Source organism: Streptomyces sp. AK010 (assembly GCF_014207295.1).
In the GTDB taxonomy this organism is placed as follows: Bacteria; Actinomycetota; Actinomycetes; order Streptomycetales; family Streptomycetaceae; genus Streptomyces; species Streptomyces massasporeus.
Genome location: NZ_JACHCX010000002.1, coordinates 54769 through 109455, shown reverse-complemented (window position 1 = coordinate 109455; position 54687 = coordinate 54769). Strand labels below are relative to the sequence as shown.

At 71.3% G+C, this 54687-nt stretch carries 54 protein-coding genes, 1 tRNA gene and 6 pseudogenes; 21 read left to right on the top strand and 40 right to left on the bottom strand.

All coding sequences use genetic code 11. From position 1 onward, the window contains the following. Nucleotides 1-22 precede the first annotated feature (22 nt). Nucleotides 23-96 (bottom strand) — tRNA-Thr (locus HDC93_RS03745). Nucleotides 97-405: 309 nt separating this feature from the next. Here HDC93_RS03745 and HDC93_RS03740 point away from each other — a divergent pair. The 3 genes from HDC93_RS03740 to HDC93_RS03730 all read left to right on the top strand — a co-directional run bounded on the left by HDC93_RS03740 (nucleotide 406) and on the right by HDC93_RS03730 (nucleotide 2993). Next, the gene (locus tag HDC93_RS03740) at nucleotides 406-1494 is read left to right on the top strand and encodes an ABC transporter ATP-binding protein (protein WP_031105478.1); all 1089 of its coding nucleotides are present in this window, start codon (nucleotides 406-408) and stop codon (nucleotides 1492-1494) included. Between the two features lie 218 nt (nucleotides 1495-1712). Next, the gene (locus tag HDC93_RS03735; protein ID WP_175433275.1) at nucleotides 1713-2162 is read left to right on the top strand and encodes a hypothetical protein; all 450 of its coding nucleotides are present in this window, start codon (nucleotides 1713-1715) and stop codon (nucleotides 2160-2162) included. Nucleotides 2163-2261: 99 nt separating this feature from the next. Further along, entirely contained in the window at nucleotides 2262-2993 is a 732-nt protein-coding gene (locus HDC93_RS03730) for a nucleotidyltransferase family protein (protein ID WP_185007151.1), read from the top strand. 375 nt (nucleotides 2994-3368) lie between these two features. Here HDC93_RS03730 and HDC93_RS03725 read toward each other — a convergent pair whose 3' ends face one another. From HDC93_RS03725 to HDC93_RS03700, 6 genes are all read right to left on the bottom strand, one after another. Then, nucleotides 3369-5057, bottom strand: a complete 1689-nt coding sequence (locus HDC93_RS03725; protein WP_185007149.1) for a DoxX family protein — start codon at nucleotides 5055-5057, stop codon at nucleotides 3369-3371. Between the two features lie 128 nt (nucleotides 5058-5185). Further along, nucleotides 5186-6127 (bottom strand): 23S rRNA (guanosine(2251)-2'-O)-methyltransferase RlmB, encoded by a 942-nt coding sequence (rlmB, locus tag HDC93_RS03720; RefSeq protein WP_185007148.1) that lies wholly within the window; start codon nucleotides 6125-6127, stop codon nucleotides 5186-5188. 128 nt (nucleotides 6128-6255) lie between these two features. After that, nucleotides 6256-7668, bottom strand: coding sequence for a cysteine--tRNA ligase (cysS, locus tag HDC93_RS03715; RefSeq protein WP_185007146.1), 1413 nt, complete (start codon nucleotides 7666-7668; stop codon nucleotides 6256-6258). A 100-nt stretch (nucleotides 7669-7768) separates the two neighbouring features. After that, complete coding sequence (gene ispF / locus HDC93_RS03710) at nucleotides 7769-8263, bottom strand: 2-C-methyl-D-erythritol 2,4-cyclodiphosphate synthase (protein ID WP_185007144.1); 495 nt, start codon at nucleotides 8261-8263, stop codon at nucleotides 7769-7771. Beyond that, complete coding sequence (gene ispD, locus HDC93_RS03705) at nucleotides 8253-9017, bottom strand: 2-C-methyl-D-erythritol 4-phosphate cytidylyltransferase (protein WP_185007142.1); 765 nt, start codon at nucleotides 9015-9017, stop codon at nucleotides 8253-8255. Before ispD ends, ispF begins: the two co-directional genes overlap by 11 nt. A 330-nt stretch (nucleotides 9018-9347) precedes the next feature. Further along, nucleotides 9348-9830 (bottom strand): CarD family transcriptional regulator, encoded by a 483-nt coding sequence (locus HDC93_RS03700; protein ID WP_003953493.1) that lies wholly within the window; start codon nucleotides 9828-9830, stop codon nucleotides 9348-9350. Between the two features lie 582 nt (nucleotides 9831-10412). Here HDC93_RS03700 and HDC93_RS03695 point away from each other — a divergent pair. Then, on the top strand, nucleotides 10413-11096 hold the full coding sequence (locus HDC93_RS03695) for a DUF461 domain-containing protein (protein WP_185007140.1): 684 nt from the start codon (nucleotides 10413-10415) through the stop codon (nucleotides 11094-11096). 90 nt (nucleotides 11097-11186) lie between these two features. Here the strand turns inward: HDC93_RS03695 and HDC93_RS03690 are convergent, their stop codons facing one another. After that, entirely contained in the window at nucleotides 11187-11867 is a 681-nt protein-coding gene (locus HDC93_RS03690) for a response regulator transcription factor (RefSeq protein ID WP_030243122.1), read from the bottom strand. Next, the gene (locus tag HDC93_RS03685) at nucleotides 11864-13156 is read right to left on the bottom strand and encodes a cell wall metabolism sensor histidine kinase WalK (protein ID WP_185007138.1); all 1293 of its coding nucleotides are present in this window, start codon (nucleotides 13154-13156) and stop codon (nucleotides 11864-11866) included. The genes HDC93_RS03690 and HDC93_RS03685 overlap by 4 nt, the downstream gene beginning before the upstream one ends. A gap of 266 nt (nucleotides 13157-13422) precedes the next feature. Between HDC93_RS03685 and phoU the strand changes: the two genes are divergently transcribed. From phoU to HDC93_RS03670, 3 genes are all read left to right on the top strand, one after another. Continuing rightward, a complete protein-coding gene (phoU, locus tag HDC93_RS03680; protein WP_185007136.1) occupies nucleotides 13423-14124 on the top strand; it encodes a phosphate signaling complex protein PhoU in 702 nt (233 codons plus the stop codon). Between the two features lie 264 nt (nucleotides 14125-14388). Next, nucleotides 14389-14544: a hypothetical protein gene (locus tag HDC93_RS03675; RefSeq protein WP_167345925.1), complete on the top strand. Its 156-nt coding sequence runs from the start codon at nucleotides 14389-14391 to the stop codon at nucleotides 14542-14544. 152 nt (nucleotides 14545-14696) lie between these two features. Beyond that, nucleotides 14697-14948 (top strand): SCO4226 family nickel-binding protein, encoded by a 252-nt coding sequence (locus HDC93_RS03670; RefSeq protein ID WP_185007134.1) that lies wholly within the window; start codon nucleotides 14697-14699, stop codon nucleotides 14946-14948. Nucleotides 14949-14984: 36 nt separating this feature from the next. Here HDC93_RS03670 and HDC93_RS03665 read toward each other — a convergent pair whose 3' ends face one another. From HDC93_RS03665 to HDC93_RS03650, 4 genes are all read right to left on the bottom strand, one after another. Continuing rightward, nucleotides 14985-16130: an RNA polymerase sigma factor gene (locus HDC93_RS03665; RefSeq protein ID WP_185007132.1), complete on the bottom strand. Its 1146-nt coding sequence runs from the start codon at nucleotides 16128-16130 to the stop codon at nucleotides 14985-14987. Beyond that, complete coding sequence (locus tag HDC93_RS03660) at nucleotides 16123-16545, bottom strand: YciI family protein (protein ID WP_185007901.1); 423 nt, start codon at nucleotides 16543-16545, stop codon at nucleotides 16123-16125. The genes HDC93_RS03665 and HDC93_RS03660 overlap by 8 nt, the downstream gene beginning before the upstream one ends. Before the next feature lie 41 nt (nucleotides 16546-16586). Next, entirely contained in the window at nucleotides 16587-16883 is a 297-nt protein-coding gene (locus HDC93_RS38105; protein WP_260419395.1) for a hypothetical protein, read from the bottom strand. A 272-nt stretch (nucleotides 16884-17155) separates the two neighbouring features. Next, complete coding sequence (locus HDC93_RS03650; RefSeq protein ID WP_142162480.1) at nucleotides 17156-17917, bottom strand: phosphoglyceromutase; 762 nt, start codon at nucleotides 17915-17917, stop codon at nucleotides 17156-17158. Between the two features lie 194 nt (nucleotides 17918-18111). Between HDC93_RS03650 and HDC93_RS03645 the strand changes: the two genes are divergently transcribed. Next, nucleotides 18112-19428, top strand: a complete 1317-nt coding sequence (locus HDC93_RS03645) for an MFS transporter (protein ID WP_260419394.1) — start codon at nucleotides 18112-18114, stop codon at nucleotides 19426-19428. Nucleotides 19429-19486: 58 nt separating this feature from the next. Here the strand turns inward: HDC93_RS03645 and HDC93_RS03640 are convergent, their stop codons facing one another. Then, nucleotides 19487-20023: a GNAT family N-acetyltransferase gene (locus tag HDC93_RS03640; protein ID WP_185007130.1), complete on the bottom strand. Its 537-nt coding sequence runs from the start codon at nucleotides 20021-20023 to the stop codon at nucleotides 19487-19489. A gap of 264 nt (nucleotides 20024-20287) precedes the next feature. After that, the gene (locus HDC93_RS03635) at nucleotides 20288-20623 is read right to left on the bottom strand and encodes a DUF6233 domain-containing protein (protein ID WP_185007128.1); all 336 of its coding nucleotides are present in this window, start codon (nucleotides 20621-20623) and stop codon (nucleotides 20288-20290) included. 206 nt (nucleotides 20624-20829) lie between these two features. Here HDC93_RS03635 and HDC93_RS03630 point away from each other — a divergent pair, with 206 nt between their 5' ends. Together HDC93_RS03630 and HDC93_RS03625 are read left to right on the top strand one after the other, a co-directional pair. Beyond that, a complete protein-coding gene (locus HDC93_RS03630) occupies nucleotides 20830-21249 on the top strand; it encodes a nuclear transport factor 2 family protein (RefSeq protein ID WP_185007126.1) in 420 nt (139 codons plus the stop codon). A gap of 90 nt (nucleotides 21250-21339) precedes the next feature. Then, nucleotides 21340-21943 (top strand): annotated as a pseudogene (locus HDC93_RS03625) (AraC family transcriptional regulator); the annotation flags it as partial. Here the strand turns inward: HDC93_RS03625 and HDC93_RS03620 are convergent. Then, nucleotides 21940-22449: a YbjN domain-containing protein gene (locus HDC93_RS03620; protein ID WP_185007124.1), complete on the bottom strand. Its 510-nt coding sequence runs from the start codon at nucleotides 22447-22449 to the stop codon at nucleotides 21940-21942. The pseudogene HDC93_RS03625 and the gene HDC93_RS03620 sit on opposite strands and share 4 nt — an antisense overlap. After that, entirely contained in the window at nucleotides 22442-23779 is a 1338-nt protein-coding gene (gene mshA, locus HDC93_RS03615) for a D-inositol-3-phosphate glycosyltransferase (RefSeq protein ID WP_185007122.1), read from the bottom strand. Before mshA ends, HDC93_RS03620 begins: the two co-directional genes overlap by 8 nt. 597 nt (nucleotides 23780-24376) lie before the next feature. Here mshA and HDC93_RS38100 point away from each other — a divergent pair. The 5 genes and pseudogenes from HDC93_RS38100 to HDC93_RS03595 form a co-directional block, all read left to right on the top strand. Continuing rightward, nucleotides 24377-24472 (top strand): annotated as a pseudogene (locus HDC93_RS38100) (dihydrofolate reductase); the annotation flags it as partial. Between the two features lie 147 nt (nucleotides 24473-24619). Beyond that, nucleotides 24620-24991, top strand: a pseudogene (locus HDC93_RS03610) (CPCC family cysteine-rich protein); the annotation flags it as partial. A 30-nt stretch (nucleotides 24992-25021) separates the two neighbouring features. Next, nucleotides 25022-25840, top strand: a complete 819-nt coding sequence (locus HDC93_RS03605) for a class I SAM-dependent methyltransferase (RefSeq protein ID WP_185007120.1) — start codon at nucleotides 25022-25024, stop codon at nucleotides 25838-25840. Nucleotides 25841-26126: 286 nt separating this feature from the next. Continuing rightward, nucleotides 26127-27215 carry a C40 family peptidase gene (locus HDC93_RS03600; protein WP_185007118.1) on the top strand — a complete coding sequence of 363 codons (1089 nt, stop codon included), beginning with the start codon at nucleotides 26127-26129 and terminating at the stop codon, nucleotides 27213-27215. A gap of 359 nt (nucleotides 27216-27574) precedes the next feature. Beyond that, nucleotides 27575-28921 carry a PP2C family protein-serine/threonine phosphatase gene (locus HDC93_RS03595; RefSeq protein ID WP_185007116.1) on the top strand — a complete coding sequence of 449 codons (1347 nt, stop codon included), beginning with the start codon at nucleotides 27575-27577 and terminating at the stop codon, nucleotides 28919-28921. 260 nt (nucleotides 28922-29181) lie between these two features. Here HDC93_RS03595 and HDC93_RS03590 read toward each other — a convergent pair whose 3' ends face one another. From HDC93_RS03590 to HDC93_RS03550, 9 genes and pseudogenes are all read right to left on the bottom strand, one after another. Beyond that, the gene (locus HDC93_RS03590) at nucleotides 29182-29514 is read right to left on the bottom strand and encodes a DUF2516 family protein (protein WP_179879122.1); all 333 of its coding nucleotides are present in this window, start codon (nucleotides 29512-29514) and stop codon (nucleotides 29182-29184) included. A gap of 106 nt (nucleotides 29515-29620) precedes the next feature. Beyond that, nucleotides 29621-30280: a hypothetical protein gene (locus HDC93_RS03585; RefSeq protein ID WP_185007114.1), complete on the bottom strand. Its 660-nt coding sequence runs from the start codon at nucleotides 30278-30280 to the stop codon at nucleotides 29621-29623. Between the two features lie 88 nt (nucleotides 30281-30368). Further along, nucleotides 30369-31025, bottom strand: a complete 657-nt coding sequence (locus tag HDC93_RS03580; RefSeq protein WP_185007112.1) for a helix-turn-helix domain-containing protein — start codon at nucleotides 31023-31025, stop codon at nucleotides 30369-30371. A 344-nt stretch (nucleotides 31026-31369) separates the two neighbouring features. After that, nucleotides 31370-31789, bottom strand: a complete 420-nt coding sequence (locus tag HDC93_RS03575) for a PIN domain-containing protein (protein WP_185007110.1) — start codon at nucleotides 31787-31789, stop codon at nucleotides 31370-31372. Continuing rightward, nucleotides 31786-32007 (bottom strand): type II toxin-antitoxin system VapB family antitoxin, encoded by a 222-nt coding sequence (locus HDC93_RS03570; RefSeq protein WP_181801051.1) that lies wholly within the window; start codon nucleotides 32005-32007, stop codon nucleotides 31786-31788. The genes HDC93_RS03575 and HDC93_RS03570 overlap by 4 nt, the downstream gene beginning before the upstream one ends. Nucleotides 32008-32255: 248 nt before the next feature. Further along, complete coding sequence (locus tag HDC93_RS03565; RefSeq protein ID WP_185007108.1) at nucleotides 32256-33104, bottom strand: putative RNA methyltransferase; 849 nt, start codon at nucleotides 33102-33104, stop codon at nucleotides 32256-32258. Between the two features lie 324 nt (nucleotides 33105-33428). Next, a pseudogene (locus HDC93_RS03560) lies at nucleotides 33429-34619 on the bottom strand (IS256 family transposase). Between the two features lie 49 nt (nucleotides 34620-34668). After that, on the bottom strand, nucleotides 34669-35202 hold the full coding sequence (locus HDC93_RS03555) for a GNAT family N-acetyltransferase (protein ID WP_185007106.1): 534 nt from the start codon (nucleotides 35200-35202) through the stop codon (nucleotides 34669-34671). An 88-nt stretch (nucleotides 35203-35290) separates the two neighbouring features. Then, nucleotides 35291-35674, bottom strand: coding sequence for a VOC family protein (locus HDC93_RS03550; RefSeq protein ID WP_185007104.1), 384 nt, complete (start codon nucleotides 35672-35674; stop codon nucleotides 35291-35293). Between the two features lie 326 nt (nucleotides 35675-36000). Here HDC93_RS03550 and HDC93_RS03545 point away from each other — a divergent pair. The 3 genes and pseudogenes from HDC93_RS03545 to HDC93_RS03535 form a co-directional block, all read left to right on the top strand. Continuing rightward, nucleotides 36001-36414: pseudogene (locus HDC93_RS03545) on the top strand (DUF2269 domain-containing protein); the annotation flags it as partial. Nucleotides 36415-36510: 96 nt separating this feature from the next. Then, nucleotides 36511-37098, top strand: a complete 588-nt coding sequence (locus HDC93_RS03540; protein ID WP_185007101.1) for a TetR/AcrR family transcriptional regulator — start codon at nucleotides 36511-36513, stop codon at nucleotides 37096-37098. A 5-nt stretch (nucleotides 37099-37103) separates the two neighbouring features. Next, complete coding sequence (locus HDC93_RS03535; protein ID WP_185007099.1) at nucleotides 37104-38282, top strand: GDSL-type esterase/lipase family protein; 1179 nt, start codon at nucleotides 37104-37106, stop codon at nucleotides 38280-38282. A gap of 117 nt (nucleotides 38283-38399) precedes the next feature. Here the strand turns inward: HDC93_RS03535 and HDC93_RS03530 are convergent, their stop codons facing one another. The 7 genes from HDC93_RS03530 to HDC93_RS03500 all read right to left on the bottom strand — a co-directional run bounded on the left by HDC93_RS03530 (nucleotide 38400) and on the right by HDC93_RS03500 (nucleotide 47039). Next, nucleotides 38400-39026, bottom strand: coding sequence for an RraA family protein (locus tag HDC93_RS03530; RefSeq protein ID WP_185007097.1), 627 nt, complete (start codon nucleotides 39024-39026; stop codon nucleotides 38400-38402). Nucleotides 39027-39174: 148 nt separating this feature from the next. Continuing rightward, nucleotides 39175-41193 (bottom strand): AAA family ATPase, encoded by a 2019-nt coding sequence (locus HDC93_RS03525; RefSeq protein WP_185007095.1) that lies wholly within the window; start codon nucleotides 41191-41193, stop codon nucleotides 39175-39177. Between the two features lie 40 nt (nucleotides 41194-41233). Continuing rightward, nucleotides 41234-41857, bottom strand: coding sequence for a TetR family transcriptional regulator (locus tag HDC93_RS03520; RefSeq protein WP_185007093.1), 624 nt, complete (start codon nucleotides 41855-41857; stop codon nucleotides 41234-41236). 26 nt (nucleotides 41858-41883) lie between these two features. Next, complete coding sequence (locus tag HDC93_RS03515; protein ID WP_185007091.1) at nucleotides 41884-44073, bottom strand: phosphotransferase family protein; 2190 nt, start codon at nucleotides 44071-44073, stop codon at nucleotides 41884-41886. Nucleotides 44074-44327: 254 nt separating this feature from the next. Further along, nucleotides 44328-45203 (bottom strand): GntR family transcriptional regulator, encoded by an 876-nt coding sequence (locus HDC93_RS03510; protein ID WP_185007089.1) that lies wholly within the window; start codon nucleotides 45201-45203, stop codon nucleotides 44328-44330. A 202-nt stretch (nucleotides 45204-45405) separates the two neighbouring features. Continuing rightward, a complete protein-coding gene (locus HDC93_RS03505) occupies nucleotides 45406-46119 on the bottom strand; it encodes an HAD family hydrolase (RefSeq protein ID WP_311774481.1) in 714 nt (237 codons plus the stop codon). A gap of 29 nt (nucleotides 46120-46148) precedes the next feature. After that, a complete protein-coding gene (locus tag HDC93_RS03500; protein WP_185007085.1) occupies nucleotides 46149-47039 on the bottom strand; it encodes a FadR/GntR family transcriptional regulator in 891 nt (296 codons plus the stop codon). A 147-nt stretch (nucleotides 47040-47186) separates the two neighbouring features. On the opposite strand from HDC93_RS03500, the gene HDC93_RS03495 reads away from it, so the two are divergent. Then, on the top strand, nucleotides 47187-47375 hold the full coding sequence (locus tag HDC93_RS03495; protein ID WP_030849031.1) for a hypothetical protein: 189 nt from the start codon (nucleotides 47187-47189) through the stop codon (nucleotides 47373-47375). Between the two features lie 36 nt (nucleotides 47376-47411). Here the strand turns inward: HDC93_RS03495 and HDC93_RS03490 are convergent, their stop codons facing one another. The 3 genes from HDC93_RS03490 to HDC93_RS03480 form a co-directional block, all read right to left on the bottom strand. Beyond that, nucleotides 47412-48314, bottom strand: a complete 903-nt coding sequence (locus HDC93_RS03490; protein WP_185007083.1) for a FadR/GntR family transcriptional regulator — start codon at nucleotides 48312-48314, stop codon at nucleotides 47412-47414. 262 nt (nucleotides 48315-48576) lie between these two features. After that, nucleotides 48577-49839, bottom strand: coding sequence for a GNAT family N-acetyltransferase (locus HDC93_RS03485; protein WP_185007081.1), 1263 nt, complete (start codon nucleotides 49837-49839; stop codon nucleotides 48577-48579). 86 nt (nucleotides 49840-49925) lie between these two features. After that, on the bottom strand, nucleotides 49926-50558 hold the full coding sequence (locus tag HDC93_RS03480) for an aerial mycelium formation protein (protein ID WP_185007079.1): 633 nt from the start codon (nucleotides 50556-50558) through the stop codon (nucleotides 49926-49928). Nucleotides 50559-50769: 211 nt separating this feature from the next. Between HDC93_RS03480 and dtd the strand changes: the two genes are divergently transcribed. Continuing rightward, nucleotides 50770-51195, top strand: a complete 426-nt coding sequence (dtd, locus tag HDC93_RS03475; protein WP_185007077.1) for a D-aminoacyl-tRNA deacylase — start codon at nucleotides 50770-50772, stop codon at nucleotides 51193-51195. Nucleotides 51196-51241: 46 nt separating this feature from the next. On the opposite strand, the gene HDC93_RS03470 is transcribed toward dtd, so the two are convergent. From HDC93_RS03470 to HDC93_RS03460, 3 genes are read right to left on the bottom strand one after another with little or no spacing between them, the layout of a single operon-like run. Then, nucleotides 51242-52207: a folate-binding protein YgfZ gene (locus HDC93_RS03470; protein ID WP_185007075.1), complete on the bottom strand. Its 966-nt coding sequence runs from the start codon at nucleotides 52205-52207 to the stop codon at nucleotides 51242-51244. A 10-nt stretch (nucleotides 52208-52217) separates the two neighbouring features. Continuing rightward, on the bottom strand, nucleotides 52218-52655 hold the full coding sequence (locus HDC93_RS03465; protein ID WP_185007073.1) for a Fur family transcriptional regulator: 438 nt from the start codon (nucleotides 52653-52655) through the stop codon (nucleotides 52218-52220). A 51-nt stretch (nucleotides 52656-52706) separates the two neighbouring features. Next, on the bottom strand, nucleotides 52707-53282 hold the full coding sequence (locus HDC93_RS03460; RefSeq protein ID WP_097217442.1) for an FABP family protein: 576 nt from the start codon (nucleotides 53280-53282) through the stop codon (nucleotides 52707-52709). 204 nt (nucleotides 53283-53486) lie between these two features. Between HDC93_RS03460 and HDC93_RS03455 the strand changes: the two genes are divergently transcribed. Beyond that, nucleotides 53487-53849, top strand: a complete 363-nt coding sequence (locus tag HDC93_RS03455; RefSeq protein ID WP_185007071.1) for a DsrE family protein — start codon at nucleotides 53487-53489, stop codon at nucleotides 53847-53849. Here the strand turns inward: HDC93_RS03455 and HDC93_RS03450 are convergent. After that, a pseudogene (locus tag HDC93_RS03450) lies at nucleotides 53843-53953 on the bottom strand (VOC family protein); the annotation flags it as partial. The gene HDC93_RS03455 and the pseudogene HDC93_RS03450 sit on opposite strands and share 7 nt — an antisense overlap. Between the last annotated feature and the right edge of the window lie 734 nt (nucleotides 53954-54687).

Below are 54687 nucleotides of genomic sequence, written 5' to 3'. Positions count from 1 at the left end.
TATGTGACCCGGGGTTCCAGTGAGCCCCCTGTCGGATTCGAACCGACGACCTACGCATTACAAGTGCGTTGCTCTGGCCAGCTGAGCTAAGGAGGCGGGTGCCGTGTGGCGCGTTTCCGCGCGGGAAGGCGGCTCCACTGTACACAGAGCCCGTTACGCCGAGCCACGAAGTTCCGTTGCCGTAGGCCACGGCCGTCGCCCCGTGCCATGCGGCCGTGACGCGCCGCTTCGAAAATTTCCGCGAAGTTCACAGGCCCGGAACTACTGACAGACGTGTGAACGCCAGGTACCGTCCTGAGCCAGTTCACACGCGTGGACTACACCACAACGGAACACCCGTCGTGGCACCGCCTTCCTACTCGGATCGTCCGGCACGTTCCTGCCGGTAGAAGGGGTTCATTCACCATGGCCACTGTCTCGTTCGACAAGGCGACCCGGATCTACCCGGGTTCCACCAAGCCCGCCGTCGACGCGCTGGAGATCGACATCGAGGACGGTGAGTTCCTCGTCCTCGTCGGCCCCTCCGGCTGCGGAAAGTCCACCTCGCTCCGCATGCTCGCGGGGCTCGAGGACGTCAACGGCGGCGCCATCCGCATCGGTGACCGCGACGTCACGCATCTGCCGCCCAAGGACCGGGACATCGCCATGGTGTTCCAGAACTACGCGCTCTACCCGCACATGACCGTCGCCGACAACATGGGCTTCGCGCTCAAGATCGCCGGCGTCAACAAGGCGGAGATCCGGCAGAAGGTCGAGGAGGCCGCGAAGATCCTCGACCTCACCGACTACCTGGACCGCAAGCCGAAGGCGCTCTCCGGCGGTCAGCGCCAGCGTGTGGCCATGGGCCGCGCCATCGTGCGTGAGCCCCAGGTGTTCCTCATGGACGAGCCGCTGTCCAACCTGGACGCCAAGCTCCGTGTGTCCACGCGTACGCAGATCGCCTCGCTCCAGCGCCGCCTGGGCATCACCACCGTCTACGTCACCCACGACCAGGTCGAGGCCATGACGATGGGCGACCGCGTGGCGGTCCTCAAGGACGGTCTGCTCCAGCAGATCGACACCCCGCGCAACATGTACGACAAGCCCGCCAACCTCTTCGTGGCCGGCTTCATCGGCTCCCCGGCGATGAACCTCGTCGAGGTGCCGATCACCGACGGCGGCGTGAAGTTCGGCAAGTCGGTCGTCCCGGTGCAGCGCGACGCGATCGCCGCCGCCACCGACAAGACCGTCACCGTGGGCGTGCGCCCCGAGCACTTCGAGGTGGCCGGCGCTGACGCCGAGCTGGGCCTCGCGGTCACGGTGAACGTCGTCGAGGAGCTCGGCGCCGACGCGTACGTCTACGGCACCGCCAAGGTCGGCGACGACTCCAAGGACCTCGTCGTCCGCGTCAGCGGCCGTGACGTCCCGGAGAAGGGCAGCCAGCTGCACGTCGTGCCCCGCTCCGGCGAGACCCACGTCTTCTCGACGTCGACCGGTGCGCGCCTGTCCGACTGATCAACCAGCGAACGCACAACCCCGGGTGAATCACCCAGGTTGACGACGAGGGCCCCGCAGCGTGCTGCGGGGCCCTCGTCGTTGTCGACAAATACCCCGGCAGACCGGACGTTTCGAGCTGTGTGCGTCAACCCCTTACCCGGAAAGTGGCACTCTCTCATCCCCCGAACCGGTGACTAAATGTCTACAAACCATTACCGGGCGCTACCCTCACACGCGTGAAGCACTCCATGAACCAACAGACGCGACGCGGCCGGGGCCCCGCCCGCCGGATCGGCCGCACCCTCGCATTCGTCCTGCCCGTCGTCCTGGTGCTCTCCGGGACCCTCGCGGTCACCCGAGTCAACTGGTCGGGGAACTCCACCGACCCGGTGCTCACCGCCGCGGACACCTCCGTGGGTTCCCCACGGGCCGCCAAGCGCGCCCCCCAGGACGTCCTGCGCGACAAGCTGCTGACCGAACTGCAGGAGGAGGACCCGGGCGTCGCCCTCACCCACCTCCAGCAGGCCGTCAACGGCCGCCCGTCGCTGGCGAAGCACTGCGCGTCCATCGCGCGCGCCCTCGGCCAGGCCGCCGTCCGCGTCTACGGCCCCACCCGCGCCCAGTCCTACGCGCGCCCGGTCTGCGACACCGCCTTCGCCACCGGCGTCGCCGCCGCGCACAGCTGAGCGCACCGCCCTGCCGACGGGTGGGAAGTCCATTACGGCCGACGTGAGATCCATCGTCGGCCGCCGTCCCGGGCGGGACGCCACGTACAGTTCGTGTCCATGAGCGATCCGAGCGCCGCGTCCCGCCCCGTTCAAGCCGTCGTTCTGGCCGGTGGCCAGGGCTCCCGGCTGCGTCCGTACACCGACGACCGGCCCAAGCCGATGGTCGAGATCCCCGGGACGGGGACGCCGATCATCGGCCATCAGCTGTCCTGGCTCGCCGACGAGGGCGTGACGGACGTCGTGGTCTCCTGCGGCCATCTCGCCGAGGTGCTGCAGAAGTGGCTGGATACGGCCGAGTTGCCCGTGTCCGTCACGACGGTCGTCGAGCCCGAGCCGCTCGGACGCGGCGGCGGCCTCAAGTACGCCGCGGCGCACCTCCCGCACCCCGACCAGCCCTGGTACGCGACCAACGGGGACATCTGGACGCGGTTCTCGCTGCGGGACATGGCCGATTTCCACGCCGAGCGCGATGCCGTCGCGACGCTGGCGCTGGCGCGGCCCAGGCTGCCGTGGGGGGCCGTGCAGACCGACGGGTTCGGGCGTATCACCGACTTCATCGAGGCGCCGCCGTCGACGTTCGAGATCAACGCCGGCGTGTACGTCTTCTCCCCCGAGTTCGCCGGGCTGTTGCCGCACCGGGGTGACCATGAGCGGACGACGTTCCCCCATCTGGCCCGTGAGCGGCGGCTGGCCGGGTTCACGATTCCCCAGGGGTCGTACTGGCGGGCCATCGACACGGCGAAGGACCTGACGGAGGCGGCGAAGGAACTGGCGGCGTTGGGACGCTGAGGGCTCCGCCGGTTGGGCCGGGTGGCGAGCGGCCGCCTGCCCCGTCAAGGAGCCGGGGCGTTCAGGCGCCGAGACTCGGCCGGTTGCTTCCCGTCAGCGGCTGACCGTTCGTCGTGGCGTGTCACGCAGTTCCCCGCGCCCCTTGAGGCCCTTGCCCCCGAGCCCGTTGGCCCAAGAGTCTTGTCTCGTACGCGTGAGAAGGCCCCCTCGATGATCGAGTACAGCGAGGAGGCGCTGCGCGAGGCCGAGTCGGCGTTCGCGCGGCATCTGCGTCTTGGATTCAAGGGGTCCTCGCAACTCCCACAGATCGCGGGTGTTGCGAGGACCGTTAGAACCCAAGCGTGATGCGGGGCCTTCTGTCGCTCGGGTCGGGGGCTAGCCCAGGAGGCCGCCCACCAAGCCCGGGCGGCCCGTGGAGGACGAGCCTCCGGTTTCCGTGCCGCCTGTCGAGTCCGAGCCGCCCGTGGCCGTGCCGCCGGAGGTGGGGCCGGTCGTGGTGCTCGGGGCCTGGTTCTCCGGGGTGGACTGCTGGGGCGGGGCCTGACCCGCGGTGCCCTGGGTCTGGCTCGGGGAGCCACCGGTGACCGTGCCGATGTCGCGCGTGGCGCCAGGCCTGGTCGTGGTGCCCGCGCTGGGGCTCGCCGAGCCGGCCGTGGCGCCCTGGGTGGGCGAGGAGGAGGCCGGCGGGGTCCGCTTGTCCTGTCGCTTGCCGGGCTCGCCCGGGAGCGGGGAGCCGGGGAGCTCGTTGCGCGGGGCCTCCCCGGGGCCCGGGACGACGACCCGGTCGGCGTCGCGGACGGCCCCGCCGAGCAGCGAGCCGACGAGCAGGGTGATGCCGGTGGCGATGGCGGTGACGAGGGCGCCTCGGCGCAGCACGTAGCGGCGCAGGTCCCAGATGTCGGCGCGGGGGCCGAGCCGGCGCCATGCGCTGGCGGCGAGGCGGCCGTCGATGGAGTAGACGGGGGCGCCGGCGATGATCAGCGGCGACCATGCGGCGAGGTAGATGATGTCGGGGGTCTCGTAGGCGGGGACGCTCTTCCAGCTGACCGTGACCAGCAGCGCGGCCGACAGCAGGGCGCCCAGACAGGCGGCGACGCGCTGCCAGCAGCCCAGCACCGTCAGGACGCCGACGATGACCTGTGCGAAAGCGATGACCAGACCGGCGCCGACCGGGTGCTCTAGGGCGAACTGGCGCAGCGGCTCGGCGACTTCCCACGGATGCAGCGTGTTGAGCCACTTGACCATGGAGCCGCGCTTGCCGCCTTCGAAGTAGACGGGGTCGCACAGCTTGCCCATGCCGGCATAGATCGAGATGAAGCCGAGGAAGACGCGCAGCGGGAGCAGGACGACGCCGAGGTTCATCCGGCGGCCCGGGTAGTAGGCGTGCCGGACCGGGTCGTCGCCGTGCCGCTTGGCCCGGCGGCCGGTGTCGTCCGCGTCGGTGGCGGACTCCTCGAACTCGTCCGCGTAGGCCGGTTCGTCGTAGGCACTGCCGACGGTACGCGTGGGCGGCAGCAGCCGGGTGCCGTCGGCGGGCTCATGGGTGCGCTGGGGGCCGACGACCGGGGTCTCGGCGGTCCGGGCGAGGTCGTCCCCGTAGCCGTCGTCCCCGTAGCCGCCGTAGCCCGCGCCCTGGTAGCCCGGGCTGTCGTAGCCCGGTCCCACGCGGGAGATGACCTGGGTGGCTCCGGTGTCGGAGGCGGACTCTTCGGCGTGGCGGACGCTCTCGTGCCGCACGGCCTGCAGGAGCCGGTGCGCGCCGGTGTCGTCGGGGGCGGATCTGCCGCTCCAGACGACGGGCCGGCGGCGGGCGGTGGCCCCGTCCGCCTCGCCCCCCACCTGGGGGATGCGGGCGGTGTCCTCGGTGGCGGTCAGATGCCGTGCGATCCGGGGGGACTGGACGCGACGCGTCGATACGCCCAACTGCACGCGGAAGCTCGCGTGATTGACGATGACCTGCGCCGGGTCGCTCGGCACCTTCACCATGCTCAGCGCGGGAGCGTCGTCGAGTCCCGACGAGCGGTCCCCCGTGGGTGTGCGGGGTGTTCTGGTGTCCACACTCATCTAACCGAGTGACGTCGCGTTAGGACACTGCTTTGACCCGCCGGATCTGTCCGGACCCCGTCAAGCTCGTCCTCGTCGCCCCGGCGACACCGGAATTACCCCGCACGGGCGAAGTTCCGGACGCCTGTTCAGCTGCGTCGGCGGGCCGCCTCGTACAGCACGATCCCCGCCGCCACACCGGCGTTGAGTGACTCGGCGCCACCCGGCATCGGGATCCGCACCCGGTGGTCGCAGGTCTCCCCGACCAGCCGGGACAGCCCCTTGCCCTCGCTGCCGACGACGATGACGACGGGGCCGTCCAGCGCCGGAAGCTCGCCGACCTCGGACTCGCCGTCGGCGGCCAGGCCGACGACCGTGATGCCGGCCTTCTTGTAGGCCTCCAGGGCCCGGGTGAGGTTCGTGGCACGGGCGACCGGGGTGCGGGCCGCCGTACCGGCGGACGTCTTCCAGGCACCGGCCGTCATGCCGGCCGCGCGCCGCTCGGGGACGACCACGCCGTGCCCTCCGAAGGCGGAGACGGAGCGGACGACCGCGCCGAGGTTGCGCGGGTCGGTGACGCCGTCGAGGGCGACGATCAGCGGGTCCACCCCGTCGTCGTAGGCGGCGGACGCCAGGTCCTCGGGGTGGGCGTACTCGTACGGCGGGACCTGGAGGACCAGGCCCTGGTGGTTGAGACCGTTGGTCATCCGGTCCAGCTCGGGACGCGGGGCCTCCATGAGGTTGATGCCGCCGCGCTCGGCGGCGACCTGGAGGGCCTCGCGCACCCGCTCGTCGTTGTCGATGAACTGCTGGACGTACAGGGTGGAGGCCGGGACGCCCTCGCGCAGCGCCTCCAGGACCGGGTTGCGCCCGACGACCAGCTCGGACGTGCCCTTGCCGCCGCGGCCGCGCACGGTGGGCCGGCGGACGGCCTGCTTCGCCTTGGCGTTGGCGACACGGTTCTTCTTGTGTCCCTTGCGCATCTCGGCGGGCGGGGTGGGGCCCTTGCCTTCCAGGCCCCGGCGCCGCTGGCCGCCACTGCCGACCTGCGCGCCCTTCTTGCCGGACATGCGGCGGTTGTTCGCGGCCATTGTGCTCGTCTCCGTGAGGTGATGCGTACGTACGACTGCGTCCGTACGGCTGTGTATGTCTGTTCCGTCTATGCAGTGTGCCGCCCGGAGGCCCGGGCGGCACAGTCGATCAGCCCGTGGGGCTCGTCTCAGCGCGGGCCGAGGCTCCAGCGCGGTCCCTGCGGGCCGTCCTCGATGACCAGGCCGGACTGGCCGAGCTGGTCGCGGATGGCGTCCGCGGTGGGCCAGTCCTTGCGGGCCCGGGCGGCCTCGCGCTGGTCAAGGACCATGCGGACGAGCGTGTCGACCACGCCGTGCACGCTCTTGTTGAGCGCGGTCTCGCCGCGGTCGCCCTCACCGGCCCACTGGGGGTCCAGCGGGTCGAGGCCGAGCACGCCGAGCATCGCGCGGACCTCGGCGAGCCGGGCCACGGCGGCTTCCTTGTCGTCGGCGGCCAGCGCGCTGTTGCCCTGCCGGACGGTGGTGTGCACCACGGCGAGCGCCTGCGGCACGCCCAGGTCGTCGTCCATGGCCTCGGCGAAGGCGAGCGGCACCTCGGCGGCGGGCTCGACGACGCCGGCCTTCTCCACCACGCGCTGCGCGAAGCCCTCGATCCGCGCGAACGCCGACTCGGCCTCGCGCAGCGCCTCCTCGCTGTACTCGATCATCGACCGGTAGTGCGGGGTGCCCAGGTAGTAGCGCAGCACGATGGGACGCCAGCGCTTGACCATCTCGCTGACCAGGACGGAGTTGCCGAGCGACTTGGACATCTTCTCGCCGCTCATGGTGACCCAGGCGTTGTGCACCCAGTACCGGGCGAACTCGTCGCCGTAGGCCTTGGCCTGCGCGATCTCGTTCTCGTGGTGCGGGAAGACCAGGTCGAGGCCGCCGCCGTGGATGTCGAAGGCGGTCCCGAGGTACTTGTGGGCCATCGCCGAGCACTCCAGGTGCCAGCCCGGGCGACCGCGCCCGAACGGCGTCTCCCAGCTCGGCTCCCCCGGCTTCGCCGCCTTCCACATGGCGAAGTCACGCGGGTCGCGCTTGCCGGTGATGCCCTCCTCGGCGGGCTGCCGCATCTCGTCGAGGTCCTGCCGGGACAGCTCCAGATAGGAGGGCCAGGAGCGGACGTCGAAGTAGACGCTGCCGTCGGCCTCGTAGGCGTGCCCTCGCTCGATCAGGCCGCGCATCATCTCGACCATCTCGGTTATGTGGCCGGTGGCACGCGGCTCGTAGGTGGGCGGCAGGCAACCGAGCACGGTGTAGCCGTCGTTGAAGGCGCGCTCGTTCTCGTAGCCGATGGCCCACCAGGGGCGGCCCTGCTCGCCGGCCTTCCAGATGATCTTGTCGTCGATGTCCGTCACGTTCCGCACGAACGTGACGTCGTAGCCGCGGTACTCGAACCAGCGGCGCATGATGTCGAAGTTCAGCCCGGAACGGATGTGCCCGATGTGCGGGGCGGCCTGCACGGTGGCACCACACAGGTAGATCGAGACGCAACCCGGCTGGAGCGGGGAGAAGTCACGGATCTGCCGGGCGCTGGTGTCGTACAGGCGAATAGTCACCACTCCAGGGTAGTGGGCCCCGGGGTGTGCATCAGGACCTTCACCCCGGGGGCGCACATATTCGTGACATCGGCAATGGGAACGCCCCGGGCCCTTGTCTTCAGCCGGTGCGCACGACCAGCGCGGTGGCCACCGCCATCAGCCCTTCCTCCCGGCCGGGGAAGCCCAGGCCGTCCGTCGTCGCGCCCGACACCGACACCGGGGCCCCGGCCGCCTCCGACAGGAGCTTCTGGGCCTCGTCCCGCCGCCTGCCGATCTTCGGGCGGGGGCCCACCACCTGTACGGCGATGTTGCCGATCCGGAAGCCCGCCTCGCGCACGATGCGCGCGGCCTCGGTGAGGAGGGTGACTCCGGAGGCGCCCGACCACTCGGGGCGGCCCGTGCCGAAGTGCTGCCCGAGGTCGCCGAGACCCGCGGCGGAGAAGAGGGCGTTGCAGGCGGCGTGGGCGACGACGTCCGCGTCGGAGTGGCCGGCCAGGCCCGGGCCCGCATCCTCCCACTTCAGGCCGGCGCACCACAGCTCGCGGCCCTCCTCGAAGGCGTGAATGTCGGTGCCGATGCCGACCTGGGGCAGAACAGGCTGGTCAGAAGCCATCGTTGAGCCTCCTGCGGGCCAGGACCGCCTCCGCGAGGACCAGGTCCAGGGGGCGGGTGACCTTGAAGGCCTCCTCGTGACCGGGGACGGCCACGACGGTGAGGCCGAGCTGCTCGACCATGCCGGCGTCGTCGGTGACCTCGCCGGTCACCGTCTCGTGCGCCCGCACCAGCGTGGCCCGGTCGAAGCCCTGCGGGGTCTGCACCGCCCGCAGCAGCGAGCGCTCCGGCGTGGCGACGACCGGCTCGGGCTCACCGGGGGTGCCGGCGGGCTCGACCTGCTTGACGGTGTCGGCCAGCGGCAGCGCCGGGACCACGGCCGGTGCGCCGTCCCGTACGGCCTCGATCACGGCGTCGACCGTGTCCACCGGCACCAGCGGCCGGGCCGCGTCGTGGACCAGCACGATGTCGTGGCCGGGCGGCAGCGCGTCGAGGCCGAGCTTCACGGACTCCTGGCGGCTCTGCCCGCCGGGGACGACGAGGAAGTCCGTCCGCTCGGGCAGCGCGTGCGCGTCGAGCAGCGACTTGACCTCGGCGGCACCGCCGGGCGGGGCCACGACGACGACCAGGGAGACGGCGCGGGAGGCGGCCATCGCCCGGACCGCGTGGATCAGCATGGGCGTACCGCCCAGCGCGCGGAGTGCCTTGGGGGCGCCCGGGCCGAGCCGGACACCCCGGCCGGCGGCCGGGATCACGGCCGCCGTACGGGCCGTGGAGGGGCCTGCGGGCGGCGAGGGACGCGAATCGTCAGACATCGGTTCCTGTCAGGTTTGTGTGCTGGCCTGGCGTGGGTATGGCCTGGAGGAGTGCCGGGCGCGACGCGCTCGACCGGACCCTTCCGTGACGCCGGTCGAGCCGGCTGCCCGGGCCCGGCACGCCGGACAAACAACCGGGGCGTGAGTGATAACACAACCCGGGGTGGCGGTGCATCGACATCTGGGTGCGAACATGCCGCTCTGGGTGCGAACATGCCGCAGCGCCCGGCGACAAAGGAATTCGTCATCGGGCACCGCGGCATTTCGATGTGCAGGCGCGCGCTTGATCAGCAGCCTTGATAAGCACAGCGCTGAGCGACCGGCTTCGCCTCAGGAGGCGAGAACCTCGTCGAGCAGAGCTTCGGCCTTGTCCTCGTTGGTGTTCTCCGCGAGGGCCAGCTCGCTCACCAGGATCTGGCGGGCCTTGGCGAGCATGCGCTTCTCACCGGCGGAGAGTCCACGCTCACGCTCACGACGCCACAGGTCACGCACGACTTCCGCGACCTTGATGACATCGCCCGAGGCGAGCTTCTCCAGGTTTGCCTTGTAACGACGGGACCAGTTCGTGGGCTCCTCGGCGTACGGCGCGCGCAGCACCTCGAAGACCCGGTCCAGCCCGTCCTGACCGACCACATCACGCACGCCGACGAACTCCGCATTGTCCGCTGGCACACGTACCGTCAGGTCGCCCTGGGCGACCTTCAGCACCAAGTAGGTCTTGTCCACGCCTTTGATCTGGCGAGTTTCGATGGCCTCGATCAGCGCGGCCCCGTGATGGGGATAGACCACGGTGTCGCCAACCTTGAACGTCATGTGACAGGTACCCCTTCCGTGGCTATCCAGGGTAACACGGAAACTGCGGGTTCTGAATGGCGTTTTCGCAGGTCAGGGCACATCTCGGGGCTTGACAACTCCAACAGGAACGTGCTTCGGACAGGGAGTGGAAGAAGGTATTCGCAGGTGGGAGTGGCTCTCCGGGGTGAGCGAAACGCGTACGTTACACGCATCCGGAGCATCCTCCAGAAGGCCGAACATCCCCATATGTCCGGTTCCGTGTGATCGACTTCCGCTACTCCGTTCGGAGGCCCGAGCCGGGTTCCGGTCGAATCCGGAATTGATCACCAGCCGCCCAGGCGGGCCGCCGATGATCAATTCCGAGGTGCTCCGCGCATTCCTTCACGGAAAATTTGCGGTACTCCCCGGGGCTCTTATGTGAATGCCGGACGAGCACCGCGTCAATGTGACCCGGGAGTCATGTGTGACTCAGGTGGGATCGCCGGTGACGGGGGGTCGGGTGCGGCCGGACCAGGACGGCTCGGTAACCTAAGGCCCGCTGACAGACACTTAGGGCGGCTTTTCCGGCCGCTCCGCTCGAGTCAAGGAGTTGCCGCCGCCGTGAGCAGCAGCCTTCGACGCGGTGCCCTCGCCGCCGCCGTCACCGCGTTCTCGATCGCCTCGCTCGCCGCGTGCGGCGCCGGCAACAACGCCCAGACCCTGGAGATCCAGCCGGACAACGCGGCCACGAGCGTCGGTGACATCAAGGTCCAGAACGCGATCGTCATCACGCAGCCCGACCTCGAGTCGACGGGCCCGGCCGCGGTCTCCGCGACCCTGTTCAACTCCGGCAGGAGCGCCGAGACGCTGGAGTCCATCACCCTCCCCGGCACCGGCAAGACCGCCGAGCTCAAGCCCGCCAAGGGCGGCAGCCTCAGCATCCCGCCCGGCGGCTCGCTGATCCTGGGCGGCAAGGACAACGCCACGGCGATGCTGCCGAGCAGCCGTGAGGCAGTGCAGGACGGCAACGCCCAGAAGGTCACCTTCACCTTCAGCAAGACGGGTGCCGTGAGCCTGCGCGCGTTCGTCGTCCCCGCCGAGCACTACTTCAAGGAGTGGGGCCCGTCCGAGGTCCCGGCCGCGCCGGGCGCGTCGTCGTCCCCGTCCGGGTCGCCGTCCGGTTCCCCGGCCGAGGGTGCCTCGGGCGCGCCGGAGAGCCCCGCGGGCGGTGAGACGCCGGGTGGCCACGAGGCGTCCGGCACTCCGACCGACGCGGCCTCCGCGAGCGCGGGTGCCGGCCACTGACCCGGTCCTGGAACGAATGGCACGAAGGGCGGGACCTCCTCGAGGGGAGGTCCCGCCCTTCGTTCTGTTCTGCCGTCGTACGCGGCCGGTCTACGGCTCGAACTTGTAGCCGAGGCCGCGGACCGTCACCAGGTAGCGCGGGGCCCCCGGGTCCGGCTCGATCTTGGCGCGCAGCCGCTTGACGTGGACGTCGAGGGTCTTGGTGTCACCGACGTAGTCGGCACCCCAGACGCGGTCGATGAGCTGCATGCGGGTCAGGACCCGACCGGCGTTGCGCAGCAGCATCTCCAGCAGGTCGAACTCCTTCAGCGGCAGGTCGATCTTGGTGCCGCCGACGGTGACCACGTGCCGGTCGACGTCCATGCGGACCGGACCGGCCTCCAGGGCCGCCGGGGTGACCTCCTCGGGCTCGCCGCGGCGGCGCAGCACCGCACGGATGCGCGCGACCAGCTCGCGCGAGGAGAACGGCTTGGTGACGTAGTCGTCGGCTCCTATTTCCAGCCCGACGACCTTGTCGATCTCACTGTCCTTGGCGGTCACCATGATGACGGGGACGTTGGAACGGCCGCGCAGCTGGCGGCACACCTCGGTGCCCGGCAGGCCGGGCAGCATCAGGTCGAGGAGGACGAGGTCGGCGCCGTTGCGCTCGAACTCGTCGAGTCCGTCGGGCCCGGTGGTCGCGACGGCGACCTCGAAGCCCTCCTTGCGGAGCATGTACGACAGGGCGTCGGAGAAGGATTCCTCGTCCTCGACTACGAGCACTCGGGTCACGGAAGGACCTCCGGGGCGGGAAGCGTTTCGTACGCGGTTGATTCGGGGGATGTGAGGGTGGACCGCCCGGCCTCCTCGTCGAGGCCCGCGCCTCCTGCGCGCTCGTGTCGGGCGGTCTGCTGATGTGCGCGGTCGCGGGCCGCACCGGCCTCCGGCAGCCGCAGGGTGAAGGTGGAGCCCTGGCCTTCGGCGCTCCACACCGCGACCTCCCCGCCGTGCGAGGCGGCCACGTGCTTCACGATCGCCAGCCCCAGTCCCGTACCGCCGGTGGCACGGGAGCGGGCCGGGTCGACGCGGTAGAAGCGCTCGAAGATGCGCTCCTTGTCCTTGTCGGAGATGCCGATGCCCTGGTCGGTGACGGCGATCTCGATGTGGTCGCCGCCGGGCGCGTTCACACTGCGGGCCGCTATGCCGACGCGGGTGCGGGCGGGCGAGTAGTTGACCGCGTTCTCGACGAGGTTGCCGAGGGCGGCGGCGAGCTGGCCGCGGTTTCCCCAGACACGCAGGTCGGCGGCGCCGCCCGCGGCCATGGTGATCTGTTTGGTCCCGGCCTGGTGCCGGCAGCGGTCGATGGCCTCGGCGACGAGCTCGTCGACGCGGACCGGCTCGGCGTCCTCCAGCGGGTCGTCGTTCTGCACCCGTGAGAGGTCGATGAGCTCCTGCACCAGGCTGGTCAGCCGGGTGGCCTCGATCTGCATGCGCCCGGCGAACCGCTCGACGGCCTCGGGGTCGTCGGACGCGTCCATCACGGCCTCGGAGAGCAGCGAGAGGGCGCCCACCGGCGTCTTCAGCTCGTGGCTCACGTTGGCGACGAAGTCGCGCCGGACCGCCTCGATGCGGCGGGCCTCGGTCAGGTCCTCCACGAGCAGCAGCACCAGCCGGGAGCCGAGCGGCGCGACCCGCGCGGAGACGGCCAGGGCCTCTCCGCGTCCGGTGCCGCGCCGTGGCAGGTCGAGCTCGACCTGGCGTATCTCGCCGTCCCGGCGGGTGTCCCGGGCCATCTGCAGCATCGGCTCGACGGCGAGCTTGCCGCCGCGGACCAGGCCGAGGGCGTACGCCGCCGAGCTGGCCTTGACCACGGCGTCCGCCTCGTCGAGGACGACGGCGGACGACCTGAGGACCGACAGGACCGTGTCCACACCCGGCGGGAGCACCGCGTCGGTGTGCAGGGAGCTACGGGTGGGGCGGTTCTGCTCGCGCTCACTCCACCGGAACGCCAGCATGGCGATGACACCGGTGAGCACCCCGGCGATCGCTGCCGCTGCGGCGACCGCCGCGTTCACGTCCATGCACCCAGGTTAGGCATGGCTCGGGCACCCTCCACAGCCGTCGGGGTGCGAGCTCGAACACTCGTCGCCCAGAGTTCACCTTGGAGCCAGTATTGGTTCATTTGGGATGACGGAAACGGACGCGTACGGGGCGGAACGTGGGAGCGTGGGGTTCGGACCGTTGGTAATACGACGGTCGTACCGCCGGTTGTTCGGTGGGCCCCGGCTTGTTCGGCGGGCCCCGGCCCGATGAACCCCCGACACAGACGCACGAGAGGGAAAGCCTGATGCGGGACGCGTACCACGAGGAACTGGACTCGATAAGCGACAGTCTGGTGGAGATGGCCCGGCTGGTCGGGTCGGCGATCGGGCGCGCCACGACCGCCATGCTCGACTCCGACCTGAAGCTGGCCGAGGCCGTCATCGAGGCCGACCAGAAGGTCGACGAGCTCCAGCACGACCTGGAGGCCCGGGCCATAGCCCTGCTGGCGCGGCAGCAGCCGGTGGCGACGGACCTGCGCATCGTCGTCACGTCGCTGCGGATGTCGGCCGACCTGGAGCGCTCGGGCGACCTCGCCCAGCACGTGGCGAAGCTCGCGCGCCTGCGCTACCCGGACCACGCGGTCCCGAGCGACCTGCACGCCACCATCCTGGAGATGGGACAGCTCGCGCAGCGCCTGATGGCGAAGGCCGCCGAGGTGATCATCACCAAGGACGTCGACCTGGCGCTCCAGCTGGAGCAGGACGACGACGAGATGGACCTGCTGCACCGCACCCTCTTCCAGCACCTGATGGACGACCGCTGGAAGCACGGCATCGAGACGGCCGTGGACGTCACGCTGCTCGGCCGCTACTACGAGCGGTTCGCCGACCACGCGGTGTCGGTCGCCAAGCGTGTGGTGTACCTGGTGACGGGTGAGCACGCGGACGAGCTCCAGACGGACGCGCAGCCGGAGATCCAGGCGGTTTCGGGGGCCGAGAGCGCCTGACGGGGCCGGTGCCGGACGCCGGCCGGGGCGGAAGCAGGGCGCCGGCCGAGGGCCGGTGCCGGGCGTCGGCCGGGGCGGACGCAGGGCGCCGGCCGAGGGCCGGTGCCGGACGCCGGCCGAGGGCGGGTGCCGGGCGCCGACCGGGGGCGGGTGCCGGGGGCGGACGGGGATCGGCTGGGGCGCGTGGGCGCCTCAGTGCGCCGTTGATGCGCCCAGCGGAACGGGCATCCAATGGGCACAGGCACCAGCCTCGAGGAGGGACCCATGGCCGAATCCCCCAGTACGACGCCCGACCCCGCCCGGCAGCGCGAGACCGAGCAGCCCGCCGAGATCAGGAGCCTTCCCCTGATCGCCGCGTGCGGCTGCGGCTCGGGCTGCGGCTGCGGCTGCCAGTCGGGCAGCCCCTGCCAGTGCGGCTGACGCCGACGCGTTGTCGTTCGTACGACCTGGAGGGCCCGGCGGTCTCGCCGGGTCCTGCGGCGTGGGGTCGCCGCCGTGGCCGTACGGGCGGAGCATGGGAGGGAGGCAAGGCGGCGCCGGGCCGGCGCCGTGCCGGGAAGGAGACGCGAGACATGCCCAAGTTCATGGACGTCCATCGCGGCATGAAAGGCATCACGGAGGAACAGCTCCGTGAAGCCCACAACGCGGACCTCGCCATAGAGAAGGACGAGCAGGTCCACTTCGAGATGGCCTGGGCGGACCCGGAGTCCGGCCACGTCTACTGCCTCTCCGAGGCCCCCTCGGCCGAAGCGGTCCAGCGCATTCACGAGCGGGCCGGGCACATGGCGGACGAGGTGCACCCTGTGCCTTTGACCGTCAAGTGACGTGTGACCGTCAAGTGATGTGCCGCGTGCGGCCCGTCAGCGGCGCCGGTCGGCGTTGAGGCGGGCCGCCTGGCGGGTCAGGTAGTCGCGTTCGGCGAGGTTGGGAGCCTTGCGGGCCGCCTCGGAGTACAGACGGGCTGCCGTTTCCGGATCGCCGTCGCGCTCGTGGAGGTACGCCGCCACGGCGGTGTGACGGGGCAGCGAGTCGTCCAGCGCCGCGAGCGCCGCCAGTCCCGCGCGCGGTCCGTCGGCCTCGCCCACGGCCACCGCGCGGTTGAGCCGGACGACCGGGTTGTCCGTCAGGCGCAGCAGTTCGTCGTACCACTCCACGATCTGCACCCAGTCCGTCTCCTCGGCGGTGAGCGCGTCGGCGTGGAGCGCCGCGATGGCGGCCTGGGCCTGGAACTCGCCCAGCCGGTCGCGGGCGAGTGCCGCCTGCAGGATCCCGATGCCCTCGGCGATCGCCGCGGTGTCCCACCGGCTGCGGTCCTGCTCGGCGAGCGGCACCAGGCTGCCGTCGGGCGCCGTACGGCCGGCGCGCCGGGCGTGGTGGAGCAGCATGAGCGCCAGCAGCCCCGCCACCTCGGGGTGGTCGATCGTGCCCGCGAGCTGCCGGGTGAGCCGGATGGCCTCGGCGGAGAGGTCGACGTCGCCGGAGTAGCCCTCGTTGAAGACCAGGTAGAGGACGCGCAGCACGGTCGCGACGTCGCCGGGCTGGTCGAACCGCACACCGGAGACGGTGCGCTTGGCACGGCTGATGCGCTGCGCCATGGTCGCCTCGGGCACCAGGTAGGCCTCGGCGATCTGCCGCGTGGTGAGCCCGCCGACGGCGCGCAGCGTGAGCGCGACCGCCGACGAGGGCGTCAGTGAGGGGTGGGCGCACAGGAAGTAGAGCTGGAGCGTGTCGTCCACGTCGGGCGCGGGCCCGCGCTCCGGCTCCTCGTCGACCAGGTCCTCACGCCGGCGGCGGGCGCTGTCAGCCCGCACCTGATCGAGGAACCTGCGCCAGGCCGCGGTGACCAGCCAGCCCTTCGCGTCCCGGGGAGGGTCGGCCGGCCACACGCGGAGCGCCTCGATCAGCGCGTCCTGCACGGCGTCCTCGGCCGCCGCGAAGTCGGCTCCGCGGCGGACGAGGATCGTGAGCACGCTCGGGGTGAGGCTGCGGAGCAGTGCCTCATCCATGGACGGAGCACTCCGGGATGGTGGGCGGCGCGGTCAGGAACGGACGCACCTCCAGCCACTCGTGGATCGGCTTCCCGCCCGCGCCGGGGGCGGCGGACAGCTCCCCCGCGAGCTCGACGGCCCGCTCGTAGCTGTCGACGTCGATGATCATCCAGCCGGCGATGAGGTCCTTGGTCTCGGCGAACGGGCCGTCGGTGGCCGGCGGACGCCCCTCACCGTCGTACCGGACCCACGCGCCCTCGGGGGCGAGCGCCTGACCGTCGACGAACTCGCCGGTCTTCTCCAGCCGGGCCGCGAAGTCGTTCATGTACTGGATGTGCGCCGAGATCTCCTCCGGCGTCCACTGGTCCATGGGCACGTCGTTGACCGCTGCCGGGGCGCCGCGGTAGTGCTTCAGAAGCAGGTACTTGGCCATCGTCTTCTCCTCGGTGCCGGTGCGACCCATCCTGGCCGCCTTCACCCCGGGGACGGAGCTGGACGCGGGTTCTCGACATCGCCGCCGAAGTTTTTTCTCAGCGGTTCTCGTTCACTGCCCGACGCGGCCGTCGATGCGTTCGCGCAGGAGGCCGGCGTGGCCGCAGTGACGTGCGTTTCGGCGATCTGCGCGACCAGCCCGCCGGCCATGAGGAGATCACGCCAGTCCGTGCGCGCCAGGCGGCCCGCCGAGCGGAACCGGTCCACGTCCCCGTCCGCGATCACCACAGCCGCAGTCAGGAGCCGCTCCGGGCTCTGCCGTGAATCCTCGAGCTCCACCGCCGGCTTCCGCAGGGCCCCCTCTGTCCCTTTGGCAGCCTAGGGGTCCGGGAAATCCCCTCGGATGCGGACTCGCGGTCGATCACTGATCGGTTGCTCAGCCATGCCTTCCCCCTCCGCCAGAACCAACCAGGCGGCCCTCAGCACGTCGCAACCGGCCCTGGTCCGACGAGGGTTCGGCCGGCATGAGCGTGCGTCCCGCAGAGGGCCCAGGCCGTGAAAATGCCCCCGCCCCGCGCCGTATGCGCAGGTCGGGGGCATGATCACAATCCCTACTTCTTCTTGCCCTGGTTCTTGACCGCCTCGATGGCCGCTGCCGCCGCCTCGGGGTCCAGGTACGTGCCGCCCGGGTTCAGGGGCTTGAAGTCGGCGTCGAGCTCGTAGGAGAGCGGGATGCCCGTGGGGATGTTGAGGCCCGCGATGTCCGCGTCGGAGATGCCGTCCAGGTGCTTGACCAGGGCGCGGAGCGAGTTGCCGTGGGCCGCGACCAGGACCGTGCGGCCGGTCAGCAGGTCGGGGACGATCGCGTCGAACCAGTACGGGAGCATGCGGACGACGACGTCCTTCAGGCACTCCGTGCGCGGGCGCAGCTCCGGCGGGAGGGTCGCGTAGCGCGGGTCGGCGAACTGGGAGTACTCGGCGTCGACGTCGAGCGCCGGGGGCGGGGTGTCGTAGGACCGGCGCCACAGCATGAACTGCTCCTCGCCGAACTCGGCGAGCGTCTGGGCCTTGTCCTTGCCCTGGAGGGCGCCGTAGTGGCGCTCGTTGAGGCGCCAGCTGCGGTGGACGGGGATCCAGTGGCGGTCCGCGGCCTCCAGGGCCAGCTGCGCCGTGCGGATCGCGCGCTTCTGGAGGGACGTGTGGACCACGTCGGGCAGGAGATCGGCGTCCTTCAGGAGCTCGCCACCGCGGACTGCCTCCTTCTCGCCCTTCTCGTTCAGATTGACGTCCACCCAGCCGGTGAACAGGTTCTTCGCGTTCCACTCGCTCTCGCCGTGGCGGAGGAGGATCAGCTTGTACGGTGCGTCGGCCATGCCTCAGAGCGTAATCCACGCTTTCGCCCGTTCGCGTGGCTGCCCGGCAGGCGGACGTTTGACCGGATCTGTTAAACGAGTGGCCCCTGACAACCAGCGGCTTGTAATTTGCGCATGCGGTCGGCGCTGCTTACAGGCGTCGTGAGCGCCGCTCATCCGGCGCCGCCGACATCTCGTTGCCTCCGGGGGGATCCATGCCGTACGCCCTGCGTGCCCGACGCGCCGTCCGGGAGACGGTCTCCGGTCTCCCCCGTGAGTTCTGGTGGCTGTGGACCAGCACGCTGGTCAACCGGCTCGGCGCCTTCGTCGCCACGTTCATGGCGCTGTACCTGACCCTCGACCGCGGCTACTCCGCCACGTACGCCGGCCTCGTCGCCGCGCTGCACGGGCTCGGCGGGGTGGTCTCCTCGCTCGGCGGCGGCGTGATGACCGACCGGCTGGGCCGGCGGCCGACCCTGTTGATCGCGCAGTCCTCGACCGCCGCGTCCGTGGCGCTGCTGGGGTTCGTGCGCGACCCGGTGGCGATCGCCGGCGTCGCCTTCCTCGTCGGCATGGCCAGCAACGCCTCGCGGCCCGCCGTGCAGGCGATGATGGCCGACATCGTCCGGCCCGAGGACCGTATCCGCGCCTTCTCCCTCAACTACTGGGCCATCAACCTCGGCTTCGCCGTCTCCTCCATGGCCGCCGGGTTCATCGCCGAGGTCAGCTACCGCGCCGGGTTCCTGATCGAGGCGGGGATGACGATGGTCTGCGCGGTCCTCGTCTTCCTGCGGCTGCCGGAGTCCAAGCCCACCGCGACCGTGACGGAGGCGGCGCCCCGGGACGACTCCGTGAGCCTGCGCACCGTACTGCGCGACGGGCCGTTCATGAGCGTCGTCGGGCTGTCCTTCCTCGTCGCGCTGATCTTCCAGCAGGGGGCGGTGGGGCTGCCGGTGGCGATGGGCGAGGCCGGTTTCACCCCGGCCGAGTACGGCATGGCCATCGCTGTCAACGGCGTGCTGATCGTCGTCCTCCAGATCCCGGTCACCCGCTTCATCGAACACCGGGATCCCCGCCGGCTGCTGGTCGTCTCGTCCGTCCTCGCGGGGTACGGCTTCGCGCTCACCGCCTTCGCGGGGTCGTTGGGGGTCATCGCGCTCACGGTGTGCGTGTGGACGCTGGCGGAGATCGTCAACGCGCCGACGCAGACGAGTCTCGTCGTACGGCTGTCCCCGGTGCACGGGCGCGGGCGCTACCAGGGCATGTACACGATGTCCTGGTCCGTGGCCGCCCTCGTCGCTCCGCTGCTGTCCGGGTTCGTCATCGACCGGTTCGGGGCGGAGTGGCTGTGGGGGTTGTGCGCCGTGGTCGGGACGGCGGCCGGGGTCGGCTACGCCGTGTTGATGCGGCGGGTGTCCGCGGGGGGACAGACGGAGGGCGTAGAGACGGAGGAGGAGGCCGAGACGGCTGACGGGGTCCGGGCGTTGGCTGCCGGGGAGAACAGGGAGACCCGTAGCGGCGGGACGCTGTGACCGGCCCGGGAGCCGGGCCCGTCGCAACCGACCACACGAACCCGGTACGTCCGGTCCGTCACATCGGCAGGGAGTACAGCCGCACCCGCCCCGCAGGCAGGCGCGCGGTGTCGCGCAGGGGCGTCACCATCGTGCGCAACGGCATGGTCACCAGAGCGGAGCCGGGCTGCTCGACGAGCACCTCCGTGTCGAGCGGGTGCCATCCGAGGCGCTGGTAGAGCGGCACGAGGGGCGGCCGGCAGAACAAAAGCGCGTGCGCGGGGCCCTGCGTACGTGCGTGGTCGAGGGCCGCCGCCAGCACGAGCCGGGCCAGGCCCCGACCCCGTACGTCGGGCGCCACGGCCACCCCGCCCACTCCCATGACCTCCGTCTCCACGTCCCCGATCGCGACCGGCAGCCGCAGCAGACCTGCGTGTGCCACCAGCCGGCCGTCGAGCCGGACACCGAAGTGGTCCTCCTTGGGGAGCCAGGTCAGACCGGTCCCGGCAACGCCGAAGGGGTCGTCGCCGGTACCGAGGATCTCCTCCAGGTCGGCCTTCGTGTAGCGGGCGAGCCGCGTGACGGTCGGGGCCGCGGAGGGCTGGTTCGCAGACATACCGGAATGATGATCCGGCCCACCGAAACCATGCTCCTCGGGTGCGCGGCCGGCGCTGGCAGGTCTCCTCCTGGCCGTCGACGAAGCCCGACCGTCGGTTGGGTCCCGGACGACTTCTCCGGGCCGCCCCCGGACAGATCGGGGATGCAACCATTCCCTGCGGAGCTGGAACCCCCGGAAGCCGGCCGCGCGAGGAGGACCATGGGCTCCGGCACTTGCAACGGGGCTCCGGGCGTCAAGGCCCCCGTCCCGGGGCGGACCCCGCTACCCGTCCATGAAGCCGAGCTCCGTGTCCGGACGGCACTGCGGGCAGGCCTTGACCCCGTCGGCGAGGGCGCGCCGGGCGTGGTCGCGGTCGACGCCCTTGCCGCGCCGGCCCGCGTTCCAGCAGCCGCCGACATGCACGTACACCGCTTCCTGGCCGGTCAGGCCGCGCTCGATCACCCAGTCCGGTGCGGGCGGCCGGGCGAGGAGGCCGCGGCGGTGTTCGGCCTGGCGGCGTTCCTCGTCCGCGATCCATCGGCGGGTGCGTGCCAGGTCGCGCTCCTGCACGCGCTCCAGGAAGCGGAGCAGCGCGAGCCGCGACTCTGGGTCGTTCATGCGTTCGATTCTAGGATCAGGTTCGCCGTACTCCCACCCCGGAGCCCGTCAGGCCCGGCCCCCGGCTCGTCGGATCCCCCTGGGGCTCCCCAGGCCCCGGGGCCCCAGGCCCGTCGCGCACCGCGCACCACGTCGGCGCCGGTGGTGCGCGGAGGCTACCTCCGAGGTAATCGACGTTCCTCGGGCACCCCGACAAGGTGGGTCCCATGACGCCCACCGACACCGCCGAAGCCACCCGCTCCACCGTCCGCAGGTTCCTCGAACTCCGCCTCGCCGGTGACACCGAGGGGCTCACGGCCCTCTTCGCCGACACCGTCGACTGGATGCTCGCCGAGAACCCCGTCGTGCCCTGGATCAGGCCCCGGTCCACCGCCGCCGAGTGCGCGGCGCAGGCCGATGACCTGGCCCGCTACACCGTCCCCGAGGACGCCCGCGCGTCCGTGGACACGATCCTCGTCGACGGGAAGGACGCCGTGCTGACGGGGGAGGTCTCCGGGACCGTCCGGGCGACGGGCAAGTCCTTCTCGGGGCCCTTCGCGCTGCGGCTCACCGTCGAGGACGGGCGCATCACCCGCCACCACCTGTACGAGAACAGCGTGTCGATCGCCGCGGCCTGCACGCCCTGACGTCCGGCGTGTGGCTCACCGTGGCCGTGGCCGTGGCGAGAAGGGATCGCTCACTCCACGCCCCCACGCCACCGTCTCCGAGATCACCCGCTGACGTCGCTGCTGCCGCCGCACGTGCCGCACAACGGCTCCCCCGTCACCCCGGAGGGCTTCCGCAAGCGGGTGCTGTACCTGGACGGCACGCATCTCGGGGACGAGTTCATCGGGGCGGCCGTCGACCGGCCCGATCTGCGTGATCCGCTGCTGCGGCGCCGGGTGGGGCAGATGCCACGGCGCGCTGGGGCGCCCCGGTGAGGAACTGGAGGCCGAGAGCAGGCTGTTGTTCGTCGGGGAGCGGCTGCGCGGGCACCTGCGCGGCGACCCCGCTTCCCCGCGCCCGGCCGATCCCGTTCTCGCGCGGCGGCTGCGCGAGTTGCTGGACGAGCGGATCGTCGAGGGCGTGGCCCTGCGGGAGGCCGCCGGGCTGCTCGGCGCCCATCCCGCCCATCTCGTGCGGGCGTTCAGCGCGGCCTACCTCATCGCCCCGCACCAGTACCTGACGTCCCTGCGCGTGGGGCGCGCCCGGCGGCTGCTCCTGGAGGGGCACTCACCGGGCGATACGGCTGCGGCGGCCGGGTTCTACGACCAGTCGCACCTCACCCGGCACTTCCGCAGGCTGGTGGGGGTGCCCCCGGGGCGCTACAAGGCGCTTTAGCGCTCGGGGCGCTGGGTGAGGTGGGCGAACGCGTCCAGGTTGCGGGTCGACTCCCCCCGCGACACCCGCCACGCGTACTCCTTGCGGATCGCCGAGGCGAAGCCCAGCTCCAGCAGGGTGTTGAAGGCGCCGTCGGATGCCTCCAGGACCTGGCCGAGCAGCCGGTCGAGCTCGTCGGGGGTGACGGAGGGCAGGGAGAGGCGGCCGGTGACGTAGACGTCGCCGTGCTGGTCGACGGCGTAACTCACGCCGTAGAGCTTGAGGTTGCGTTCCAGCAGCCAGCGGTGGACGCCCTGCTCGTTCTCGTCGGGGTGGCGGATGACGAAGGCGTTCAGCGACAGGGAGTGTCGGCCGATGATCAGGGAGACGGTCGTCTTGAGCTTGCGGGTGCCGGGGAGCTGCGCGACGTAGGTGCCGGGCCGGGGGCTCTCCCACTCCAGTTCGGCGTCCTTCAGCGCTCCCTCGACGACCTGTGCCGCGCGCTGTTCCTGATCGGTTTCACCCATGCAGCGAGCGTACGCGACGGCGGTGCGCCTGCATCGCGGCCGTGTAGACGTCCGCCGTGGCGGCGGCCGCCGTGTCCCAGCCGAAGGACTGGGCGTGCCGGGCGGCCTGCCCGCCGAGCCGGGCCGTCAGGTGCGGGTCGTCGGCGAAGTCGCCCAGCACGCGCGCGTAGTCGGCCGGATCGTGCCCGCGGACGAGGAAGCCGGTGTGCCCGTCGCGCACGGCGACCGGCAGACCGCCGACCGACGCCGCGAGCACCGGGGTGCCGGCCGCCTGCGCCTCTATGGCGACCAGGCCGAACGACTCGCTGTAGGAGGGCATGACCAGCACGGAGGCGGCGCGGAACCAGTCCGCGAGCTGCTCCTGGCCGACCGGCGGGCGGAACCGTACGACGTCCGCGACGCCGAGGCGCGCGGCCAGCTTCTGCAGGCCCTCGGGCTTGGCGAGGCCGCTGCCGGAGGGGCCGCCGACGACGGGCACGAGGATGCGTGAGCGCAGTTCGGGGCGTTCGTCGAGGAGGACGGCGACGGCGCGCAGCAGCACGTCGGGGGCCTTCAGGGGCTGGATGCGGCCCGCGAAGAGCGGGATCAGCGCGTCCTGGGGCAGACCGAGGCGGGCCCGGGCGGCGGCGCGGCCGTCGGCGGGCGAGAAGCGGCTGAGGTTCACGCCGGGGTGGACCACGGCGACCTTGTCGGTCTCGGCCGCGTAGTGCCGTACGAGTTCGTCGGCCTCTTCGGTGGTGTTGGCGATAAGCCGGTCGGCGGCGGAGACGATCTGGGTCTCACCGATGACGCGGGCGGCCGGTTCGGGGCTGTCGCCGTCGGCCAGGTTGGCGTTCTTGACCTTGGCCATGGTGTGCATGGCGTGCACCAGGGGGACGCCCCAGCGCTGGGCGGCGAGCCAGCCGACATGGCCGGAGAGCCAGTAGTGGGAGTGGACCAGGTCGTAGTGGCCGGGGCGGTGGTGGGCCCAGGCCTGCATCACGCCGTGGGTGAAGGCGCACAGCTGGGCGGGGAGGTCCTCCTTGTTGAGGCCCTCGTAGGGCCCGGCGTCGACGTGCCGGACGAGGACGCCCGGGGCCAGCTCGACGGTCGGCGGGAGGGCGGCCGCGGTCGCGCGCGTGAAGATCTCGACCTCGATGCCGTGCGCGGCGAGGCGCTGGGCGAGCTCCACGATGTAGACGTTCATGCCGCCGGCGTCGCCGGTGCCCGGCTGGTGGAGTGGAGAGGTGTGCACGGAGAGCATGGCGACACGGCGGGGCCTGCGGTGCAGCCGCAGGCGCGCGGACGACGACGCGGAGCGCCGACCGAGCCTGCCGATGTACTGGCTCACGTGGCGTTCCTCCTCGCCTTGGGCATGCCTCTCGCAGGGCGCACGAGCCCTCCGACGGGGTCCAACACCGGAGGGAGGTGCTCCATTTCCGGATTCGGGAGTTTTACCGAATCATTACCGCTTGTCGCTCAACCGTTCGAGGTGTGGAAGGGGCGGGTCCCCCGACTTCGGGAGCGTGACCAGCAGGTGAAATCCGGTCGACGACTCCCCCGGGACGGGTCAGGGCCGGCGGAGCGCGCCGGCCAGGGAGATCGCCGCCCGCCCGCCAGGACTGGCGGATCTCATCGGCCGGGAGAACGTCCGCCGCCACCGCGCCGCCGGGGATCACCGGCCGGGGGTCCACCGGCCGGGGGTCCACCGGCCGGGGGTCCACCGGCCAGGGGTCCACCGGCCAGAGGTTCACCGGCCAGAGGTTCACCGGCCAGAGGTTCACCGGCCAGAGGTTCACCGGCCAGAGGTTCACCGGCCAGAGGTTCACCGGCCGGGGGATTCGCGCGTCTCGCGTGCGGCCCCCCGGCGAGTCACCGCGCCGATGGGTCTCCGCGCCCCACGCTGTCTGAAGGGGTGACGGGACGAGCGGGATGAGGAGGGCGCGTGATGAAACTGGTGGTGCAGGAGTTTCTGTCGCTCGACGGTGTCTCCCAGGGGCCGGGCGCCCCGGACGAGGACACCAGCGACGGCTTCGAGCGGGGACGTACGGGGGCGGGACGTAGCGGCCGAGGCACGAAAAAGGGCAAGGCGGCAGGCCCTCGGGGGCCTCTGCCCTCACCGGCATGACGGGCCCACGGCACCGCCCCCGCACCGCCCCCTCCGCCCGAGGAGTTCCTCCCCTGCCCGTGCTGCGGCCACCAGACCCTCGGCGAGCTGTGGGCCTACGAGATCTGCCCGGTCTGCCACTGGGAGGAGGACCCCTTCCAGCTCCGCCACCCCATGTCCGGCAGCGACCCCGACCATGGGCTGAGCCTGATCGAGGCACAGGCCGAGTTCCGGCGGGTCGGGGCGGTCACCGAGGAGATGCGGCGCCACGTACGTCCGCCACGGGACGACGAGCCGGTCGCCCCGGGCTTTCGGCCCGCCGCCCCGGGCTTTCGGCCCGCCGACCCGGACCGGGACCCGTTCGAGCAGGGTCCGTCCCACGACCCGATGCCCGGCGGCCTCACCACCCTCTCCTACCGGCGCCCCTCCTACTGGCGGCGGCACCTCGCGCCCTGACAGCGCCGGCGGCCGCTTAACCTCGTACGCATGACACCCCGCGCAGCCGCCCGCCCCTTCGGCACGGTGACGCGCGGGACGACCAACCCCAACCGGCTGCGCCGCATGGACCGCTGGATCGCGGACACGCACGGCGCCGAGCTGCGCCGCGCCGCCGACCCCGTGGCGGTCGACCTCGGGTACGGCGCCGCCCCCTGGACCGCCGTCGAGCTGCTCCAGCGCCTGCGCACCGTCGCGCCACGCGCGCGTGTCGTGGGCGTCGAGATCGAACCGGCCCGGGTCGCGGCGGCCCTGCCCTACGCGCGGGCGGGGCTCGTCTTCCGGCACGGCGGCTTCGAGATCCCGGTCCCCCAGCGGCCCCTGCTCGTCCGCGCGGCGAACGTGCTGCGGCAGTACGACGAGGGCGAGGTCGCGGCCGTGTGGGAGCGGCTGTGCGCGCGGCTCGCCCCGGCCGACCCGGCGACCGGGTCGCGCGGCGGGCTGCTGGTCGAGGGGACCTGCGACGAGATCGGACGCCGCCACGTGTGGGTCGCGCTCGGCCCGGAGGGACCGCGCACAGTCACCTTCGCGACCCGGCTGGGCTCCTTGGAACGCCCCTCGGACCTGGCCGAACGCCTGCCGAAGGCGCTCATCCACCGCAACGTCCCGGGCGAAGCGGTGCACGCCTTCCTGCGCGACTTCGACCGCGCCTGGGCCGCCGCCGCGCCCTACGCCTCCTACGGCGCCCGCCAGCGCTGGATCCGGACGGTGCGGGACCTGACGGCGGACTGGCCGGTGACGGACGGTCCGGTGCGGTGGCGGCAGGGGGAAGTGACGGTGCGGTGGGAGGCGTTGGCTCCAAGGACCTGAGCTCCCGGGTCGGACATTGGCCGGTCGGGGGCCGGTCAGGGATCGGACGAGGACCGGTCGGGACCTGGACGCAGGCACCGGACAGGACCCGGACGAGGAACCGGTCAGGGCCCGTTGGAACGATCTCTTTGAGTCGTTCGTCACACAGACGGGGAGATCGTGTTGCCGGGGCATACCGCCGAGGGGGTGGCGGGAAGTACTACCCCTGTCGCTTTCCGAGCCGACATGGCAGCATCCCCAGGCGAACCGCAAGTTACTGACGGTTAATCAGTTTGGGGGTTGAGGTATGGAAACGGGCAAGCGTGGCCTGATGGCGACGGCGGTGGCCGTGGTCTGTGCGGTCACGGTGCTGGCCGCACCGGGCACGGCGTTCGCGAACCCCACCCCCTCGCCCACCCCGAGCGCGGGATCGGCCCTCGCGCCCGCCAAGGACCTCGAGGCCGTCCGCAAGAAGCTCGACAAGCTCTACCGCGCCGCGGCCCGCGCCACCGACGAGTACAACGCCGCCGACGAGAAGGCGGACAAACAGTCCACCCAGGTCGTCGAACTGGCCAAGAAGATCGTCAAGGGCCAGGAGAAGCTCAGGAAGCTGAAGGACCGCGCGGGCGCCGCAGCCGCCGCCCAGTACCGCGGGGGCGGACTGCCCCCCGAGGCCCACCTGGTGCTGAGCGACGATCCGCGCGACTTCCTCGACGGCGCGGGCCGGGTCCGCGAGGGCCACCACGCGACCAAGGGCCTCCTCGGCGAACTGACCCGCACCCAGCAGGACTTGGAGCAGTACGCCAAGGACGCCTCCGCGCAGCTGAAGAAGCTGGAGGCGGGCCGCAAGGCCAAGGCCGCCGCGCAGAAGAAGATCGAGAAGCAGATCGCGCAGGCGGAGAAGCTCGAGTCGGCGCTGCAGAAGGAGGAGCAGGAGCGCCTCGCCGAGCTGGAGACGGAGGCCGCGAACAAGGCGCAGACCGCCTGGCTCGACTCCGGCATCCTGAACGAGATCAACGGAAAGGCCTCGAAGCAGGGCAAGAAGGCCGTGAAGTACGCCACAGCCCAGATCGGCAAGCCGTACCAGTGGGGCGCCGAGGGCCCGAGGACCTACGACTGCTCGGGGCTGACGTCACAGGCCTGGATCTCCGCCGGCCGCGGCATACCCCGCACCTCGCAGGAGCAGTGGAAGCAGCTGCGGCACATCGACGTCCAGGACATGCGGCCCGGCGACCTCATCATCTACTTCGGCGACGCCAGCCATGTCGCGATGTACATCGGCGACGGGGCGATCGTGCACGCCCCGCGCCCCGGCCGGACCGTGACGATCGCGGGGGCGGGATCCATGCCCATCCTCGGGGTGGTGCGCCCGGACGCCGGCACCGGCCCCAACTGAGCGCGGACGGCGGCCGGACGGAACCCGTGACGGCACCCGGAACGACGACCGGACGGAACCCGGAACGACGACCGGACGGCGGCACACCGAATATCGGACACCCGCGGTGACCTGGCCCACGTGACCCACCGCACGCTCCGTTCGGCGCAAAGCGTGCGCTGGCGTGACGTTCGTCATCCCCGCAGCATCTCCGAGCTGTCCAACTGCGGGGCATATCGCGGCATATGACACCGGCCGGTGGCGCAGCGGCGTGGCTCACACCATTCCTATGCGGCGCCGACACCCGCTATGGTCCCGCTCGGTGGGTCGAGGTCCCTCGCCCCACCGTGCCCTCGGGGGGAGGGAAGGAACCCAAGACGATGCCCGTACCCATACCGCGGCAGAGAGCGATCCCGGCCGTGGAGAGTGGTCAGGCGCAGGCCGCGTCCCCGCGTGGCGGCTCGGCCGAGGAGTCCGTGAAGGACGCCTCGCCCGTGAGCCGCACGCCGGACACCGCCGTGAACACCACGAACAAGGTGGAGAACAACACCGCCCACACCAACCTGACGCTGCTGCTGATCGAGGACGACCCGGCCGGTTCGCCGATCGTGCCGGACATGCTCGACCAGGCAGGCAAGCCGATCCGCGTCCGCACGGCCCGCAACCTGACGGAGGCCGGGCGGCTGCTGACCGACGACGTCCACTGCATCCTGCTGGACCTGGCGCTGCCCGTGCCGGGCCACGCGGACTCCGAGGACGAGCTCGCCGTGCTCAAGCACGTGCTGGACCTCGCGCCCCGGCACGCCGTCCTGGCGCTGACCGCGTCCGGCGACGCCGAGCGCGGCGCCGAGGCGGTGCGGGTGGGCGCCCAGGACTACCTCTTCCGCGACGAGCTGGACGGCAGGCTGCTGAGCCGCGCGATCCGCTACGCGGTGGAGCGCAAGCGCTCCGAGTCGGCCGAGCGCCGTCTCGCCGAGGGCCGGCTGCGCGCGCAGGAGAACCGCCGCCTGGAGCGCGGCCTGCTGCCGACGCCGCTGCTGGAGGGCTCCCCGCTGCGGTTCGCCGCCCGCTACCGCCCCGGCCGCTCGCGCGCGCTGCTCGGCGGCGACTTCTACGACGTCGTCCGCACGCCGGACGGCACCGTGCACGCCATGATCGGCGACGTCTGCGGCCACGGCCCGGACGAGGCCGCCCTCGGTGTGGAGCTGCGGATCGCATGGCGCGCGCTGACCCTGGCGGGCCTGTGCGGCGACCAGCTGCTGGGCACGCTGCAGCAGGTGCTGGAGCATGAGCGGGCCGACGACGAGATCTTCGCGACCCTCTGCACGGTGGACATCGCGCCGGACGGCCGCCGCGCCGGGCTCTGCCTGGCGGGCCACCCGTCGCCGCTGCTGGCCCGCCCCGGCAAACCGGCGCGCCTGCTGCCGTACGACAACAACGGACCGGCTCTCGGGCTGCTGCCCGGCGCCCGCTGGCCGCGGATGCAGGTGGAGCTGGGGGCCGAGTGGAGCCTGATGCTCTACACCGACGGCCTGATCGAGGGCCACATCTGCCAGGGCCGGGAGCGGCTCGGCCAGGACGGCATGACGGAGATGGTCCGCCGCCAGTTCGCCGAGGGCCTGCGGGGCGAGCAGCTGCTGCGGGCGGCGGTGAACGAGGTGCGCGACCTCAACGGTGGCGAGCTGACGGACGACGTGGCGGTACTGCTGCTGGACCGGGTGCCGTAGGCCGGCCGAACGCCCAGGGGGGGCCGAACGCCCGGGGGGCCGAACGCCCGGGGCGAAACAGCGGGCCGGGGCGAAACAGAGGACCGGGGCGAAACAGAGGGCCGAAAGCCGCGAAGCCCCCGGCGAGAGCCGGGGGCCGAGGCGAGAGCCGGGGGCCGAGGGCCGGGGGCGAAGCCCGGGCGAGAGCCAAGGCCCGGGGGACGAGAGCGCGCGGCCCCCGCTAGCGTCGCGCGTGGGCCGAGAGCTGGGCCGGGGGGCTCTTACCGGCCGCCGTTCCACGGGCCGTACGGGCCGTCGCTGCTGGAGCCGCGGTTGCTGCGGCCGCCGCCCGGGAGCGCGCGGATCGCCGGCCGTACGTCGACCATGTACACGATCGTCGCGATGAGGCCGATGATCGGCAGGAACGACAGGATCGGGAAGAGCAGGTTCACCACGAAGGCGATCCCGAGGATGATCAGCCAGAAGGGCTTGGTCTTCTTGTCGGCCGCGCGGTAGGCGTCCTCCCGGCGCACCGCCGCGTCGAACAACGCGAAGCCGCTGAAAACGATCAGGGCCATGCTCAGAAGCCACATAAACCCTGCGAAGCCCTGCATCAGCACAACGTCCACCACCTGACTCGGCTCGTCCTACGCGTCACCGTACCCGTACAACGGGCCGGACACCCCCAGCGTGCCCGGCCCGTGTGATCGCTCCGCCGCCCTACTTGGCGGGCGGGGTGGTCTTCTTCGCGGTGGTGGTCTTGCGCGCCGGAGCCTTCTTGGCGGCGGGGGCCTTCTTCGCCGGGGCGGCTGCGGCCGGCTCCTCCTTGACCTCGACCGGCTGCGGCTTCGGCTTCGGCTCGACGGCCACGGCCAGCTCCTCGACGCCCTCGGCGACGTCCTCGATGCTGTCGGCGGCCTCACCGCGCCAGGTGCGCACGGCCTGCTCACCGTGCTCGGCGACCTTCTCGTAGGTCTCGCGGGCCTTGACGGCGTACTCGGCGGCCACGCCGACGCCGCGCAGCGCGAAGTCCTGGGCGTTCTCGCCGAACTTCTTCAGGTCCGCGTCGAGGTTGCTGCTCAGCTTCTTGAAGTCGGAGTCGAGGGAGCCGATGAACGCCGTGACCTTGGTCTGCAGGGTCTCCTGCGTCTCCTTGACGCGGGCAGTGGCCTCCTTGGCCCGGGCGGACGCCTTTTCCTGGACCGCCTTGGTGTCGGTGTTGCGCACGGCTTCGATCCGCGCCGGAGCCTCGGAGCGCAGCTGCTCCACCAGGGCCGGCACCTTCTTGGCCTGCTGAAGGGCGAGGTCGGCGGTGCCTGCGGCGAAGTAGAGCGGCGTCGGGTCGCTGAAGGTCTTGCGCAGGTCGTCGGTGATGGCCATGGTGATGGTCCTCCCGGATTCTGTCTCGCTTGAGGGTTCGGCTGAGGGTTGTGTGATCCGCGGCGGGCGGCCCATGCCCTGGTCCGGCTCAGCCGGCCGTCTGCTGCGGATCGGTGTCGCTGCCGCCGGTGCTCTTGCGGGTCCGGCGGATGGCGGTCGTACCGCCGTCGTTCGTGCTGTCGCTCTTGCCGGCGCCCTTGCCGGCGGTCTTACGGCTACGGCTCCGGGCGGGCTGACCGCCGTCGGCCGACCCGGTCGGCGATATCTCGATACCGACGCCGGCGTCGGGAGCATCCCCGTCCACGCTCACCGCACCGTCACCGGTGACGACACCGACGACGCCCGCGCCGCGAGGGCCGTCCTCGGCACCCGGGACATCGATGCCGTCGCCGATCCCGAACCCGTTCTCCTTGCGGAAGGACTCGTAGATCTGCAGCAGCACCTGCTTCTGCCGCTCGCTCAGCGTCGGGTCGGCGAGAATGACGGCCCGCGTCTCCACCTCGTCCCGGTCCCGCTCGGCGTCGAGGATGCCGGCCCGGACGTACAACGTCTCGGCGGAGATCCGCAGCGCCTTGGCAACCTGCTGCAGCACCTCCGCGCTCGGCTTGCGCAGCCCGCGCTCGATCTGGCTCAGATACGGATTGGACACCCCGGCGGCATCGGCGAGCTGCCGCAACGAGAGCTGCGCAGTGCGCCGCTGCTCGCGCAGATAGTCACCGAGATTGCCGACGTTGAGCGATGCCATGCCTCCACAGTGCAGCACCCCGCTAACTATTGCAAGCACCTGCTTGCAATAGTGCGCCACACCACGCGGGCGGAAGATCCCGGGCGCCCCTCAGTGTCCGTTCCCAGTGTTTGTGCGGACTCCCACGGGATCTGCTCGGTGATGTGATCGGGTCCCGGTCGACCTGCGCAGCGAGGTCTCTCGCAGGTTGTCCTACAGTCGCCGCGCGACGAAGACGAACTCCGTGCCTGGCCTGTCAGTAGCGTCGCCCACGTCTTCCACGGCATACCCCGCTGTCGGCTCGGCCGGGTGCGTGATGAAGGCGGGGCTCCCGTGTACTCCCGTGTCCACGACGGCCAAGGGCGCTATAGGCCTGGAGCGTTGCGCACATTCCGCTCGCTGACGTCGGGCAGGAAGCGGGCCACAGTGACGAAATCAGCGTCGTCGTGCAGTACAACCAATCCATGATGCACTGCGGTCGCGCAGATCATCAGGTCGAGTGGCCCGGCCGCACTGAGCGCCCCCTTCTCCGCGAGCGCGTACTGGGCTGTTTCAACCCAGTCCCACAACCTCTTCGGGAGAGGTACGTCGGGGTACAGATCCATGAACATGTCCCCCATGGCCTCGTACTCCACGGCATTGCGCGCTGAGCGCCGGAACTCGGCCCGCTGGGGAGCGCACGACCCGATGGCCCGGAGGGTGGTGGTCTCCAGCCACGCGTCCTTCAGTTGCTCCTCGCGCAGGAGGCGCCACAGACCCGAGGAGTCGAGCAGGTAGTGGATCACGCGCCACCCTGCTTGTCCTCGACGCGTCGCTGCTGCCAGCCCTCGTAGTCCCACTGCTGGGCGGCGTGGAAGTGCTTGGCTACGAGAGCGGCCCGCTCATGGCGTTCGGCGTACTCGCGAAGGGCGGCATTGACCACATCTTTCTTGGTGCCACCACCGGCGACACGCATGGCCTTCTCCAGCGCATCGTCATCAAGGTCGATCGTCGTCACGCTCATACTGGACTCCTCTATTCAAGGACAATATCCAGTATATGTATCCGCGGGGTGCACGTCTGTCACCGGCGCGTTCCGCCCCCAGACCTCCTGTCGTGGTTCGCTGAACGCCGACAGACGAGGTCGCGGCTTCGCCCCGGGCGGACTGCATACCTTCATTCGGACGCCCCACCCTCCCAGAGTTGCCAAAAAGGGTGGGGCGCCAAGCGCTCAATGGTTCGTCGGTCAGTAGGCGTGTCCGCCGCTCGTGGTCACCGAGGCTGGTAGGAGGTGGCCAGCACGGAGACGGTGACCTGGTCAGGTAGGGGGCCGTGGCCGCTCAGGTCCGCGTGGGTCAGGTGCCGTGCGCTCGGTGTCATCCCCACCAGGTCGATGGCTTCTTGCCTGGTCAGGGGTGCGGTGTATTCGACGTGCTGGGTACCGGCGGCCTGGAAGTAGGGGCCCAATGCCTGTTGCAGGCGCTGTTCCTTGTCCGGATCGATCGTGACCATCGCGGGGACCTGGCCCCGTAGCTCAGCCAGGTGCCGCTCAACGGGGCGCACCACGATCAACCGGCCGGTCGGACGGAGCACTCGGTGGAACTCGGTCGGGTTGCGCGGGGCGAACACGCCCAGCATCACGTCGACCGTCTGGTCGACCAAGGGGAAGGGGCGGAAGACGTCCCAGCTCGCCGCAGCGGCTCGCGGATGGGCTCGGGCCGCCGAGCGCAGGGCGCGTACTGACGCGTCCAGCCCTAGGCCGCGGGCGCCGGGCAGTTGATCGAGTACGCCGGCCAGGTAGTAGCCGATGCCGCATCCGATGTCCACGACCGTGCCTTGACCAGGCAGGACGTCGGCTGCCATACGGGTCAGGGTCCGGCGAATAGGGGCGTACCTGCCGGCGGACAAGAACTGCTTTCGGGCCTGAACCATGGCTGCGTCGTCACCGCTGGTGGCGCGGGCGCCCGTCAGGAGGCTGACGTAGCCCTGACGGGCGATGTCGAAGGTGTGGCCCGACGGGCAGCGCAGTGAGCCACGGTCGGATCGGAGACGGGCGCGGCACACCGGGCAGCGCAGCGAGTCGAGGAACGGTTCGAGGGCAGGGGGAAGCAACGCAGGCACAAGGCACTCCTGGCAACGGTGAAGGAAAGGGACCGTGCCTGTACGCGCTCTCAGAGGCCGCCGTCGTAAGAAGAACGAGGCCCGGCATCCCGCCGCCTCGGTGCGGGCGGCGCAAGGAGAATGGATCACGTAGCAGGCACGCCAAGGAGGGCGACGCCCTACGGCATCGCCCTCAATGCCTCGTAATCACAGAGCCTGGGTGTGCTGGGTCCACATGCCTACACCTTACGAGGCTCGCCGAAAGCCCCTTGCCTCGCCTGAACAGTTAAGAGACACGGCCAGCAAGGGTCTGTAAAGCGAGCGGTGTAACTGGGGTTGGTGTGGCTAGAGTTGGCTTGCGGTGAGGCGGCCGTCGAAGGCCAGGTCGAAGGCGTTCATGGCGCCCTTCCAGCGCATGGTCCAGCGTTTGCGGCCGGCGCCGGTCGGGTCGAGGCTCATGACGGCCATGTAGACGCACTTGAGGGCGGCCTGTTCCGTGGGGAAGTGGCCGCGGGAACGGACGGCCTTGCGGATGCGGGCGTTGACGCTCTCGATGCTGTTCGTCGTGCACACGATGCGGCGTATTTCCGCATCGAACTGAAGGAAAGGTGTGAACTCGGGCCAGCTGGATTCCCAGAGGCGGACGATCGCTGGGTACTTCTTGCCCCAGGTCTCGGCGAATTCCAGGAACCGTGTCGTGGCCGCGTCCTCGCTCGGCGCGGTGTAGACGGGCTTGAGCGCCTTCGCGATCTTGTCCCAGTCCTGCCGGGCCGCGTAACGGAACGACGCCCGCAGCAGGTGAACCACACACGTTTGCACCACAGTTCGCGGCCAGACCTCGCCGACCGCGTCGGGCAGCCCCTTCAACCCGTCGCAGACCAGCATGAGGACGTCCTCGACGCCCCGATTCTTCAGCTCCGACAGCACGCGCAGCCAGTGTTTCGCGCCTTCGCCGCCGTCGCCGGCCCACAGGCCGAGGATGTCGCGGTGTCCCTCGGCGGTGACCGCGAGGGCCACGTAGATCGGCCTGTTCGCCACTTGGCCATCGCGAATCTTGACGTTGATGGCGTCAATGAAGACGACGGGGTAGACGCGGTCAAGCGGGCGGTTCTGCCATTCGGCCATGCCGTCCATCACCTTGTCGGTGATGGTGCTGATGGTCGTCTTGGACACGTCCGCTCCGTAGACCTCGGCCAGGTGCGCGGAGATCTCCCCGTGTGAGGCCCTTCGCGGACAGCGAGAGCACCATCTCGTTCACGCCGGTCAGCCGGCGCTGCCGCTTCTTGAGATGGCCGGCTCGAAGGAGCCCTCCCGGTCGCGGGGCACGTCGATCTCGACCGGCCCGATGTCCGTCAGCACCGTCTTGGACCGCGTGCCGTTACGGGAGTTGCCGCCGTCCTTGCCCGCCGGGTCGTGCTTGTCATAGCCGAGGTGGTCGGTGGCCTTGCTGCGGGCCTGCCCGACGAGCTGGTCGATCAGTTTCTGCTCGACCGTCGCGGCCTCCGGCGACGGATCCGCCTGGTCATCGGCGGCCACGAACTCGGTCACGGCATCAGTCACTTGATGTCTCTTCCATGATCATCAATTACACCGGTGAGCGTACAGACCCGAAGCCGAGACGGGTGGCCAGCGCGAGGGAGCGTGTGTTGGCTGTCTGCGTGACGATCAGGACCGGCTGGTCGGGCAGTTCGGACGCGGCAGTGCGCAACGCGGCCGTGGCTGCTTCGAAGGCCAGTCCGGCCCCCCAGGCGTCGCGGCGCAGGACATAGGTCAGTTCCAGTTCCCCGCCCTGCTCGACGACATGTCCGGGGAGGTCGGCGGGGCGCCGATGGAGCAGGAGCGTTCCGACGAGCTGGTCGGTCGCCCTGTCGGCGATCACGAACGTGCCGGGCTTGTCGGTGACACGCGCGACGCCCAACGCGTCGAGAGACTGCTCGACCGCACTGCGCGGCCTTGGACCGCCGAGGTGTAACCGGACCCGAGGGTCGGTCTGAAGCTCGATGAACCCGTCCCGGTCGACGTCACGCGCCGCGCGCAGCCGAAGTCGGGCCGAGGTGATCTCCGTGGCGGAGAGCGTGAGGGATGTCGCCTCTGTGTGTGGCGAGTTGGGTGAGGACATGAGCCCCATCCTGACCGAGCTGCCGCCCACCCTGCCGGACGCTCGGCCCTGGACCCCTGTCCCGCCTCGACCGGAACGGCCGCCCGCGTCACCCGGGCGCAGCGAGCCCCTCGACTATGCAGAAGGGATGCCCGGCCGGATCCGTGAGGACCCGCCACCTGTGCTCGTTCGGCTGTGGATCCGGCCTGCCCGCCCCCAGCTCCCGCAGCCGTGCCTCCGCCTCGTCCAAGTCCGCGACCTGGAAGCAGCAGTGCAGTTGCTGGGGAACGGCCGGGTCGGGCCAGCTCGGAGCGCGGTGGTCATCGACCCGTTGGAAGCCGAGAGAGAGTCCGTCCGCACGGTCCAGGGAGGCGAACTCGGCGTTCGACTTCGGGTGCAGTCCAAGCCCTGTGGCCTGTTGATAGAACGCCGCCAGGGCGAGTGGGTCAGGGCAGTCCAGGGTGATCGCGCTCAACTTCATCAGCGGGGTCATGGCGCCTCCGGGCCGATCAGCGGGGGACTCTGGCCCTGCACAGACGACGGCACTGACACGACCCTCCGGCACGGGCGGCAGCCCTGTACTCCGACGCCGGCACGCCGGTCTACTGCCGCCGTGAGACGACCTCGCCGCCCCCGCCCGGCACGGTGTTCGGCGTGAACATGAATACGAGGCAGACGCCGAAGCCGAAGCCGCAGCCAAAACAGAAGCAGCAGCCCACACCCGACCCGACACCGACACCGACCCGGACCCCGAGTCCTGGTCCGACTCCTGGCCCGCCCCGGAGGCTCGGTCGCTCCGCCCGTCGCGCCGCTCTCGTCGTGCACGTCACCGTCTCCGCCTCCTGGCTCGGGCTCTCGCTCGGGCTGCTCGCGCTCGGGATCACCGCGGCCACCACCGGATCCCCCGCGACCGTGGAGGTCTCCGTCCCGGATATGAAGCTCGTCGCCGACTGGCTCCTGCTCCCCGTCGCCTTCCTCACGCTTCTCAGCGGACTGCTGCTGTCGCTGGGCACGAAGTGGGGCCTGGCCAGGTGCCGGTGGGTGTACACGAGGTTCTGGCTGACCCTCGCCACCACCACCGCCACGGTCCTCGCCCTGCGCCCCGGCGTGAACTCCGCGGTCACGGCCGTCGCCGCGGGCGGACCGCTGCCGGACGCCGGGGACGTGCTGTTCGGGCCGGTCGTGTCGCTGTCCGCCTACGTCTTCATGACGGTGATCTCCGTCCTCAAGCCCTAGGGGAAGACTCGCCGCGGCTACAAAAGGTCACAGACATTTGCCTAAAGGCTTTAGGCAGGGGCACACTCTCTTCAGGTGGAAGGGAGAACCCTCATGGCACGCGCAGGACTGACGCCCGAGCGTCTGACCGAGGCCGGTGCCGAGCTCGCCGACGAGGTCGGCTTCGAGCAGGTCACCGTCTCGGCACTGGCCCGGCGGTTCGACGTCAAGGTCGCGAGCCTGTATTCGCACGTGCGGAACTCACAGGACCTGAAGACGAGGATCGCCCTGCTCGCCCTCGCGGAACTCGCCGACCGGGCCGCCGAGGCCCTGGCCGGACGCGCCGGCAAGGACGCCCTGTCCGCCCTCGCGAACGTGTACCGCGACTACGCCCGGGAACACCCGGGCCGCTACGCCGCGGCCCAACTGCGGCTCGACCCGCAGACGGCGGCCGCGAGCGCCGGGGTCCGGCACGCGCAGATGACCCGGGCGCTGCTGCGCGGCTACGACCTGACGGAACCGGACCAGACCCACGCGGTCCGGCTGCTCGGCAGCGTCTTCCACGGCTACGTCAGCCTGGAGCTCGGCGGCGGTTTCAGCCACAGCGCCCCGGACACCGAGGAGACCTGGGCCCGGATCCTCGACGCCCTCGACACGCTGCTGCGGAACTGGCCCGCGGCCCCTACCGACCCCCGAGGCTGACACCCATGCACACCGAGCACGACTGGATCACCACGCCCCTCACGGCGGACCTGCTGCGCGGCGCCCTCGACCTGGAGCGCACCGAGCACGGCCTGCTCCCCCACCGGCTGCCCGCCCGGGCCCGCGCGCAGAACAGCAGCCCGCAGCTGTCGATGGCCGAGGCCCAGCCCTCGGGCGTGCGCCTGGCGCTGCGCACCGCCGCGACCGCCATCGAGCTGGACACCCTGCGCACCAAGCGCGAGTACACCGGCTTCCCGCCGCGCCCGGACGGGCTGTACGACCTCCTCGTCGACGGCGTCCCGGCCGGCCAGGCCGCCGGGACCGACGGCAACGTCCTCACCGTCGACCTCGCCACCTGGGAGGGCGAGGTCACGCCCGGCCCGGTCGGCACGGTCCGTTTCACGGGCCTGCCCGCGCGGGACAAGGACGTCGAGATCTGGCTGCCGCACAACGAGACCACCGAGCTGGTCGCCCTGCGCACGGACGCTCCCGTCGCGCCCGCCCCGGACCGGGGCCGCAGGGTGTGGCTGCACCACGGCAGCTCGATCAGCCACGGCTCGGACGCCGCGAGCCCCACGGCCATCTGGCCCGCGATCGCCGCACTGCGGGGCGGGGCGGAGCTGGTCAACCTCGGCTTCGGCGGCAGCGCGATGCTCGACCCGTTCACCGCGCGCGCCATGCGGGACACCCCGGCCGACCTGATCAGCGTCAAGACGGGCATCAACCTCGTCAACCAGGACGCGATGCACCTGCGCACCTTCGGCCCCGCCGTGCACGGCTTCCTCGACACGATCCGCGACGGGCACCCGGACACCCCGCTGCTGCTCGTCTCCCCCATCCACTGCGCCATCCACGAGGACACGCCCGGGCCCACCGCCCCCGACCGGGACGAGATGAGCAAGGGCCGGATGGTCTTCGCCGCCATGGGCGACCCGGCGCAGACGGCCGCCGGCAAGCTCACGCTCACCGTCATCCGCGAGGAACTGGCCCGCATCGTCGAGCAGCGCGCCGCCGACGACCCGAACCTGCACTACCTCGACGGCCTCGACCTCTACGGCGCGAAGGACGCCGCGGCCCACCCCCTGCCCGACCACATCCACCCGGACGCGGCCACCCACCGCCACATCGGCGACCGCTTCCACGAACTGGCCTTCACCGACGGAGGGCCCTTCGCCGCGGCCTAGCGACCGGCAGGCCGAGACCGGTCGGTCGCCTTCGCCGCGACCTAGCGACCGGCAGGCCGAGACCGGTCGGTCGCCTTCGCCGCGACCTAGCGACCGGCAGGCCGAGACCGCGGTCGGTCAGTCCTCCGCGTATCCCTGGTCCGCGAGGATCCCGGCGATACGGGTGCGGTGCGCCGATTCCCAGTCGTCCAGACACTGGGCGGCCTCCTTCGCCAGTTCGGCCCGGGCCGCCGCCAGCACTTCCTCGCGGCGGGCCCCGGGCACGACCACGACACCCTCCTCGTCGGCGACGACCGTGTCGCCCGCGTCGACGGCGACCCCGCCGCAGCGCACCCGCTCGTTCAGCGGTGTGGCGGCCGACTTGGCGCCCGGGATGGGGATGACACCGCGTGCGAACACCGGGAAGCGCATGTCCCGGACCTCGGCGAGGTCGCGGATCAGCCCGTCGGCGACGAACGCGGTGATGCCACGGCGCCGGGCGACGGCGCAGACGTTGCCGCCGGCCAGGGCGTAGTCCAGGTCGCCCGACTCCACGACGACGACCGAGCCGGGGCCGGCCCGGTGGATCGCGGCGTGCAGCATCAGATTGTCGCCGGGCGGGCACCGTACGGTGAAGGCCGGTCCGGCCACCCGCGGCACCGGTTCCCACAGCGGGCGGATCCCGATGTCCATGACCTGCTCGCGGCCCAGCAGGTCGGCCAGGGTGGTCGTGGGGATCTCCGTGACCGCGTCGACGTCAGCCATGCCATGGGACCCTAGCCGCCGAAGAAGCCCCCTGGAAGACGGATGAAGATCTTGCTCCGGCCGCCGGGATCGCCCCGGATTGCCGGTGAATGTCAATCGCCACGGACCGGTGCAAGCCGGGCGAAATTCCAAGATCTTCAGGACACTCCTAGAACGGCAGTTCCCTCCCCCGCACCACCTCCAGCCGCGACACCGCCCGGGTCAGCACCACGTACAGCCGGTGCAGCCCCCGTTCCTCCGCCTCGGCGATCGCCGCCGGTTCGACAACCACGACATGGTCGTACTCCAGGCCCTTGACCACGCTCGCCGGCACCAGGGCGACCCGCGCGCCGAGTTCGTCCGGGCCCGCCGCCCCGATGCCGGCCACGTCCAGGGCCGCCCGCACCCGGGGGACGTCCGCGTCCGCCGCGACGATCCCCACCGAGCCCTCCCGCCCCAGCGCGTCCCGTACGGCCGCCACGACCGCCCCGGGCACGCCGTCGACGGTCGTCTCCCGCATCCGCAACTCCCCGTCCCCGCGCAGCGAACGGGCCGGCGGCACGTCCACGTCGAGACGCTCCAGCAGCCGGTTGGCGAGCCCGACGACGGCCTGCGGCACCCGGAACCCGGTGGTCAGGGCGACCTCGGCCGCGTCCGGTTTCCCCAGGTGCGCGAGGACCGTCCGCCAGGACCGCGCCGCCCACGGCGTCGTGCCCTGCGCCAGATCGCCCAGCACCGTCAGCGAACCGAAGCGGGCCCGGCGGGCGATCGCCCGGCACTCCATCGGGGACAGGTCCTGCGCCTCGTCGACGACGACGTGCCCGTACCCCTCCGGATGCCCGATGAGCCCGGCCACCTCGTCGAGCAGCACCAGATCGGCGGCCGACCAGCGCGCCGACTTCCACGACCGGGGCGGCCGCTCCCACAGCAGCGCCCGCTGCTCACCGGCGTCGAGCAGCCCCTCGGCGGCCCTCGCCAACGCCTCCTCTTCGCCGAGCAGTTCGGCCACGACCTCCTCCGGCCGTACCCGCGGCCACACGGCATCGACGTACGCCGACACCGGCCGCGCCCGCTCGGCCCGCCGCACCCAGGCGTTCGGCGGCGGCCCGGCCCGCCGCTCGACCTGTTCGCGCAGAGACCGCACGATCCGCGCCCGCACCCGCTCCCGCCCGACCCCGTAGGGCGGTTCCTCCTCCCGCACCTCGGCCACGATCCGGGCGAGCTCCCCCGCCGGCACCCGCCACCGGTAGGCCCCGTCCGGCAGGGCGATCTCCGCGCCGTTCCCCTCGGCGCGCACGCGCGCGTACAGCGCCCGTCGCAGCACCTCGGCCATCCGGGCGTCGTGCTTCACGACGGCGGCCGGCTCGTCGTCGACGCCGCGGACCGGGCAGCGCGCGATCTCCTCACCCAGGGTCGACTGCCGCACCCCGGCCTCGCCGAGGGCCGGCAGCACCTCGGCGATGTACGACAGGAAGGTGCGGTTGGGCCCGAGGATCAGCAGGCCGCCGCGCCGGATGCGCTGCGGGTGCGTGTAGAGCAGATACGCGGCCCGGTGCAGCCCGACGGCGGTCTTGCCGGTGCCCGGCGCGCCCTGCACGCACACCGACAGCGCCAGATCCCCCCGGACGAGGTCGTCCTGCTCGGGCTGGATCGTCGCGGCGATGTCCCGCATGGGCCCGACCCGGGGCCGCTCGATCTCCCGGGCGACGATCTCGCTGTCGCGCGACTCCCCCTGCTCCAGGTGCTCGTCCTCCAGTCCGGTGAGATCCCCGGAGTCGCCCCGGCTGCCGGGCGCCCACCCGAACCGCCTGCGCACCGCCACGCCCTGCGGGTCCCGGGCCGACGCCTGGTAGAAGGCGCGTGAGACGGGCGCACGCCAGTCGACGACCAGGGGCGGTTCGGCCGGGTGCTCGGAGATCCGCAGCCGCCCGATGTGCAGCGTGCCGTCCCCGCCTTCCAACGCCCCGAAGAACAACGGCCCCTCGGGCAGCTCCCGCAGCGCCTTCGCCCGGCTGCGCAGCTGGTATCCGAGGACTTCGGCATCGGCCCCGGACGCGGACACGTCCTCCCCGATGACGATCTGTTCACCGGCGCCCTCGACCATCGCGGCGAGGGCGGTCCGGCAGCGCTCGTGGTGGGCGCGTTCCCGGTCGAGGACGTACTGGAGGGCAGGCTCGGTCGAGGTCATTCCCCCGAGCGTACGCGAAAACGTAACCGAGTTAAATAATTTACCGAGTCTCGCCCCGAAGGCGGGGCGGCAGCCCGGCCGCGAGCCACCCGAACGCCCGCCGCGCCGCCGCGACCGCGTCCGGCCGCACGTCCGCCACCCGCTCCCCCGCCGCGATCCGCCGCCAGTTCTCCAGCGCGAGCACCCGCAGCACGGCCATGATCTGCCCGGCCGCCAGCCGCGCGTCCAGATCACCCCCGAGCACCTCGGCCAGCGCGGCCTCCGACCGCTCCTGGTGCGTGTGCGCCCGGGCGACCAGGGAGGGCGTCCCGTAGAGCAGGGCGTGAAAGGCGAGCACGTCGGGATGGTCGCTGAGCCCGGTCACCGGGTCCCCCCGCTCCAGCCCCGCCACGAAATGCCGCCGCAGCGCCTCCACGGCCGGCCCCTCGGCCCCCGCCACCACCCGGGCGGCCTCCCCCTCGTGATCGGCGATCCGGTACAGCACCAGGTCCTCCTTGGCCGGGAAGTACCGGAACAACGTCGGCTTCGAGATCTCGGCCGCCGCCGCCACCTCCGCGACGGACACCGCGTCGAACCCCTTCTCCATGAAGAGCCGCACGGCGATGTCCGACACGGTCTCGTACATCCGCCGCTTCTTGCGCTCACGCAGGCCGGGGTCGCTCATGAGGGGGAGCCTACGCAGGGGCGGGGTCAGGCCAGGGCGCGGGCGAGGTAGGGGTTGGCCGTGGAGCGCACCGGGAGGCCGAGCGAGCCCGTGGCGACGGCCAGCGTCACCGCGTAGGAGTCCACCGCCCGCCGGACGTTCGGAGCGTCCAGGCCCGCGCCGGTCACGATGCGGTCCAGGTCCACATAGGCGGACCGCACGATCTCCAGCCCGCGGTACATCCGCCAGTCCTTGCGCCAGTCGCGGGTGTACTCGGCGGGCAGCAGGCGCTCCCAGCGACGGAACATCCGGTCCCTGATCTCCGGCCGGGTGGGGGTGAGGTGCATGTGCCGTACGAGGTCGTAGAGGGGGTCGCCGACGACGGCCATCTCCCAGTCGATGATGGTCAGCGCCAGCCGGTCGTCGCGGCGTACGAGGTTCCACGGGTTCAGGTCACCGTGCAGGAGGGCGGGCTCCCGGTGGCTCACCTCGTGCCGGGACAGGATCAGCTGCAGCCGGTCCGCGTCGGGCAGCCCGAGGTGCCGGGCCAGCTGCTGGGACTCCTTCGGCAGGTCCCGTACCAGGGCGACCAGCTGGTCCCGCAGCCAGCGGTGGAAGGCGCCCTCGCCGGCGGTCGGGTCGACCTGCCGGTACCTGACGTGTGTCAGCGCGCACAGCTGGTCCACCAGACCGTCCGCCTCGTGCGGCAGCAGGCCGTGGACGGGGTGGCTGGGGGGCCGGTCGACGTCCCGCGGCCCGACGTAGGTGTGGAGGGCGATGGTGTCGCCCTGGTAGGTCTCGCCCAGAGCCAGCACCCGCGGCGCCGCCACCCGGACGGACGACTCCTCGATCGCCCGCAGCACGGCGTGCTCGCTGAGGAAGCCACGCTCGCGCCGGCACACCTCGGGCAGCTTCCGCCGGACGACCACGGGCGGGTCGACGCCCGGCACCGTCACCACCGTGTTCAGGTGGGCGGTCCCCTTGAAGACCCTCCCCGCGGGAGCGGCCCCCTCCGCAAGCAGGGCCTCCCGCACGGCGGCGGGCGGGAAGTCGGGGCGCTCCGGAACACGCCGGTCGGGCCGCCACTCGAACGCCTTCGCGATCCACGCCCGGCCGCTGATGTCCCCGTTCATCCGCGACACCAGCCACCGGAACAGGGCCCGCCGGATCTCGCCCTCGCGCGGCACCCTGGTGAGCCGCAGCGGTTCCGCCGCCGCCTCCAGGGCCCTGCGTACCTCGGCCGTCGCCTCGTCCAGGCTCGTCTGCGTGAACGATTCCTCGAGGGACCGGGCGGCCCGCATCACGTCCGGGAAAACCGACTGCGCCCGCTCGAACGCCAGGTAGTGCCGCAGATCCCTGGCGAGTCCGTTGACGGCGGCCGGACGGACCTCCTGCATGGCCTCGCCCCAGGAGTCGACCACCTCGGCCCACTGGTCGGCCGGGTACCGCATACGGACGAGGTGGGTCGCGAGGTCATGCAACGGGTCGCCGTAGGTGGCGAGCTCCCAGTCGACACAGATGAGGGGCGGATCGCCCGCGTACGACACGATCACGTTGTCGCGGTGCAGGTCGGCGTGGAGCAGGCTGTAGGGCCGCCGGGCCATCGCGGGCACCCGTCCGGCCAGCCCGGCGAGCGCGTCCTCCGGAATGCCCAGCGCCGCGAACAGCCCGCCGAACCTCTCGCGGTTGGGCCGTCTGACCTGCTGGTCCGCCAGGTGCACCAGGGTCCGCAGGAAGCCCTGGCTGTCCGTGTCGTTGCGGGGCCAGACGGCCGGCAGGGCGGGCAGCGCGCCACGCCGCACCTGGGCCATGCGGGCGAGCAGCCCCGCCAGTGCCTTGATGAGCAGGGTGTCGACCGGTTTGCCGTTGTCGCAGACGCTGGAAAGGGGCACGCCCTCGACGAAGCTGTGGATCGCGAAATCGTCCCGCTTGAGCAGACATCGCGGCGCGTGCGGCAGGACGCCCCGCACGGCGGCGAGGATGTCGGCCTCGTTCTGCCAGGTCCTGATGACCACGGGCAGCGCGTCCGGACGCCGGACCCGGACGGTCACGGAGGTTCCCGCCTCACCGCCGATCATCCGGGCCATGCCCGGGGTCAGCGGAAGGACGTAGTTCCGGTTGTGGTGGCCGCTGGTCTCCTGCCCCAGCTCGGCGGCGAGTTTCACGAAGGCCCGGTAGGTGGCGTCGTGCGAGGCGCGCTCCCCGAGAAGAGGACGGGGACGAGGAGGTGCGCCCACTGGCCGCTCCGGAAGGACGAGAAGGGAGGAGGGTATGGCAAACGGTAGGTTCGCGGCCGACGCCGCGCATGGCAGAGTGAGCCATTACGGGTGAATGCCACCCATCAGCATGAGACTGCGTGAACGCGTTCGATGACGGCCGGTTGGCCTCGTCCCATACGAGCGGGGCGCGTGAACGACTCAATCCTTGCGCGGTGCCGGAATGCTACACCCGGCCACCAGGCGTCTCCTCCCGCCTCCGCAGCGCGTTTCCGTCACTCCGGCAGCTCCGACAGCCACGTCCAGACGGAGTCGTACCACGTGCGCATGGTGTCCACGAAGATGCTGCCGGCCGACTCCGGGTCGCCGCCCCGCACGTGATGGGTCAGCGTGGCGCCGAGGCCCAGGACGTCCAGTGCCCGCACCCGGTACCCGTCGTCGAGGACCAGCGGCCTCTCGACGACGTTGTACAGGCCGTGCAGCACCTCGCTCCCGTTGATCACGTACAGCTTGAAGGTCGGGGTGAGGGGGGCGTGCCGGATCTCCAGCTCCACGGACGGGACCAGCTTCTCCGCCTCCAGGCCCCGCAGCACCTGGCGCAGGGACTCGGTGCTGCGCTGGGTGATGGTCCGGAAGCGGTCCCGCAGGCGGGGGGCGTCCTCCTCCTTCAGGGCCCGGGGGTAGGGCAGCTCCAGCGACTCGGAGGGCAGGAGCATGCGCAGGGCGATCCGCTGGGGTGCGATGACGCCGGCGCGGATCCGCTCGGCCTGCAGGCGGATGTGGACGTCCAGCGACTCGGAGGTCAACGTGTAGACGTCCAGGGTGACTTCGGGCTGCTCGAACGCCTCGCTGATGAGGGGTCCCAGGGTCATCGGCCGCCGGGAGCGGGTGGCCCGGGCCGTTTCGGACTGGATGCGCTGATTCTTGATGACCAGGGCCTTGGCGCCCTGCCGGTTCTCGATCCAGCCCTCGTTGCCGAGTTCCTGGACGACCCGCTGCACCGTGTCCCTGGACACACCGAACTCCGCTGCGAGGACCCGTTGCGAGGGCAGCGTGACACCCAGACCGTACGTCCCGTCGGCCATCCGGGTCCGCAGCTCCTCGGCCACGCGCCGGAACTCCTTGCCGTCACTACTCCGTCTGGCAGTCACACGACGTACGTACCGCTGCGGGCCGACAAGCAAACAAGTCGCCCTCAGGCAGGACGGCCTGCAACTTGCCGGTTAAGGGATCAAGTTGACCGGGCATGCCTGATTCAAGCAGACAACCAGGCAAGTATCCCGGCCAGTTGTCCGACCCCGAGGACCGGCAGAAGGCGGTGTCCAGATGAGTCAGTTGCTCCCGGCGGTTCGCTTACGCGCGCAGCAGGTGCAAGAGCGGTTCCAGGGAGACCAGGACCGTGTCCGCCCCGGCGTCCCTCAGGATCTTGGCCTTGCGTTCGTTACGCGCGTAGCCCAGGAACGGCACTCCCGCCCGGCCCGCCGCCTCGTGGTCGGAGGGAGTGTCGCCGATCATGAGGGCCTCCCCCGGCGCCGCCCCCATCGCCCGCAGCGCCCGGTTCAGGCAGTGCGGGTCCGGCTTCAGGTGCCGGAGTTCCTGGGTGCGGCCGTAGACGTGGGGGGCGAAGCAGTCGGCGAGGCCGCGTCCCGCGAGGTACGTGCGGACCACCCGCGGCGAGTTGTTCGTGGTGATCGCCAGGCGGGATCCCACCGCGGTCCAGGTGCGGATCAGCGGATCGGCGTACGGGGTCGGCATCGCCGAGGTCGCGGCCCGCAGCTCCTCCTGGGTGAGGCGCTCCTCCAGCTCGGCGACGAGGTCGCTGCCGGGGTGCCGACGGTCCACGGCGCGCAGGACCACGTGCGGGTCGAGCGACTCGCGCTCGGTCTCCGTGAGCAGGCCGTGCAGACCGCGGCCCTCCAGCCAGGACACCAGGTCGCCCGCCACCCGCTCCGCCGAGTGCCCGGCGAACAGGCGGCAGATGGGCCCGTCGAAGTCCCACAGCACGACACGGGCCCGTCCGATCCGATCGCGGAGTCGGTTCGGATCGTTCTCGGTCGTGATGTGCACCGCACCAGTCTGCTTCGTATCAGAAGTCACTAGGAGAGTGTCAGGTCCGACGTGATGGTTTCCCAGAGGGCGTTGAACCACTTCTGGGATTCCTCCACGAACGCCGCGTCCCGGCGGCCCGTCCGCTTCACGAAGGAGAAGAGGAGCGACTGGGAGCCGAGGACGTCGTACATGTCCAGGGTCTGGCTGCCCCACTCCTCCGCACGCCTGGTCAGCATGTAGTAGCCGATCAGGGCCTCCTCCTCGTTGAGGAGGTACAGCTTCACCGGCGGGGTGAACGGCAGCGCGCGGAACGTGACGTGGACGTCGATGCCGTGCGTCGAGCGCAGCGCCTTCAGGTTGTGCTGGAGGACCTGCCCCTGGGCGTTGCGCATCGCGAGCCAGCGCTGGTGGACCGGGTTGTCGTCGCCGTGGGCCTCGACCGGGACCGGGAAGGCCAGCTCGATGTCCCGGGAGGGGACCAGGATGCGGACGGCGATCGACTCGGGGTGGATCCGGCCCTCGTGGATCAGGCGCAGCGGCTCGCCGATGGCGATCATCAGCGTCTCCGCGGTGTGGCAGACCACGTCGACGCGCACGTGCGGCGTCGAGAACGCCTCCGTCATACGGGGGGCCAGCCCCACCATCGTCGGCTGGGGCTCCCCCCGGACCGGCTCCGGGGCCGCGATCCGCGGTGGGCTGCCCTTGCTGACGTTGGTGAGGAGGCCGTCCTCCTGGAGGACGCGCAGGGCCTGGCGGACGGCGCCGCGCTCCACGCCGAACTCCTCCGCCAGTTCGGCCTGGGTGGGCAGGCGGTCCCCCGGCTTGAGCTCACCGGCTCGGATGCGTTGCCGCAGGATGTCGGCGATCTCCTGGGGCGAGGACCTTCTGCTGCCGTTCACTGCCACGTTCTCCGCCACGCTCTCCTGGGTCACGACCAAACGCTACAACTCTGATCCATCTGGCGGGAGTTGTTTGAAAGTTGTTTATGACTAGGGGCCAAGTGGGGACAACTTAATCAGAGTTGGTTGCCAACTTCTTGGAGTTGGCGGAAGTTTTGCTTCCGGACTTCCGAAGGGGGAACACCGATGCCCGCCCTCGCTCTCCTCTCCGCCGCCTTCGTCGTCGCCTTCGAACAGCTCGTCCAGTGGAAGTACGGTCCGGCCGGCCTCGTCGGTCTGATCCTTCTCACCGTGGGCGTCAAGGCCAAGAGCCCGGCCGTCAGCTCCGCGGGAGCGGTCGTGCTCGCGCTGCTGATGACGGGGCCCGCCCGATGAAAGACCGCACCGCCCCGGAACGACCCGTGGGAGACGTCAGCTCGTGAGCACCAGCTCCGAACTGATCGTCTCCCACAGTGCGTTGAACCACAGGTGCGACTGCTCCACGAACGTCGTGTCGCGCAGCCCGGCGCCCTGCTCGAAGGAGAACAGCATGGACCGGGTGCCCTGGGCGTCGTACAACGCCGGCTGTTCGTGATCGGCCTCGGCCTCCCGGCGCGTCAGCGTGTAGTACGCGAACAGCGCCTCCGTGCCGTTGAGCAGGTACAGCTTCACCGGCGGGGTGAAGGGCAGCGCCCGGAACGTGACGTGCACGTCGATGCCGTGGGTGGCGCGCAGGGCCAGCAGGTTGTGCTGGAGGACCTGCCCCTGGGCGTTGCGCATCGCCAGCCACCGCTCGTGCACCCAGTCGTCGCCGCCCCCCTCGACCGGCACCGGGAAGGCCAGGTCGATGTCCCGGCTGGGCAGCAGCACCCGGACGTCGACCTTGGCCGGTTTCAGCCGTCCGGCATGGATCTGGCGCAGCGGCTCACCGATGGCGAGCGTGAGGGAGATGGACGTCAGGCACACGGCGTCGATCTCGACGTGCTCCGCGCCGAACGCCGTCGCTATCCGGGGAGCCAGGGCCACCGTCGTGGGCAGCGGAGGAGCCTCCGGGCCGGTCAGCGGCCCGACGGGGTCGGGGGCGACGGTCGCCGGACTGCCCTTGGAGACGTTGGTGAGCAGCCGCTCGGACTGCAGGATGCGCAGCGCCTGCCGCACCGCCCCGCGCTCGACACCGAACTCGTGGGCCAGCTGGGCCTGGGTGGGCATGCGCGCACCCGGCCGCAGTGCCCCTGACCTGATCCGGGCGCGCAGCTCGTCGGCCACCTCGTGATGTGTTCTCTGTGGCCGCTGTGACCTCTTCCGCCCATTGACGGAGTCGTGTTCCGGGTCCACCACTGCACAGTAAAACTTCCCGCCATCTTAGGGCAGTTCAGGGAAAGGTGGTTATGAGCCGCTTCCAAGCGGAGATAAGTACAGTGAAGTTGGTGACCAACTTCGGGCACATGGTCAGACCTTCAGGGGGTTGGCCACCCGCCAGGGACTCCCTTCCGGAGGGGAGCCGGGAGTCCCGCCCGGCCGACACGGCCGCACGACAACCACAACAGAACAGCTCGCTACGGATGCGGGTCCCAGCACACCGGCAGGAGGGAGCGGCTCAGAACATGTCCGGGCACCAAGGCCGCCTGGACGTACGCAGCAGGGCGTCGGCCTTCCGGGCGGCGCCCGCTCGTTCTTCGCGCACCCGGCCCAGCGCCGCCAGCCGCACCGCCGACTCGTCCCCCAGCCACAGTGCCCCCAACTCGCCCAGCCCCAGCTCGAGTTCCGCGCTCTCGGTGGTCGGCGTACAGGACGCCCCCTCGGGCGAGGCCTGAAGCCGGTAGCGCCCGCCGGTCAGCCCGTCCACACCGGCGACCTCCAGCACCAGCGCCCCCGTGCCCTCGTACGTCCGCGCCTCCAGCGCCCGTTCGACGTCCAGGATGCGCACCCACAGCCAGTCCGCCAGCGAGGTGATCCTCGCCGCCCGCGGATCGGGCAGAAAGTGCGGGAGCAGGTCGTCGGGCGCCCGCCAGCCGCTCTTCACCCTCACGACCCAGTCGACGGAGCAGACGTACTCCCACAGCGCGCGTTCCGCGGCCGGTGTCACTCCGATGAGCCACCGCACGGTCGCCGTGTTCAACGGCTGCTTGGCGTCACCCCAGTTGTCGTCCACCTCGTACACGGCCATGCCCTCGACCTCGCCGGACGCCGAGCGGTACACGGCGTAGAAGGGCGGCTTCCACGTCGTGTCCCAGGGCAGGGCGCCGGTGTTCATCCGCCACCACATGTCGTCGCGGTCGATGGCGCCGGGCTGAGCGCGGCGCAGCCGCTCGTGCAGCTCGGGGCCGAGCTTGCGGACGTCCTCGCCCTCCACCAGGTCGACCCGTCCGCCGTCCGCCGGGCCCGCCCGGCGGGCGTCGAGGCCGGCGCGCGGCACGTCGACCGTCCACTCCGCCGTCGAGGTCGCCGGCCCGAAGCCGTAGCGGCCGTAGATCGGGTACTCGGCGGCGATCAGCGTCGCGGCCACGTCCCCGCGCTCCTTCGCGGCCGCCAGGTCCCGCGCCATCATGCGGCTGAGCAGCCCGCGACGGCGGTGGGTGGCGGTGACGGTGACCCCCGAGATCGCGTCGGCCGGGACGCTCGCGCCGCCCACGGCGGTGAGCTGCTGGTCGAAGGACCGGAACGTCGCCACACACCTGCCGCGGTCGAAGGCTCCGAGATTGCGTCCCGCCACGAACCGTTCGCGCCGCCCCTCGACCTCCTCGTCGGTCGGAGGAGCCGCCCGCAGGAAGCCGGTGTTCACGGCACGCAGCCAGTCGGCGAACTCGGACTCGGCGATCGGGCGTACGTCGACGCCGTCGGCGCGGGGTATGGGGGTCATGAACTCACGCTAGGCGGAGGGCCGGTCGGTGTCGCGTCAATATCCGACCGCCGGCCTCCCACCGCGCGTCCCGGCCCCGGGACGGCTCAGACCAGCAGGTCCTCGACCTGCGCCTCCCCCTCGCGGTAACGGCGCGCGATCTCCGCGCTGCACTCGTCGGCCGTGCGCTGGAGCCGCCGGCGGCGCCGGGAGACCTGCTGCTCGTGACGCTCGAGCCGCCCCATCGCCGCGTTCAGCTCCAGGTCCGTGCGCGCGCCCAGATCGGACAGTTCCACCTCGGCGAGCATCTCGGCGGCCAGCCGCCGAAACTCCTCGCCCTGCGGGGTGCCCAGGGTGACATGGCGTGCCGAGGAGCGGTGCCGCGCCGGGGCGTCCAGCAGGATCTCCGCCAGCCGCTCCACCACCGAGGTCTCCTCGGACACCGCGACGGAGGCCTCGCCCGCCGGCGTACGCCGGTCCACCTCCGCGCGCAGGATGTCGATCCGCCCCTGGAGCAGCCGCCGCAGATAGCTGAGGTCGGCCTCGTCGCGCTGGGCCTCGCGGCGCAGCGTGCGCAGCTCGGGCAGGCTCAGCGCGGGCATCTCCGGTCCGGAGGCGTCCGAGGGCAGCCGCGGGCTGTCCGTGCGCTGTGTGGGCGGCCGGTGGTATTCCGACGAGCCCCTCCCCGTGTACGTCGACCAAACAGCCGCCTGCTGCTGTCCGGTGCTTGATGTGCTCATGTGCCTCAACCGTCCCCTCGACCGGTGTGTGCAAGCATCGTGCCACCCCGAGTGGCCGCTATGGGAACGAGTGCCCCCGATAGACCCCAGATGGGCGGTATAGCAGCAAAGTACGTCCGTGCAGGGGCTGTTGGCGCCCGCGCAAACCACCCTTTCGGTGCATCCGCCGACCAGCCGCGGCGCCGATGTCACCGCCCTGCATGATGGACGTATGCGAGCAGTGGTGCAGAGGGTGGACGGCGCGAGCGTCGTCGTGGACGGCGAGACCGTGGGCGCGATCGAGGGCGAGGGACTGTGCGTCCTCGTCGGCGTCACCCACGAGGACACCAAGGAGAAGGCGGCCCAGCTGGCCCGCAAGCTCTGGTCGATCCGCATGCTGCACGACGAGAAGTCGTGCAGCGACATCGACGCCCCGCTCCTGGTGATCAGCCAGTTCACCCTCTACGGCGACGCCCGCAAGGGCCGCCGCCCCACCTGGAACGCCGCCGCCCCCGGCGACGTGGCCGAACCCCTCGTAGACGAGGTCGTCGCGCAGTTGCGCTCCCTGGGCGCGACGGTGGCCACCGGCCGCTTCGGGGCGGCGATGCGCGTATCACTGACGAACGACGGCCCGTTCACCGTGCAGATCGACATCTGACCCGAAAGATCTACAAGCCTCCGGACCGAAGATCCACCAGGAGGGTCTACGGCTCGACGACGACTTCCTGGGCCGCCGCCGTGTCGCCGGCCACCAGCGGGGCGTCCACCGCCACGTTCCGCTTCACCAGGGCGAGGGCGACCGGGCCCAGCTCGTGGTGACGGGCGGACGTCGTGACGAAGCCGACCTTGCGGCCGTCGGGCCCGTCGTCCGCGAGCCGGAGCTCCGTCCCGGCCACGGGCAGATGGACCTCGCTGCCGTCGAGGTGCAGGAAGACCAGCCGGCGCGGCGGCTTGCCCAGGTTCTGCACCCGGGCGACCGTCTCCTGCCCCCGGTAGCAGCCCTTCTGCAGATGCACCGCCGAGCCGATCCAGCCCAGCTCGTGCGGGATGGTGCGGTGGTCGGTCTCGAAACCGAGCCGGGGCCGGTGCTGCTCCACGCGCAGCGCCTCGTAGGCGAGGATCCCGGCGGGCGGCCCGGCCTGCGCCGCGTACGCCTCCAGGTCGGCGCGCGGCAGGAACAGGTCCCGGCCGTTCGGCGTCTCCCGTACGACGACGCCTTCGGGGACCGGGACGATGGAGCCGGCCGGGAGGTGCACGACCGCGATGTCGGCCGTGCGGTCGGCGATCTCGACCTGGTAGAAGAACTTCATCGACTCCAGGTAGGCGATCAGCGCCTCCTGGGTGCCCGGCTCCACATGGGCCCAGACCGTCGCGCCGTCGTCGACGAGGTACAGGGCGTGCTCGATGTGGCCGTTCGCGGAGAGGATCAGCGCCTCGGTGGCCTGGCCCGCGGGGAGGTCGCTGACGTGCTGGGTGAGCAGCAGGTGCAGCCAGGCGAGCCGGTCCTCGCCGGTGACGGCGACGACCCCCCGGTGCGAGAGGTCCACGAATCCGGTGCCGTCGGCGAGGGCACGCTGCTCACGGAACAGATCGCCGTAGTGGGCGGCGACACCTTCGTCCACGCCCTCGGCGGGGACGGCGCCGGGCAGGGTCAGCAGGGGGCTCTTCATATCCGTAAGCCTACGACTCGGTATGTGAAGCCTTGAGCGTGCAGTCCTCGCACCGGCCGAAGATCGCGAAGTGCTTCATGTCGGTGTCGAACCCGAAGGTCTGCCGCAGCTTGGCGGTGAACTCGGCGGCCACCGAGATGTCCGCCTCGATCACGTTCTGGCAGTCCCGGCAGACCAGGTGGATGTGGTGGTGCCGGTCCGCGAGGTGGTACGTCGGCGCCCCGTGCCCCAGATGCGCGTGGCTGACCAGACCGAGCTCCTCCAGGAGCTCCAGCGTCCGGTACACCGTCGAAATGTTGACCCCCGACGCCGTCTTCCTCACTTCCACGAGGATGTCGTCGGGGGTCGCGTGCTCAAGGGTGTCCACGGCTTCGAGCACGAGTTGCCGCTGCGGGGTCAGCCGGTAGCCGCGCTGCCGCAGATCGCTCTTCCAGTCGGTGCTCACCACACCCAAGAGTCTAGGACCACTCGCGTGTGACCGGTCGAGGAAGGCGTGCGCTCACTTGAAGAAGGCGATGCCGTCGTCCGGCATGTCGTCGGGCAGGGCCTTGGCCCAGCGCTCGACCTCCTCCGGGGTGACGACCTTCTTCAGGTGGGCCGACATGTAGGGGCGCAGCTCGACCTCGGGGGTCTGCTTCTCGCCGACCCACATCAGGTCGCTCTTGACGTAGCCGTACAGCCGCTTGCCGCCGGTGTAGGGCTGGGAGGCGGCCGTGCGGGCCACCGCGTCCGTCACGAGGTCGATCTGCGGCTTCTTGTCGGCCAGCTCGCCGTACCAGATCTCGATGACGCCGTCGTCGCGGGTCATCGTCACCTCGACCTTGCGGGCGCCGTCGATCCGCCAGTAGCCGTGCTCGGACTCCAGGGGGCGGACCTTGTTGCCGTCCTTGTCCAGGACCCAGCTGTGGGACTGGTACTCCAGGAAGTCCCGGCCGTCGTGGGTGAAGGTGACCTCCTGCCCGAAGTTGCACTTCTCGGAGCCGGGGAAGTCGTGCACGCCGGCGCCCGCCCAGTTGCCGAGCAGGAAGGCGAGCGGGACGAGGTCCTTGTGAAGGTCGGACGGGATCTCGATCATGAGAACTTCCTAGACGTGGGTCAGCGCTGGCCCTGGTACAGCTTCTTCACGGTCAGTCCGGCGAAGGCGAGGACGCCGACGGCGACCAGGACCAACAGGATTTCGAAGAAGATCTCCACGGGGTGCTCCTTGAGCGGGGGTGCGAATGGGTGCACAGGGCCGAGGCCAGCTTACGCGGGCCCCTTCGGCACTACGATTCCGGCTATGGCGAAGAAGCTGGTGATCAAGGTGACGGCGGGGGCCGACGCCCCCGAGCGGTGCTCTCAGGCGTTCACGGTGGCGGCGGTGGCCGTGGCCAGCGGTGTCGACGTCTCCCTGTGGCTGACCGGCGAGTCCGCCTGGTTCGCGCTGCCCGGCCGCGCCGCCGAGTTCGAGCTGCCGCACGCCGCTCCCCTGCCCGACCTGCTGGACTCCCTCCTGGCGGGCGGCCGCGTCACCCTGTGCACGCAGTGCGCGGCGCGCCGCGAGATCGCGGAGCAGGACGTTCTGAAGGGCGTCCGCATCGCCGGCGCGCAGGTCTTCGTCCAGGAGGCGATGGCGGACGAGACGCAGGCGCTCGTCTACTGAGACTCCCTGTACAGGCAGAACCGGTGCCCTGCCGGATCCAGCAGCACCCGGACGTCGTCCTGCGGCTGGTGCCCGGCGAGCCGCGCCCCGGCGGCGACGGCCCGCACGGTCTCCCGCTCCTAGTGCCGCGGCAGGCAACGTTCGCCCCGTCGCGACGCCCGGCACGCACTCTCGCCGCACCGGGCACAAACCCAAGTACATCCAGTACGAGGGCATGCACCCGGCACGCCGAGAGCACGCACCGGACGCCGCTCCTTGACGGGCAAACGTTGCCTGCCGCGGCACTGGTCGTCGACCTCGATGTCGAGGTGCATCGTCATCCGCGGCCGGTCCGGCTCGCTCGGCCAGACCGGTGGCCGGTAGCCGGGTTCCGTCTGGAAAACCGGCCCCGTGCCGCCGCCGGGCGGCCGGATGTGGACCCGGTCGGGGCCGTCCTCGTCCTGCCAGACGCCTCAGCCGGGCAGCAGCCGCAGAGAGAAGAGCGCGAGCTCCCGGGCGTTCGGGGCGTCCAGGACCGCCGCTGTCAGTCTCATGGGGCGCGGATACCCCGGAGGGCGGGGCGGACGCCGGTCAGTGCGGGCGGGCGGGTTGGACGCCGGGTCAGCGCGGCCGTGGCGGGGCGGACGCCGGGTCAGCGCGGCCGTGGCGGAGCGGACGCCGGGTCAGCGCGGCCGTGGCGGGGCGGACGCCGGGTCAGCGCGGCCGTGGCGGAGCGGACGCCGGGTCAGCGCGGCCGTGGCGGGGCGGACGCCGGGTCAGCGCGGCCGTGGCGGGGCGGACGCCGGGTCAGCGCGGCCGTGGCGGGGCGGACTCCGGGTCAGCGCGGCCGTGGCGGGGC

What these genes read in the sequence shown, in the direction of transcription:
- HDC93_RS03740 (WP_031105478.1), top strand. Translation starts at nt 406, where the DNA reads ATGGCCACTGTCTCGTTCGACAAGGCGACCCGGATCTACCCGGGTTCC.
- HDC93_RS03730 (WP_185007151.1), top strand. Translation starts at nt 2,262, where the DNA reads ATGAGCGATCCGAGCGCCGCGTCCCGCCCCGTTCAAGCCGTCGTTCTG.
- HDC93_RS03725 (WP_185007149.1), bottom strand. Translation starts at nt 5,057, where the DNA reads ATGAGTGTGGACACCAGAACACCCCGCACACCCACGGGGGACCGCTCG.
- rlmB (WP_185007148.1), bottom strand. Translation starts at nt 6,127, where the DNA reads ATGGCCGCGAACAACCGCCGCATGTCCGGCAAGAAGGGCGCGCAGGTC.
- ispF (WP_185007144.1), bottom strand. Translation starts at nt 8,263, where the DNA reads ATGGCTTCTGACCAGCCTGTTCTGCCCCAGGTCGGCATCGGCACCGAC.
- ispD (WP_185007142.1), bottom strand. Translation starts at nt 9,017, where the DNA reads ATGTCTGACGATTCGCGTCCCTCGCCGCCCGCAGGCCCCTCCACGGCC.
- HDC93_RS03700 (WP_003953493.1), bottom strand. Translation starts at nt 9,830, where the DNA reads ATGACGTTCAAGGTTGGCGACACCGTGGTCTATCCCCATCACGGGGCC.
- HDC93_RS03685 (WP_185007138.1), bottom strand. Translation starts at nt 13,156, where the DNA reads ATGGACGTGAACGCGGCGGTCGCCGCAGCGGCAGCGATCGCCGGGGTG.
- phoU (WP_185007136.1), top strand. Translation starts at nt 13,423, where the DNA reads ATGCGGGACGCGTACCACGAGGAACTGGACTCGATAAGCGACAGTCTG.
- HDC93_RS03675 (WP_167345925.1), top strand. Translation starts at nt 14,389, where the DNA reads ATGGCCGAATCCCCCAGTACGACGCCCGACCCCGCCCGGCAGCGCGAG.
- HDC93_RS03670 (WP_185007134.1), top strand. Translation starts at nt 14,697, where the DNA reads ATGCCCAAGTTCATGGACGTCCATCGCGGCATGAAAGGCATCACGGAG.
- HDC93_RS03665 (WP_185007132.1), bottom strand. Translation starts at nt 16,130, where the DNA reads ATGGATGAGGCACTGCTCCGCAGCCTCACCCCGAGCGTGCTCACGATC.
- HDC93_RS03660 (WP_185007901.1), bottom strand. Translation starts at nt 16,545, where the DNA reads ATGGCCAAGTACCTGCTTCTGAAGCACTACCGCGGCGCCCCGGCAGCG.
- HDC93_RS03650 (WP_142162480.1), bottom strand. Translation starts at nt 17,917, where the DNA reads ATGGCCGACGCACCGTACAAGCTGATCCTCCTCCGCCACGGCGAGAGC.
- HDC93_RS03645 (WP_260419394.1), top strand. Translation starts at nt 18,112, where the DNA reads ATGCCGTACGCCCTGCGTGCCCGACGCGCCGTCCGGGAGACGGTCTCC.
- HDC93_RS03640 (WP_185007130.1), bottom strand. Translation starts at nt 20,023, where the DNA reads ATGTCTGCGAACCAGCCCTCCGCGGCCCCGACCGTCACGCGGCTCGCC.
- HDC93_RS03635 (WP_185007128.1), bottom strand. Translation starts at nt 20,623, where the DNA reads ATGAACGACCCAGAGTCGCGGCTCGCGCTGCTCCGCTTCCTGGAGCGC.
- HDC93_RS03630 (WP_185007126.1), top strand. Translation starts at nt 20,830, where the DNA reads ATGACGCCCACCGACACCGCCGAAGCCACCCGCTCCACCGTCCGCAGG.
- HDC93_RS03620 (WP_185007124.1), bottom strand. Translation starts at nt 22,449, where the DNA reads ATGGGTGAAACCGATCAGGAACAGCGCGCGGCACAGGTCGTCGAGGGA.
- HDC93_RS03605 (WP_185007120.1), top strand. Translation starts at nt 25,022, where the DNA reads ATGACACCCCGCGCAGCCGCCCGCCCCTTCGGCACGGTGACGCGCGGG.
- HDC93_RS03600 (WP_185007118.1), top strand. Translation starts at nt 26,127, where the DNA reads ATGGAAACGGGCAAGCGTGGCCTGATGGCGACGGCGGTGGCCGTGGTC.
- HDC93_RS03595 (WP_185007116.1), top strand. Translation starts at nt 27,575, where the DNA reads ATGCCCGTACCCATACCGCGGCAGAGAGCGATCCCGGCCGTGGAGAGT.
- HDC93_RS03590 (WP_179879122.1), bottom strand. Translation starts at nt 29,514, where the DNA reads ATGCAGGGCTTCGCAGGGTTTATGTGGCTTCTGAGCATGGCCCTGATC.
- HDC93_RS03585 (WP_185007114.1), bottom strand. Translation starts at nt 30,280, where the DNA reads ATGGCCATCACCGACGACCTGCGCAAGACCTTCAGCGACCCGACGCCG.
- HDC93_RS03580 (WP_185007112.1), bottom strand. Translation starts at nt 31,025, where the DNA reads ATGGCATCGCTCAACGTCGGCAATCTCGGTGACTATCTGCGCGAGCAG.
- HDC93_RS03570 (WP_181801051.1), bottom strand. Translation starts at nt 32,007, where the DNA reads ATGAGCGTGACGACGATCGACCTTGATGACGATGCGCTGGAGAAGGCC.
- HDC93_RS03555 (WP_185007106.1), bottom strand. Translation starts at nt 35,202, where the DNA reads ATGTCCTCACCCAACTCGCCACACACAGAGGCGACATCCCTCACGCTC.
- HDC93_RS03550 (WP_185007104.1), bottom strand. Translation starts at nt 35,674, where the DNA reads ATGACCCCGCTGATGAAGTTGAGCGCGATCACCCTGGACTGCCCTGAC.
- HDC93_RS03540 (WP_185007101.1), top strand. Translation starts at nt 36,511, where the DNA reads ATGGCACGCGCAGGACTGACGCCCGAGCGTCTGACCGAGGCCGGTGCC.
- HDC93_RS03535 (WP_185007099.1), top strand. Translation starts at nt 37,104, where the DNA reads ATGCACACCGAGCACGACTGGATCACCACGCCCCTCACGGCGGACCTG.
- HDC93_RS03530 (WP_185007097.1), bottom strand. Translation starts at nt 39,026, where the DNA reads ATGGCTGACGTCGACGCGGTCACGGAGATCCCCACGACCACCCTGGCC.
- HDC93_RS03525 (WP_185007095.1), bottom strand. Translation starts at nt 41,193, where the DNA reads ATGACCTCGACCGAGCCTGCCCTCCAGTACGTCCTCGACCGGGAACGC.
- HDC93_RS03520 (WP_185007093.1), bottom strand. Translation starts at nt 41,857, where the DNA reads ATGAGCGACCCCGGCCTGCGTGAGCGCAAGAAGCGGCGGATGTACGAG.
- HDC93_RS03495 (WP_030849031.1), top strand. Translation starts at nt 47,187, where the DNA reads ATGCCCGCCCTCGCTCTCCTCTCCGCCGCCTTCGTCGTCGCCTTCGAA.
- HDC93_RS03485 (WP_185007081.1), bottom strand. Translation starts at nt 49,839, where the DNA reads ATGACCCCCATACCCCGCGCCGACGGCGTCGACGTACGCCCGATCGCC.
- HDC93_RS03480 (WP_185007079.1), bottom strand. Translation starts at nt 50,558, where the DNA reads ATGAGCACATCAAGCACCGGACAGCAGCAGGCGGCTGTTTGGTCGACG.
- dtd (WP_185007077.1), top strand. Translation starts at nt 50,770, where the DNA reads ATGCGAGCAGTGGTGCAGAGGGTGGACGGCGCGAGCGTCGTCGTGGAC.
- HDC93_RS03470 (WP_185007075.1), bottom strand. Translation starts at nt 52,207, where the DNA reads ATGAAGAGCCCCCTGCTGACCCTGCCCGGCGCCGTCCCCGCCGAGGGC.
- HDC93_RS03460 (WP_097217442.1), bottom strand. Translation starts at nt 53,282, where the DNA reads ATGATCGAGATCCCGTCCGACCTTCACAAGGACCTCGTCCCGCTCGCC.
- HDC93_RS03455 (WP_185007071.1), top strand. Translation starts at nt 53,487, where the DNA reads ATGGCGAAGAAGCTGGTGATCAAGGTGACGGCGGGGGCCGACGCCCCC.